A 57,671-nucleotide genomic window follows, 5' to 3' on the forward strand; every position below is an offset into this window, starting at 1 on the left:
GCATGAATACCAGTAAGTCAAATCCTTGATTCCAAGCCGATATTCAAACTCTCATTTGAACATAACCCATTGAGCCTTTTTTCGAGGCCATTTGGTTTGGTCTGGTCCGGATCTGAACCGTTCGTTCAGCGGAGTACTAACAATAGCACCTGCCCGCCGGGAACACAAAACGGCGGGCAGGTGTCCTTCAGGTCCCGGTTTCTAGCGGCCCACGGGAGACAAATACAGTGCACCAAGTGGCGGCACCCGCAACCTCAGCGAGGCCTCTTGGCCGTCCCAGGCAAGTTCTTCGGCCTGCAGTTCCCCCGTGTTTTTCACGTCGGAGCCGCCGTATGCGGCCAGGTCTGTATTGAGCAGCTCCTGCCACAGGCCGGCCGACGGGAGACCCACCCTGTATCCCTCGTAAGCAACGCCGGCGAAGTTGAAGATGCACACCAGGGGGTTGCGATCCTTGTCCCAGCGGACAAAGGAGACGATGTTGTTGGCAGTGTCTCCGCCGTTGAGCCACGAGAATCCGTCCGGAACATTGTCCAGCTCATACAGGGCGGGGGTGCTGGAATAGGATTCGTTCAAATCCTTGACCAGTGACTGAATGGCACTGTGTGCCGGGTTGTCGGCGAGCCACCAGTCGAGTCCGTGCTGCTCACTCCATTCGGCTTCCTGGCCGAACTCAGTACCCATGAAGATCAGCTGTTTTCCCGGATGGGCCCACTGGAATGCCAAATAGGCCCGCAAGTTGGCCAGCTGCTGCCACCTGTCGCCTGGCATCTTGCGCAGCAGGGAGCCCTTGCCATGCACCACTTCGTCATGGCTGATCGGCAGCAGGAAACTCTCCGTAAACGCGTACACCATGGAGAACGTGATCTGGTTGTGGTGCCAACCCCGGTTCACGGGATCCTCGGCCATGTAGGTCAGCGAGTCATGCATCCAGCCCATGTTCCACTTGATGCCGAAGCCGAGTCCACCCCCGCTGGTGGGCGAGGTGACGCCGGGGAACGCGGTTGATTCCTCGGCAATGGTGACAATGCCGGGGTTGCGCCGGTAGGCCGTGGCATTCATCTCCTGCAGGAAAGTGATTGCCTCCAGGTTCTCCCGGCCGCCAAAACGGTTCGGGCTCCACTGGCCTTCCTCCCGCGAGTAGTCCAAATACAGCATTGACGCCACGGCGTCCACCCGCAGCCCGTCAACGTGGAACTCCTCAAACCAGTAGAGGGCGTTGGCCACCAGGAAGTTCCTGACCTCGTTGCGGCCAAAGTCAAAGATCAACGTCCCCCAGTCGGGGTGCTCACCCAGCTGGGGGTTTGGGTGTTCGTACTGCGCGCCACCATTGAATTTGGCCAGCGCCCATTCATCCTTGGGGAAGTGCGCCGGCACCCAGTCCATGATGACGCCGATGCCCGCCTGATGCAGCGAGTCAACAAGGAAACGGAACTCATCCGGATGGCCAAAACGCGCCGTCGGCGCGTAGTAAGAGGTGACTTGATAGCCCCACGAGCCGCCAAAGGGGTGCTCAGACACGGGCATGAGTTCCACGTGAGTGAATCCAAGCCCCTTGACGTAGTCCACCAACTCCTTGGCAAGGTCTACGTAGCTCAAACCCAACCGCCAGGAGCCCAAATGGACTTCATAGACGCTCATCGGCGCATTGTGCGGGTCTGTCTTGGCACGTTGGGCCATCCAGACGTCGTCCTGGAAGGAATACGTTGATTCAACGACCCGTGAAGCTGTCAGCGGCGGCACCTCGGTCCCGTACGCCATGGGGTCCGCCTTTTGCAGCCACTCCCCCTGTTCGGTGAGGATTTCAAACTTGTAGCGGTCCCCGGCAGCGACGTCCGGAATGAACAATTCCCAAATTCCGCTGTTGCCAAGGCTTCGCATGGCATGCCCGCGCCCGTCCCAGCCATTGAACTCGCCAATGACCCGGACAGCCTGCACGGCCGGCACCCACACGGCGAAACTCACGCCAGTCACTTGGCCCAACGCGGAGTGGTAGCGCTGCACGTGCGCACCCAAGACAGTCCACAATGTCTCGTGCCTGCCCTCGGCCATGAGATGCATGTCCAATTCGCCCACAGTGGGCAGGTACCGATAGGGATCATCGGTGCGGTGCACGCCGTCGCCATAGCTGACGTCCAACCGGTAATCGGGCGCGTGTCCCGGCTCCTCGACCGGAACCACCGCGACCCAGACACCGCCGTGTTCATGGGTCATCGGGAATTCCCCGCTGCCTGTGACCAGCTGCACCGACGTGGCCAGGTGCCGCAGCGCCCGGACTGTGGCGAAACCGTCGCCGTCAAGGTGTGCGCCCAGCACCGAGTGGGGTGCGTAGTAGGTCCCCTCGGAAATTCGTGCCAAGACTCCTGCATTGACTGCAAGAGGGGCCATTTTATTCAGTCCCATGTCCACACCGCTTTCCCTTGATTCAAACAATTCCCGCACAGCGCTTATCGGCACCCAAGCCCAGTTGGGCCGATTTTGCAGTTCATAAACAACTTCGTATAAGGCCTTGTCCAGCCACAATGCCACGAATAGCGCACTATTGCGTGGAACCGCCTTCCCGGACGCGCTTTCATAACCCTCCACAAAAGCGTCGGCACCCGTCCTTGCCCACTCGCCACCTTGCGCCTCCGTCACCGCACCAGTGGCGGCAGCCTGTGCCCCGGCATAGTCAAATGACCGCAGCATCCCGGCAATGTCCCGCAGTGCCACGTCAGGGCGGCCGCGCTCGGCCAGTGCCCGCAGCGGTTCACCTTCAAAGTCCAGGATGTACCAGCTGCCAGCCCCGGCTGACTCCTTGCGCAGGAGCTGGCCCAGGTGCAGGTCCCCATGAATGCGCTGGACCGGCGGCAGGGCTTTTATTTCGTCCAGCTGTGTTAATACAGTTTGGAAAGCATTCCCATAAGGCCCGACGGCGCCGCCCACCAGGTGCCACGCCCACTTCAGCCGGGCAGCGACCGCCCGTGTGAAGTCCGCTGTCTCTGCTGTTCCATGGTTGCTCACCCCCAGGGATTGGCGCAGGCTGGCATGAACACGGGCGAGCGCCACGCCAATGGCACGGGCGTCGGCCGAAAAGTCGTCCTGCCCATTGGCGGATTGCAGCGCGAACGCCCAGCCGTCAGCTGCCCCAGTGATGAAATCGTGAACGACAAAGAGGGTGGTGTTTGCTTCCCCGTACCCCACAGCGACTTGCAGCAGCGGAACATTCAGTTCCCCGGCTGGGCTGACCGAGCCGGCCAGTGCGCTGCCAATCTCCACTTCCGGGTGCACACCGGCATGGATGACCCGAAAGAATTTGGCAATGAGCGGCCGCCGCCCGAGCCGGAAAATGACCGAACTGTTGGATTGTTCGGAGTTCACCAACCGAATGCCGGTTGCCGGCACAACATCCGTGTCACCCAAATCCGGGTTTCGCCAGACATGCATCCGTCCCGAAGCATTAGGCTGCACGGGGCCGGGGCTGAGAGCTTCCATGAGCCACGCCTGCAGAAAGGCAGGGTCGGCCAAACCTTCATACACGCGCCCGCCTGGCCACGGTCCGCTGGCTTCGGCATCCCCCAACGGGACCCCGCACCCGCTTCCGCTGGCCGATTGATCGAGGCCGTCGCCAGCGTCTGGCTTAGTTAGCACATTTGAGCCATGATGGTGGATGCTCAGCGGAACTTGCAGCGTGAGGCCGGTCCCGACGTCGGACGTGCCGGTCACAGGACCGATGCCGCTGCCGGGCGCGGCACCGGGAAAATCCACTGTGACCAGCAGGACGAGCAGGGACACGGCAGGGTCGGGCGAGGTCAGCTCAAAACTGTCCGCGACGCCAAGCCGCGCACCAACGCCGGCGTCGCCCTTGCGGGGATACCAGCGTTGCTGCGGCAGCCAGTCCGCCAACAGGTCAAGGAGCGTGGCCATCAGTATCCATGCACCGTTCCGTCAATCACCGGCAGTGCCTGCGTCTGCGTGGAGAGCACATTGGAGGACTGTGAGCGCACGCGCAGCCAGAAGAAATCGTAGGAGCCGAGGGTCAAGGTGAGCTTGCCGTCGTCGTCGATGCCGGGAAAGACGTCGCCGCCGAACACGTCCCGCAGACCGCGGCCGGCGAGCGTGGGCACATGGATGGTGGCGGCCGAGGGGTGCTGGGAGAGGTTGAAAACGCACAGGATCGATTCGGGCGTCTCGCCTTCCTCGTTCCCCACCGGCAGGACGCGCAGGAACGCGAGCACCGAGTCGTGCGAGGTGGGCACGTTTTCGTAGCGGCCCAGCCCGAAGGCGGGGTGGGCCCTGCGGATGCGCAGGATTTCCTTGTTCCAATGCAGCAGCGAACTGGTGTGTGCCGTCTGCGCCTCAACGTTGACATGATTGTAGTGATACACCAGCGACTGCACCACCGGCAGAAAGAGCTTCCCGGGATCGGTGTTGGAGAACCCTGCGTTGCGGTCGGGGTTCCACTGCATGGGCGTGCGGGAGGCGTCCCTGTCGTCGAGCCAGATGTTGTCGCCCATGCCGATTTCATCCCCGTAATACAGGAACGGGCTGCCGGGCAGGGCCAGCAGCAGCGCATTGATGAGCTCAATTTCGGCCCTTGAGTTGTCCAGCAGCGGTGCCAGACGACGTCGGATGCCAATGTTTGCCTGCATGCGCGAGTCGGGCGCGTACCAGCCAAGCATCGCTTCGCGTTCCGTGGGCGTGACCATCTCCAGGGTGAGTTCGTCGTGGTTTCGCAGGAACGTCCCCCACTGGGCGCCACGGGGAATGTGGGGCGTGTTGGCCATGGTGTCGATGATGGGGGCTGCCTTCTGGTCCCGCAGTGCGTAGTAGAGCCTGGGCATGATGGGGAAGTGGAAGGCCATGTGGCATTCGGGTTCCTCTTCGGTGCCAAAGTAGTCCACCACTTCGTGGGGCATCTGGTTGGCCTCGGCGACGATGATCCGCCCGGGGAACTCGGCGTCAACCATGGCGCGCAAATCCTGCAGGAACTGGTGGGTTTCGGGCAGGTTTTCGCAGTTGGTGCCGTCTTCGGCGAAGAGGTAGGGAATGGCGTCGGCCCGGAAGCCGTCGATGCCCTGTTGGAGCCAAAACCGCACCACATCAAAAATGGCTTCCCGCACGGCGGGGTTTCTGAAGTTCAGGTCTGGCTGGTGGCTGAAAAACCTGTGCCAAAAGAATTGGCGGCGGATGGGATCAAAGGTCCAGTTGGATTCTTCCGTGTCGACAAAGATGACCCGGGCGTCCTGATACAGCTCGGTGGTGTCACTCCACATGTAAAAGTCGCCGAAGGGCCCGTCGGGCTCTTCCCTTGAGGCCTTGAACCACCGGTGTTGGTCGGAGGTGTGGTTGATGGGCAGGTCGATGAGGATCCGCATGCCGCGTTCGTGCGCCTGGGTCACCAGCGACTTGAAGTCTGAAATGGTGCCGTACGTTTCCATGACGGCCGTGAAATCGCGGACGTCGTAACCGCCGTCGAGCAATGGCGAGTCAAAGAACGGGGGCAGCCACAGGCAGTCGACGCCCAGCCACTGCAGGTAGTCGAGGCGCGAGATCAGCCCGGAAAAGTCACCCGCCCCGTCACCGTTGGCGTCGGCAAAACTCTGCACGAGCACCTCGTAAAAGACGGCCTTCCGGTACCAGTGCGGGTCGTGGGCCAGCCCCGGTGCGTTCAAGTTGAACTGCGGTGCACTGTTCGAGTACGGGAAGGCCATGGGTCAGCGCCTGATGTGCAGGATGTGGGCCGGTTCCAGGTGGGCATCCAGCCGGAAGTAGTTTTTCTTGCCCCAGTTCCAGGTGGCCCCCGTGATGAGCTCGTCCACCAGGAACGTCCCATCCGGGGACAGCCCGTCAAGCTCCAACGCGTCAAGGTCCAAGGTCACTTCGCCTTCGCGCATGCTGTGCGGGTCAACGTTGATCACGACGATGATGGTGTCCTTGCGGGCCGGCTCCTCCGCGGTGGCGGCAATTAATTTGTGCTTGCTGAACACCAGCGTGGCCGGGTCCGAGCTTTCGTGCAGGCTCAGGTTTTGCAGGTCCAGCAGCGCCGGGTGCGCCCGACGGATGGTGTTCAGCAGCGTGACAAACGGTGCCAGCGAGTTGCCCTGCGCCTCGGCGGCGGCAAAGTTGCGGTCCTTGAACTCATATTTTTCATTGTCGATGTTTTCTTCGGAGCCGGGCCGGGCCACGTGTTCATACAGCTCGTAACCGGCATACATCCCCCACAGCGGGCTGCCCATGGCGGCCAGGATGGCGCGGATCTTGAACGCCGCCGGCCCGCCGTACTGCAGGTACTCGGTCAGGATGTCAGGGGTGTTCACGAAGAAGTTGGGGCGGAAATAGCCGGCCGACTCGCGGCTCACGTGCACCAGGTACTCCTCCAGCTCCTCCTTGGTGTTGCGCCACGTAAAGTAACTGTACGACTGCTGGAATCCGGCCCGTCCCAGTGCCGCCATCATGGCCGGGCGCGTAAATGCCTCGGCCAGGAACACAATGTCGGGCCGTTCCGCGTTGATCGTGCCAATGAGCCATTCCCAGAACCAGACGGGCTTCGTGTGCGGGTTGTCCACCCGGAAAATGCGCACGCCGTGGTCAATCCACAACCGCACAATCCGCAAAATCTCCGCCGACAGCCCCTCGGGATCGTTGTCAAAGTTCAGCGGGTAGATGTCCTGGTACTTTTTCGGCGGGTTTTCAGCGTAGGCAATCGTGCCGTCAACCCGCGTGGTGAACCATTCCGGGTGCGCCGTGGCCCATGGGTGGTCCGGGGCGCATTGCAGCGCCAGATCCAGCGCAACTTCCAGATTCAGCTCCTGGGCAGCCGCCACGAACGCGTCAAAATCGGCAAAAGTCCCCAGTTCCGGGTGGATGGCATCATGCCCGCCAGCCGCCGAACCAATGGCCCAGGGCGACCCGGGATCCGACGGTCCGGCCAACAGCGAATTGTTGGGCCCCTTGCGGTTGAGGGTCCCGATCGGATGGATGGGCGGCAGGTAGACGACGTCGAAGCCCATCGTCGCGACTGCCGGCAGCCGGTGCACGGCAGTGCGGAAATTGCCGCTGGTCCATTGGCCGGTCTCGGGATGGCGCATGGCACCCTCGGACCGCGGAAAGAACTCGTACCAGGCGCCGCGGCCTGCAGCGTCGCGTTCAACCAGAAGCGGGAATTTCCCGGTGGCCGTCACCAGATCCCGCAGCGGGAAACGGACGACGGCGGCACGCACCTCCGCACCGGTGCCGGCGGCCAGGCGGTCATTGACGTTCAGGGACGGATCCGCCAGTGCTCGGGCGGCCTGCTTGAACACCTTGGCCGCGCCGGGCGCAGTGTCCTTGGCTGACTTGGCTGCCTCACCCAACAGCAGCGCACCTTCGGCCAACATGACGTCCACATCGACGTCCGCATTGATTTTCACCTGGGCGTTGTGGGACCAGGTGGCGTACAGATCGCTCCAGCCCTCGATGACAAAGCTCCAATTGCCTTCATGGGAGGGGGTGAGCACGCCTTCCCACGAATCGGTGCCCTTGGGGCCCGGCTTGAGCCTGGCGCGCTGCGCTTCGCTGCCATCCGGGGCAAAGAGCACCGCGGTGGCACCCAAAAGGTCGTGGCCCTCCCGGAACACCACTGCGCTGACACGGACATCGCCGCCGCGGACCGCCTTGGCCGGGAACTTGCCGCCTTCCAGGACGGGCTGAACATTGGTAATGGGAATCCGGCCGAAGCGCAGCCCCGCCTGAATACCGGCCCTGGCAGAAGTGGTGGCCGGCGCGGCGGGCGCGGCGGGCGCACCGGCGCCGGCGGCCCGAGCGGCGGCAGAGGCGCCGGCCGGCGCGGCGGCACCCGCAGAAGTCGCGGCCCGAGCGGTGGCACCCGCAGAAGCGCCTGCGGGTGCGGCTGCGGAGGCAGCGGCGGCTGGCACATTGCGCGAAGGCTTAAAAGTACTCACAAACTAGACGTTAGCGACTCCCCGCGCAGATTGCTAAGGTCTTCCGCCACATCGGCGCGTTGGTGCGTCACACGCGGACCATAATCGGGCCGGAGCGGCAGCCATATTCAGGCTGGTTCGGCCGCATCATTCCGGCGGGACCGGCGGCTTGACGTAATGAACCGACCATTGGACATTCACCGCTGCAGTGAACGGCCCATTCTGGGCTATCCTGACCGGCATGAAGGCAATCCGCAGATTTACAGTTCGCACCGTCGTCCCTGCGCAGATTTCCGCGCTGACCCGGTTGGCCACCAATCTCCGCTGGTCCTGGCATCTGCCGACCCGCGCCCTGTTTGAATCCCTCAACCCTGAGATTTGGGAAGATTCCCGTCACGATCCCTTGGCCATGCTCGCGGCACTGTCCCGCGAGCAGCTGCAGGGGCTGGCCGGGGATCCGGAGGTCGTGGCCGCCGTGGCCGCCGCCGAAGCCAGCCTGGACAGCTACCTCAACGAACCGCGGTGGTACCAGGGACTCACCACTTCCAGCGACGCCGGCGCCAACACGTCCGGCGCCCAGCCGCCCGCCTGCATCGCCTACTTCTCCCCCGAATTCGGCATTACCGAAGTCCTCCCCCAGTACTCGGGCGGGCTGGGCATTCTGGCCGGTGACCACCTCAAGTCCGCATCCGACCTCGGGGTGCCGCTGATCGGCGTCGGACTTCTCTACCAGGCGGGCTACTTCAAGCAGTCGCTGTCCAAGGACGCGTGGCAGCAGGAGAGCTACCCGCTGCTTGACCCGGATGCGCTGCCACTGACACTTCTGCGCGAAGACGACGGCACGCCCATCCAGATTCAACTGCCGCTGCCCGACCACAGAGTGCTGCGGGCGCACATTTGGCGTGCGGATGTGGGCCGGGTGCCCCTGCTGCTGCTGGATTCCAACGTGGCCGAAAATGACGACGCGGCCCGCGGGGTCACCGACCGGCTGTACGGCGGCGGCGGCGACCACCGCCTGACCCAGGAACTGCTTCTGGGCATGGGCGGCGTTAAGGCCCTGCGCGTCCACGCCCGGCTGACCGGCACGGCCGCGCCGGAAGTTTTCCACACCAACGAGGGCCACGCCGGCTTCCTGGGCATCGAGCGCATCCGCGAACTCATGGACCCCGCGGTCACCGAACACCCGCTCTCGTGGGGTGAGGCACTGGCGGCCGGCCGCGCGTCGACCGTCTTCACCACCCACACACCGGTCCCGGCCGGCATCGACCGCTTCCCCCGCGGCATGATCGAGCACTTCTTTGCCGGCCAACTGGCCCCCGGCGTTCCCGTGGACCAGATCCTGTCCCTCGGGGCGGAAAATTACGACGGCGGCGACTCCGAGGTGTTCAACATGGCCGTCATGGGGTTGCGCCTGGCCCAGCGCGCCAACGGCGTGGCCAAGCTGCATGGCGTCGTCTCCCGCGGCATGTTCGCAGGACTCTGGCCGGGCTTCGACCAGCAGGACGTCCCCATCACCTCCGTCACGAACGGCGTGCACGTGCCCACCTGGGTTGACCCCCAGCTGGCCGCGCTGGCACGGGAACGCTTCGGCGCCGAGGTCCTGGACGGGCCCGACTGGTCCAAGGTTTATGAGGTGAGTGACGAGGACGTCTGGGCGCTTCGCCGTCGCTTGCGGTCGGCGCTGGTGGATGACGCCCGCCGTCGGCTGCGCTCCTCCTGGAAGAAGCGCGGTGCCGCCGACGCCCAGCTGGCCTGGACTGATTCCGTCCTGGACCCGGATGTGCTCACGATTGGTTTTGCCCGCCGCGTCCCCACCTACAAGCGACTGACGCTGATGCTGCGCGACCCGGCCCGGCTCAAGGCGCTGCTGCTGCACCCCGAGCACCCGATCCAAATCATCATTGCCGGCAAGTCGCACCCCGCCGACGACGCCGGCAAGAAGATGATCCAGGACCTGGTCCAGTTCACCGACGACCCCGACGTCCGCCACCGGATCATCTTCCTGCCCAACTACGACATCGCCATGGCCCGCACGCTCTTCCCCGGCTGCGACGTGTGGCTGAACAACCCGCTGCGCCCGCTGGAAGCATGCGGCACCTCGGGCATGAAGGCCGCCATCAACGGCTCGCTGAACCTGTCGGTCATGGACGGCTGGTGGGATGAAATGTACGACGGCGAAAACGGCTGGGCGATCCCGACGGCAAATACCGGGACCAGTGATGAGGAACGCGACGACATTGAGTCCGCGGCCCTGTACGAGCTGTTGGAAACCCAGGTGGCCCCCAAGTTCTACGGCGAAGTCGTGGCCGCGGGTGCCGGTGCCGCCGGGCCTTCACAGCCGCACGACGGCGGCCTGCCGTCGCACTGGATCTCGATGATCAAGCACACCCTGGCCGAACTGGGCCCGCAGGTCTCAGCCAATCGCATGGTGGCCGAATATGTACAGCGTTTGTACCAGCCGGCAGCCGAATCCGGCCGCGTGGCACGGGCCAACGACTTTGCCGCCACCAGAGAGTACGCAGCCTGGATCGACCATGTCCGGCCTGCGTGGCACGGGGTCCACATTGATCACGTGGAATCGCACGGGCTGCGTGATGAACCCCAAATTGGCGAATCACTGCAGGTCCGGGCCCACGTCAACCTCGGCGAGCTGCGTCCCGACGACGTGCAGGTCAGCGTCGTCTACGGCACGGCCGGGGAAACGGACGACCTGGCCGACACCCGCAGCCTCGCACTGGAGACAGTGCAGGACAAGGGCGAGGGACGCTACCAGTTCTCCGCCGAGCTGTTCATCGACCGCTCAGGGAACTTTGGCTACGGCGTCAAGGTCCTGCCCCGGCACGCCGCACTGGCCAACCCCGCCGAACTGGGGCTGATCGCCACGGCGTAACTCCCTCCCCTGCCCAACTAACCCGCAGAAGTGGTTGCTAAATCAACTTGTAAACGTTGATTCAGCAACCACTTCTGCGGGTTAGTTCGGGGTGGGGCGTGGTTCGGGGCAGGGCGGGGTGGGGATCGGGCTTCGGGTCAGGGCTGCGTCAGGTCGTTGCGGAAAATCTGGACGGTGTTGGCATCCACCCGGACGGCGTCGCCTGCGTCGACCAGCGGCACGGAACGGGGCAGGCGGAAGGTGGGTTCGCCGTCGTCCGTCAGTGCGGGAGCCTCCGTCGTCATCCGCAGCATGTAGGGCCGGGGCCCGGCGGTCTCAGGCTGACTTTCCGCCTGCTCGACTGCCTGCTCCACCGCTTCGGCACCCGCTTCGGCGCCCTCCTCGCCGCCCTCTTCGGGGGCATCCGGGGCGTCAAAGCGCGGATTCGCGGGCAGCACCACGTCCTCATCGGTCACACCGGTGTTGAACACGACCAGCCCGTCAACCTTGCCGTCGGGGGAACCCAGGAGCATGGTGAGCACGCGTTCGTGCGGGTTCTTCCAGCGGTCCGGCGTCATGGGCAGGCCATCGGCACCGAACCAGTGGATGAACGACTGCCCGCCGCGTGTGGGATATGTGCTGGGCTGGGCGGCCAGGAAGTCCTTGCGAAGCTGCACCAGGCGGGTCGTCGCGGCCAGCATGGCCTTGGCTTCCTCGTCCATGGTCCAGTCAACCCAGGCGATCTCATTGTCCTGGCAGTAAACGTTGTTGTTGCCGCCCTGGCTGCGCCCGAGCTCGTCGCCGGCGGTGATCATGGGCACGCCCATGGCGAGGAGCATGGTGGCCATGAGGTTGCGGGCCGTCCTGGCGCGCTGGGCCAGCGTGTCCGGGTTGTTGGTGATGCCCTCAACGCCGTGGTTCCAGCTGCGGTTCTCGCCGGTGCCGTCGCGGTTGTCTTCCTGGTTGTCCTCGTTGTGCTTTTCGTTGTACGTGGTGAGGTCAGCCAGGGTGAAGCCGTCGTGGGCGGTGATCAAGTTGATCGAAGCCATGCTGCTGCGCCCCGATGCGGCAAACAGCTCCGCCGACCCGCCCAATGCATCGCCAAACGTGGCCAGCCCGTTGTGGTGGTTGCCGGCCAGCATGGCGGCCCTGTCGGTCAGCCATACTTCACGAACGGTGTCGCGGAAGGAGTCGTTCCAGTCGGCCCAGCCGGTGGGGAAGTTGCCCGTCTGCCAGCCGCCGTAGCCAACATCCCACGGCTCGGAAATGAGCTTCGTGGAGGACAGCACTCCGTCGGTGGCGGCCGCCAGCAGGAACGGGTGCTGGTTGGTGAACTCGTGGATGCCGTTGCGCGCAAGAGAGACGGCAAGGTCAAAGCGGAAGCCGTCAATGTGGAACTCTTCCACCCAGTAACGCAGCGAATCCATGGCCATCTTGATGACGTGCGGGTTGCCGAAATTCAAGGTGTTTCCGCAGCCGGTGGTGTCGTAATACTCACCGTCGCGCAGGCGGTAGTACTGCTCTTCAGCCAACCCGCGCCAACTGTAGGCGGGCCCGCCGCGGCCGCCCTCGGCAGTGTGGTTGTACACGACGTCGAGGATCACTTCGATGCCTGCCAGGTGCAGCAGCTTGATCATGCCCTTGAGTTCGGCCTGCACGGCTTGCGGCCCGGCTGCGCGCGCGGCGGCGCTGGCATACTCCACGTGCGGGGCGAAGAAGCCCAGCGTGTTGTAGCCCCAGTAATTGCTCATCCCCGTGCCGTGCAGGTGCGGTTCATCGATGTGAAAGTGCACAGGCAGAAGTTCGACGGCGGTCACGCCCAGCTCCTGCAGGTGCTGGATCATGGCGGGGTGGGCCATGCCGGCATAGCTCCCCCGAATTTCCTCGGGCACGTCCGGGTGCAGCATTGTCTGCCCGCGCACGTGTGCCTCATAAAACACTGTTTCGCGCCACGGCGTGTTCGGCCGGGTGACCGTGCCCCAGTCAAAATCGGAATCCATCCGCACCGACTGGTACCGGGTGACGCCGTCGGGGCCGGTGGCCTCGTCAATGTAGTGGCCGTACGGATCCAGCAGCAGCTGCACAGCTTCCGGGTCTATCAGGAGCATGTCCTCCTGCGAGGCCACGAAGTCGGTGTAAAAACCGTAGCGGCTGCCCGCCGGCATGTTTTCCACCAGGCCGTGGTGGACGCCGTCGGTCTTGTCGGGCAGCTTGACTGCCTTCCAGACGCCGCCGGGAGGTTGGAAGCACAGCACGACGTCACGGTAGGTCGGTGAATAAACGGCCACGTTGGCCGCCGACGCGCCATGTTCGCCTGGAATCGCACTGACGCCCAGGGGAAAATGGCGCGACAAGGCCGCCCCCAGGTTGCTGATGGCCTCGACGGCGGTAGCTGCCATGGTTAAGCCTGGACCGCCCGCTGCCTTGAGATTTCGTAGAGGCTGATGCCCACGGCCATGGAGGCGTTCAGGGACTCCATGGCGGAGTTGATCGGGATGGAGACGATCTGGTCGCAGTTTTCACGCACGAGCCGGGACAGGCCCTTGCCCTCGGAGCCAACCACGATGCACACGGGCTCCTGCGCCAGGGTGAGGTCGGGCAGCGAAACGTCGCCGTCGCCGTCGAGCCCCAACACGAAGTAGCCCATCTTCTGGAACGCACCGATGGCACGGTTCAAGTTCGGCGCCTTGGCAACGGGCACGCGCACGGCGGCACCGGCACTGGTCTTCCAGGCTGCGGCAGTCACACCCGCGCTGCGACGCTCGGGGATGATCACGGCGTGGCCGGAGAACGCCGAGACGCTGCGGATGATCGCACCAAGGTTGCGCGTGTCGGTGATGCCGTCAAGGGCCACGATCAACGGGGCGTTGGTGATGTGCCCCTTCTTCCATTTGGCGATGATCTCGCCGGCCGTGTCAACGGCGTCCTCGTATTCGTACGGCGGAATCTGCAGCACCAGGCCCTGGTGGATGGCGTCCTCGGTGAGGCGGTCCAGCTCGGGCTTGTGGGCTTCCAACAGCGGGATGCCGCGCTCGGTGGCCAGCTTGATGGACTCACGGACGCGCTCGTCCATGTCAACGCGGACGCCAACGTACAGCGCCTTCGCGGGGATGCCCGCGCGCAGCGCCTCGACAACCGAGTTGCGGCCCGTGACGAGCTCCTCGGTGGCCTTGCCCTTGGGGCCGCTGTTGCGGCGCGGGGAGGCGCTGGTGCCGGTGCGCTTGGCAGCCGAACGCTCGGCAAGGTCCTTGTTCTTGAACGCCTTGTGGTACGTGCGTTCGTCAGCCTTGGGGGTTGGCCCCTTGCCCTCGAGTGCCTTGCGGCCCAGCCCGCCTGTGCCCTTGACGGGACCCTTCTTGAGCTTGCGGACGGCGCCGGAACGGGAACTGTTGGCCATGGTGAAACCCTTACGATTGGTGCGGCGCCTAACTGCTGGCCCCGAAGTTCGTCAAACAAATCTGTCAGCGGGCACATTTTTGGCACGCCTCATAACGGGAAACAACACACCCGTAGCTATTAGCTTACGGCCTCAAAGCAAATTCCGTGGTGGTTGGCGCCAAAAGTGCGCAGTCTCACCGTGTTGCGGGCAAGGGCCGGGGCACCAGCCCACCGCTTTCCCCTCGAACGCTCCTGCACGTGCGGGGCAGAAAGCAGAAACGCTCCTGCGCTCTTTGACGCAGCGTGTCGAAAAGTGCCCCAGATGTGAAGGAGCGTTGTTGAAAAACGGCCCTTATCTGCGCGAGCGTCCGCAGTGGTGGGGTGGTTATTTCTTCAGGGACCAGGTGGAGCCTGTTGCGGAGTCGGCCACGTCCACGCCGGCTGCTGCCAGCAGGTCACGAATCCGGTCCGATTCTGCCCAGTTCTTCTCCGCCCGGGCCTGCGCACGGGCCTCGAGCTGGGCCTTGACGAGCACGTCCAGGGCCGTCAGTTCGGCTTCCGAGCCACTCCCCTGCTGCCACTGCGCATCCAGCGGGTTGATGCCCAACGCATCTGTCATGCCCATGGCGGACTGGAAAGCCTCAAATGTTGCTGCAGTGTCTCCCTTGGCGAGTGCGGTGTTGCCCGCACGCACAGTTTCGTGCAGCACGGCGAGGGCAGCCGGGATGTTCAGGTCGTCGTCCATGGCGGCGCGGAAGGCGCCGGGAAGATCTCTGATGTCGCACGGTTCGTGCAGCAGCAGAAGCTCACCCGTTGAGTTCAATCCGGCATGGGCGGCGCGCATGAACGTCTCAATGCGTTCGACGGCGGCCGAGGCCTCCGTGAGTGAGCCCGGACGGTAGTCCAGCACCGAGCGGTAATGCGCCTGGCCCAGGTAGTAGCGGACCACGAGCGGACGGGCGAGCTCCAGCATTTCGCGCGGGTTGATGGTGTTGCCGATGGACTTGGACATTTTTTCACCCTGGTAGGTGACCATGCCGTTGTGCATCCAGAAGTTGGCGAAGCCGTGGCCGGCGGCCTGCGACTGGGCCATCTCGTTTTCGTGGTGCGGGAAGCGCAGGTCCAGTCCGCCGCCGTGGATGTCGAACTCGGTGCCGAGGTATTTGGTGACCATGGCGGAGCACTCAAGGTGCCAGCCGGGACGGCCTGCGCCCCAAGGGGACTCCCACTTGGCGGTCTCGGGATCACCGTCCTTGTGGCCCTTCCATAGTGCAAAGTCGCGTGGATCGCGCTTGCCCCGGGGGTCGGCGTCGGGCGCGGCCTGCATGTCGTCAATGTTCTGGTGCGTCAAGGAGCCGTACTGGGGCCAGGACCGGACGTCGAAGTAGACGTCGCCGGAATCGTCCACGGCCGGGTAGGCATGGTCGCGCTCGATGAGCTGGGTGATGAGTGCGTGCATCTCGGGGATGTGGCCCGTGGCGCGAGGCTCATACGTGGGCTTTTGGATGCCCAGCGATTCGTATGCCGTGGCAAAGGCCTGTTCGAAGCGGTAAGCCAGCGCCCACCACTGCTCGTTGTTCTCGACCGCCTTGACGAGGATCTTGTCATCAATGTCGGTCACGTTGCGCACGACCGTGACGTTGTAGCCGCTGGTCTGCAGCCAGCGGGTCAGCTGGTCAAAGGCGAGGGCCGAGCGGACGTGGCCAATGTGCGGCTCGCCCTGGACGGTGGCGCCGCAATAATACAGCGAAACCTGGCCCTCTTTGAGCGGGACGAAGTCGCGGGTGGCGGCGGAGGCGGAGTCATGGAAGCGCAGGGTCACGGCTCTAGGGTATCCCGTCGGGTGGATTCGGAGTGCTCAAGGCGGGCTGTTTGGCGGGCTGTGCTGACGACCAGAGCCGTGGCGACGGCCGTGATGCCTTCGCTGCGGCCGGGAAATCCCAGTCCGTCAGAGGTGGTGGCACTCACCGACACGGGGGCTCCCGCGGCCTCGCTCAGGACGGCTTCGGCTTCGTGGCGGCGTGGAGAAAATTTGGGCCTGTTGCCGACAAACTGCACGGCGATGTTGCCGATCTCAAAGCCGGCTTCGCGCACAATCCTGGCTGCTTCGGCCAGCAACGTCACGCCCGAGGCACCCTTGTACTCGGGGCGGTCGGTGCCAAAGTGCGTGCCAAGGTCTCCGACGCCGGCAGCTGAAAACAAGGCGTCGGCGGCAGCGTGGGCGACTGCGTCGCCGTCGGAATGGCCGCTAAGTCCGCGTTCACCTTCCCACAGCAACCCTGCCAGCCAGAGGGGCGCTGGGCTGTCCTCGGGGGCAAAGGCGTGGATGTCGACACCGATTCCGGTGCGGGGCAAAAGCATGGGGCTATCCTTCAATCCAGCGGGGCCGCAGCGGGCCTTCCAGCATGGCCTCGGCCAGCAGCAGGTCCATGGGGGTTGTGATCTTGAAACTGTGGGTTGAGCCCTGGACCACATAGACGTCCTCGCCCAAGGCTTCCACGAGCATGGCGTCGTCGGTGATGCGGGAGGCGGCTTCGTCGTCGAGCGTCAAGGCATGTGCGTAGGCGCGGCGGAGAGTTGCCAGCTCAAAGCCCTGGGGCGTCTGCACCGCGCGCAGCTGGTTTCTGGCCGGCGTGCCCACAACTTTCTCAAGCCCGGCACCCGTGGCGGGGAGGTTGGCCGGCACAACGGTTTTGACGGTGTCGGAGACGGCCAGTGCCGGGATCACGGCTTTTGCACCGTCCTTCAGGGCCGCTGCAATGCGGTTGAACACGCCCGACGGTACCAACGGCCGGGCGGCATCGTGGATCATCACGGTGGTCACGCCCTCGGCAACTTTGGCCAACGCGGCGTACACCGAATCCGATCTCTGCGCACCGCCTTCAACGACACTGAATGCCAAACCGGCGGTGGCCGCCTCGGCGCCGAGCTTCCCGCACATGGCCGTGAGCTCCTCGTCACCTGCAGGGATGGCCACACAGATTTGCGCGGCAATGCCCGACTTCAACACGCCGCGGACGGCATGGACAAGCAGCGCTTCACCGCCCAGCGGCACCCGTGCCTTGGGTACTCCATGGCCCAGGCGCTGCCCGGATCCTGCTGCAACTATCACGACGGCACACGATCCAGCCTTCATCTCAGTCATAATCCCTACAATAGTCCGGCGCACCGGCATTGTGCCGGTGATCGTGCCGGGGCCTGGCTGCTGGCCCTGCCGGGACAGGTGGGCAGCTCATGAAAAAGCCCCTGCACCGCTGGGTGCAGGGGCCTTGCCAATCTCGCTAAAAACTATGAAGCCAAAACCTCGTCAAGAACTTCGGCTGCCTTGTCTTCATCAGTCTTTTCCGCCAGTGCAAGCTCGGAAATCAAGATCTGACGTGCCTTGGCGAGCATGCGCTTCTCGCCCGCAGACAAACCGCGGTCATTGTCCCGGCGCCACAGGTCGCGAACAACCTCTGCAACCTTGATGACATCACCGGACGCAAGCTTTTCCAGGTTTGCCTTGTAACGGCGAGACCAGTTGGTGGGCTCCTCCGTAAACTCCGCGCGCAGCACTTCAAAAACGTGCAGCAACCCTTCCTTGCCTACAACATCGCGAACCCCAACAAGGTCTACATTCTCTGCGGGAACTTCAATTGTCAGATCCCCCTGCGCAACCTTGAGCTTGAGATACATCTTCTCTTCACCCCGGACAGTGCGCATTTTGATCTCTTCGATCTTCGCCGCACCGTGGTGTGGGTAAACTACTGTCTCGCCGACCTCAAAAAGCATGTGGATTCTCCCTTTCCAATACTTCTAGTTTACCACGGTTAACCAGCCACTCCCTTGAGTTTCCGCAGGTCAGGGCCCGCCATCGCTACGCTGACCGCGCAATTGCTCCAACAATTGGAGAATGGTCATCCCCTTGACTAACGGACGCCGAAGTGCAGTCCGCGGCCGGGGCCTCCCCCAGCAAAGTTGCACCCGGATGGCGGAAGAGTACATTTACCGCAATTACGGATAAGCTGGGCAAAGATATTTTGTCTTTTCCCTGAGGAGTTACTGACGTGAGAATCGTTGCCGGCATCCGCGGTACCAAACGAGCGCAACGCTTGAGCCTGATTGCAGCCATCGGCATTGGTGCCATGACATTCACCGGCTGCAGCGCCATCAACCAGCAAAGCACCGCCATGGCGGTCACCGTTTCCGACGGCGTGCACTTGGACATGGGCCAGCTGGAATTGCGCAACGTGTTGATCGTTTCTGAAGCAGAGGGCGCTCCCGGCCGTGTCACGGGCACGTTCTACAACACGGCAGACTCCGACATCACCCTGACGTTCAGCGGCGCCCAGGGCGCCCAGACTGAAATCACCGTCCCGCCGGGTGCGCCGCTGGTCCTCAACGATCAGGCTGACCAGGCCATCCTCAGCACAGTGGCCGAACGCCCGGGCAGCGTTGAGACCCTTGAACTGCGCCAGTCCGGCGCCGGAACTGAAACAGCCTCATTGCAGGTCCCCGTGCTTGACGGCACCTTGGCCGAGTACAAGAACTTGGTGCCCACAGTTGCCCCGACGGTGGAACCGACCGCAGAGCCCAGCACCTCCCCGCAGGACGAGGCAACCGAAGAAGCCGCAGAACCCACCGCTGCACCGTAGCGGCTGTTTTTGGCAGGACGAGTTTTTAGCTAGTTTTCAGCAAGACAGTGTTTAGCAAGACAGTGGGGCCGGTTGCTTTGATGCAACCGGCCCCACTTTTTTGTGCCCTTGCTGGGCCACTACCCGGCTGTGCACCGTTGACTTGCAACGGTGCACAGCCGCCAACCTGCCCCGCTGCGGCTAGTGTCCGGGCTTCCTGCGACGGATCACCATGACGGCCGCGGCACCGGCCGCCAGCAGCAAGATCGCCACCCCGGCGATCAACGTGCTGTTGGCGCCTGTCGTGGCCAGATCATCTTTCGTCGCGGCAATGCCTGCCGGCGTGGACGGTTTCGCCGGCATGCTGGCAGCGGCCGAGCCCTGACCAGCCGGTGTTGCATTGCCGGCGGGCACTGCACTTTCCTCGGGTGCTGCCGGGTCGGTGGGCACTGCACTTTCGGTCGGTATTGCCGGGTCGGTGGGGACAGTACTTTCCGTCGGTGATGCCGATTCGGACGGCGTTGCAGTTTCAGACGGCGCAGCACTTTCGGAAGGCGTTGCCGTTTCGGTCGGCGCGGCACTTTCGGTCGGTGTTGCCGGGTCGGTGGGCTCGGTGCCCGCCTCAGCCACAACAATGTCGAAGGACTTGGCGCCCAGAACAGCGCCGGAGACAGCATCCTTGATGGTTGCCGTTGCCGTAAACGTGCCCTGCGCAGCAAAGCTGTGTTCGGCCGAGAAGGCGCCATTGGCAACCGGGACCGTCACCGGCTCGCTGTCGTCACCAAAGGCGACCACCGCATCCGTCAATGCGCCGTCACCAATCGCAGCCAGCGCCGAGGTGCCGCTGACGACCGCCGTCGCACCGACGTCGTACGACGGCTTGACAGCCGCTGCCGCAACAACCGGCAGCGTGTAGTCCGGCGCCGTGTTCAGCGTGGTGGGCACGCCGCCGAGGCTGGTTCCGCGATCAACCAGCGTGAAGGAATCCGGGCCCTGGGCGTCCCGCTCCGTGGTGAGGGCAATGGCGAGCGTGTTGCCCCCGGCCTTGTTCAGGAAGCCGCTCGGGATGGTGAAGGTGCTCTGCGGGCCGACGTTGCCGACCCAGGTTCCGGTGTTCCAGCCGTTGACGTAAATGACGGCCCGGGCAAAGGACTGGCGGCCGTCGTCGAACTTGGCGTCGTTGACCTTCAGCGCGATGGCAGTGTCGGTGCCGGCCGGAACATCCAGCTCAAAGTTGCTGCGGTACCAGGTGACCCCGGCTTTGGCAGGCTTGAAGTCCGTGGCGTCGGCCCACTCGCTGTCGGGGTAGTCCGGCAGGTACCAGCCGGCGCGTTCACCGTAGAGGCCGCCGGTGTTGTACATGGTGCGGTCCGTGTCGACCGGGGCTGCCATGCCCTTGGCGCCCTGCAGCTTCCAGGTGACGGCGCCGCTGCTGGGCAGGACCGCATCAAAGAGTCCGCGGTTCTGGCGTGAAAGGCCGTCATCGCTCCAGTCAAGGTTTTGGCCCTGGTTGCGGACAACTGCCGACACCACTGTTTCTTCGCCGGACTTGATGACGCCGGCGGGAACCTGCAACGTCTGCATGCTGCCGTTGGCGGCCGCGGCGCCGGCAAAGGTGCCGTTGACCCAGACGAGCATGTTCGCGGCGCTGCCGCCCTGCCCCTGCAGCTGGATGCTGGTGGCAGCGGAGGAAGCCGTGAAGTGTGCCCGGTACCAGGTGTCGCCCTCGTAAAAGCCGTGGAACGCCGTGTCCAGGACCTTGCCCTGGTTGGGGCCGGGGCCCTGGCGGGTGTTGGCCGCCGTGGTGGCCGTTGCTTCCAGCCACGCGGAATCGTCAAAGTCCGCGGCGGCCTCCGGGTTTTCGCCCGAGACCTTCCAATTGGTCAGCTCCGGCAGCACGGCGGGGGCCGGCCCGGCCAGGTCAGCCACAAGCTGTCCGGTGGCGCCAACAGTCGTGGCCAGCGCCGCACCGTTCCAGCTCACCTTCGTGACCCCGGCGGGTGCATAGACACCGATCGTTCGGGCTTCCTTGGTGTCGCCCACCAGGTTGACGGTGTCGCCGTCGAACTCGGCTGAGCGCAACAGGTCGACGCCGGTGGCCATGACTGTCTTGTTGGCGTCAGTCTTGTTGGCGCCGGCGCCCTTGACCGCACCTGCAACAGTCCACTGCAGGCCCGTTTGGCTGCGGTCGGTGGTGACGATGGTCAGGTCCGGGGCGCCGCCGCCGCTGATCCTCACCGCGATGCCGTTGCCGTGCACATAGTTCAGGCGCAGCATCTTGGCCGCCGCATCCCAGGTGGATTCCACGGCAGTGCCGTCCAAGGTGGCCACCTGCGGTTCGGAGGCGTATTGGAGAACTGTTTCGCCGTCGTCGCCCTTGGCACCGTTCAGCACCAGCAGGGTGCCGTTCTCGACGGGCAGCTTCGTAAACAGCTCGGAGGTGCTGTACATCAGCTTCTGGCCGTTGAAGGCGTAGTCGGCGATGACCATGTTGGCGTCCCGGCCGTGCAGCTGCAGGAACGTGCCGGCCTTCTGCGGGATCCGCGCAAAGCTGATGGCGTCCGCCGGCACCTCCGGGGCGGTCTCCCCCGGTGTCGTCGGGGCGGCGATGACGTCAAAGGCATCGATGGTGACGTTGGTGCCGGAGCTCGCCGCGTCCTTCTGGCCGGTGACCACGATCTTGAGGGTGTGCTCGACGCTGGCATCCAGCCCATCCTGCTGGAAGGCCACGTACTGGAAGTTCGCGTTCTGGCCGCGGTAGGTGTTGGTCTGGCCAACCTTCACGCCGTCGAGGTAAACATCGCCATAGCCGTGGTTGATCGACTGTGCCGCGATGACGCGGATGCCGGCACCGGTGAACTTGTACTCAACGGAGTCGCCCGTGGTGTCGCTGAACGTTTCGGTGCCCTTGTAGTTGCCGGCCGCCCACGCCTCCCCGTTCGACTTGCCCCAGGTGCCGGTGTAGGTGATGGCGTCCGTGTCCCGGTCATCAGTGGTGTAGCTGGTTTCGATGACGTCCTCGCGCGGTGAGAGCGTCAGGGGCACCGTGAACCGGGCCTCCGTGGTGGTGTTGCTGTCGGCCTGGCGGAAGCCCAGGTAGCGGGCGCCGTTTCCGGAGACCGAATCGGTGTCCAGGTTTTCGGTGGCGATGCGCTGGTAGGAGTTGATGGTGCCGGCGCCGCCGTCGACGGTGACCGGGGCGCCGTTCTGCGGAACCATGTTGGAAATCGGCTCAAAGTCCCGTTGGAAGTAGCCCAGCTCCTTTTGCACGGCGGCCTTGGGCGTGAGCTGGCGGTCCTCGTTGATGGGCGCGCCATAGTCGTAGGAGGTAAAACCGGACGACGGCGATCCGGTCCAGCCCCAGTTCGTGCCGCCATACTGCATGTAGTAGTTGAACATGTTGATGCCGTTGTTGAGGTTGTTCACCCCGTATTGGCGCGTGAAGGCGGGGTCAACAAATTCGGCACATTTGTCGGTGTTGAAGTTCGCGCCCCAGGGTGTGAAGGCGCCGCCCTGGCCCTCGGCAATGAACATGGGGCTGGTGGTTGTCCGCGCGCGGAAGCGGGACTCCATGTCGGGGATTTGGCCGCGGGCGTTGGAGCAGTTGAAGCCCAGCGGGTATTGGTCAAAGGCGTAGTAGTCCAGGCCCACATCGCCGCCAACGGTGCCGCTGCCGGGAACGTAGGCGCCGTTGAAGCCCCAGTCGTTGTGGAAGACGGGCACCGTGATTCCATCACCCTTGATTTTCGTGACCAGCTCCTCCATGAAGGCAGGACGGTCGCCGCCTTCGTTGAGGAGCTCATTTTCGGCCTGGTACGTGACGATGGAGCCGCCGCCGTCGGTGACCTGGTGGTTGACGGCAATCTTGTTGAACGCATCAAGCCAGCTCAGTGACTCGCGCAGGACCTCAGGGTCCATGCTGCGCAGCGAATGTGAACCATTCTTCGTCAGGTACGCCGGAAGCCCGCCCATGGAAATTTCGGCGTTGACGTACGGGCCGGGACGGGCAATGACATACAGCCCCTCTTCCTCCGCCATGGTCAGCAGCAGGTCGATGTCCTTGATGCCGGTGAAATCAAACTGGCCCGGTTCGGTGGAGTGCAAGCCCCAAAAAAAGTACAGGGAGACGGCGTTGAAGCCGCTGGCCCGCATCTTCTGGAACATGTCCCGCCAGTCGTCGGTGCCGGGCAGGCGCCAGTGGTGGAACTCGCCGGACCAGACATTGAGCCGCTCCCCGTCCACCATGAACGACTTCGAATCAAAGGTCACCTCGTGGCCCTGTCCGTCGTTGCCGGGGAAGTTGACCTTGTTGCCTGCCATTGCCGCCGTCGCCGTACTTTCCGTTGTTGCTGTCGATGCTGTCGTTGCTGACGATTCCGTCGTCACCGGGCCTGTCACAACCGTTTCCGCCGACGCACCGGCACTGGTCGCCAGTGCGGGGCTTGAAAAGGTCATCAGGCCCATCGCGGCGGTCGCCATGATGGCCCCGGCCTTCAACCCGCGGTAGCGGCCCGGCGCCTTAAAAGAATGAGCAGTCATGGAATACGTCCCTCAAGTCTCAATGCGGCCGCACCGGCCGACAGGCATGTTATCCGTCACAGCATATGACGCATGCCACACAGGGGCAACCAAAATCTAACTTTTTAGCGCAAGTGACGCATTTATGACAAGAGAGTGCACATAATGCGGGCGGCTTGGGGCCCGCCAAGTCCTAGGGCTCGAACTTGTAGCCCAGCCCGCGCACGGTGACGAGGAATTTTGGTGTGGCCGGGTCGGGCTCGATCCGGCTGCGCAGCCGCTTGATGTGCACGTCCAGGGTCTTGGTGTCGCCCACATAGTCCGAGCCCCAGACCCTGTCGATCAGCTGGCCGCGGGTGAGGACCTTGCCGGCATTGCGCAGCAGCATTTCCAACAGCTCAAATTCCTTCAGCGGAAAGGCGACCGCCTCGCCGTGCACGCTGACCACGTGCCGTTCCACGTCCATGCGCACGGGCCCCGCGTGCACCGTGGAATCCATCAACTCTTCGGGTTCCGCCTGGCGCCGCAGCACGGCGCGGATCCGGGCAATCAGCTCGCGGGAGGAATAAGGCTTCGTCACATAGTCGTCGGCCCCCAGCTCCAGCCCCACAACCTTGTCAATCTCCGAGTCCTTGGCCGTGAGCATGATGATGGGGACGGTGGAGCGCTGGCGCAGGTGCTTGCATACCTCCGTGCCGCTCATGCCCGGCAGCTGCAGGTCAAGCAGCACCAGATCGGCACCACTGCGCTCAAATTCAACCAGCGCGTCCAGGCCGTTGTCGGCCACCTGAACCTCATACCCTTCCTTGGACAGCAGGAACGACAAGGGGTCACTAATGGAATCCTCGTCTTCAACAATCAAAATTCTGCTCACGCTCGTTGCGCTCCTTTAGATCAAGCCGGGGTGCCGGTCGGCGCGGTGCTGCGTGCCGCCGTCGGACGTTGGGTTGGAAAGTTGGGGCAGCCGCACGGTGAACGTGGAGCCCATCTTGGGGGCCGACCACAGTGTCACCTCGCCGCCGTGGTTGCCGATGATGTGTTTGACGATGCTCAGGCCCAGGCCGGTGCCGCCCGTGTGCCGGGAGCGGGCGGCGTCGACGCGGTAAAAGCGCTCGAAGATCCGGTCCTGCTCCTGTGGCGAGAGGCCGTCGCCCTGGTCTGAGATGCTGACGGAGACGACGTCGTCACGCACCGACAGCCCGATGCCCACCTGGGTGTTGTCGGCCGAGTAGCGCACTGCGTTGTCGATCAGGTTGCGCAGGGCGGTGACGAGCTGGGGCTGGTCGCCGTGGACCACCGCCGGGACCTGGCCGCCCACGGCGAGGGTGATGTTTTTGCTCTGGGCGGGCAGGCGGGTCCTGTCGACGGCCTCGGCGATCACGGCGTTCATGTCCACCTCGGTGCCGACGCTGGCCACATCCTTGCCCTGCAGCCGGGACAGCTCGATGATGTCCTGGACAAGGGCTGCCAGCCGCGCCGACTCCTTCATCATCCGTGAGGCGAAGCGGCGCACGGTTGCCTGGTCCTCCGGGGCGGATTCAAGCGCCTCGGCCAGCAGCGAGATGGCCCCCACGGGGGTTTTCAGCTCGTGTGAAACGTTGGCCACAAAGTCGTTGCGGACAGCCTCGGTGCGGGCAATTTCGGTGCGGTCGTCGGCGAGCAGGAGAATGTACTCCTCACCGAGGGGCGCCACCCTGACTTGGATCACCAGCGTCCCCTGACCCGGCGCCCCGTGGGCGCTCATGGAATCCGGGATGGTGCGGGGCTGCCCGGTTGCGGCAGGCGACCCGCCAAGCGCGGCGGCCGACGTTGCTCCCGGCATGGCAGCCGGCACGGCAGCCGGCGCGCTAGCTGGCCTGGTAGCTGGCAGCACCACCCGGGGAAGGATCAAGTCGCGTTCCTCAATGACACCGCCACGCCGGACCCGGTGGGCCAGTTCCAGCAGCTCCTGGTGCACCACCGTGTGGCCGCGGACCAGCCCGAAGGCGTAAGCGCCGGGACTGGCGCGCACCACGCCGTCGACAGTGTCAATAACAATGTAGGCCTTGCCCACCACCGACAGGACTTCGGCGGCGCCGTCGGGCAGTGTCGGCTCGCCAATGTCGGGCGTGAGCCGGCGGGAACGCTCGCTGAGGCTGAACGCGAACATGCCAAAGATGCCCAAGGCCAGGCCTATGAGCCCGGCTATCAGTCCAACCACCATGGGATCCACCAGTCCAGCCTATGCTGTGGCGGCCCCACTTTAGCCAAAACAACCTCTTGGCACCACCCGTTCAACAAACGTTCACCTTATTGTGCCGACGTGTTCATATTCAGGTGGCATGCTGGAGCCTAATGAGGGCCCATGCTGCCCTGCCCATGAAAGGACACACGCGTGCGTAAAGTTTTCCAGGCCGAGCTTCACCAGATTGGCGAGGGACTCATCGAGATTTCCGCATTGGTTGGCGAGGCCATCACCAAGGCCACGACAGCATTTGCCGAAGCCGACCTGCAAACGGCCCAGGAAGTCATTGCCGCCGATGCCCGCATCGACTTCCTGCAAAATGACCTGGACGAACGCGCCATCGACGTCCTGGCACTGCAGGGACCCGTGGCCAGCGACCTGCGCATGATCGTTGGTTCACTGCGGATGAGCGCCTCGCTAGAACGCATGGGCGACCTGGCCCGCCACATTGGCCAGCTCACGCGCCTGCGCTTCCCCAACCACGTCATCCCCGCCTCCCTGACGGAGACGTTTGCCGAGTTGGCGCGCCTGGACATTCTCATTGCCGAAAAGGTGACCGAGTTGCTGGACAGCCGTGATTTGGAACTGGTGGGCGACATTTCCACCGCCAAAACCCAGATCAACAAGCTGCACAAGAGCGTCTTCACCACCATGGCCGCACCGGAATGGAACGAAACCTCCGCAACAACGGTGGACGTGACGCTGGCCAGCCGGTACTTTGAGCGCTTCGGCGACCACGGCGTCTCCGTGGCCCGCAAGGTCTCCTACCTGGTCACCGGCGAATGGCAGCCCGAGGACTTCCTCGCCGTCTAGATTTCCCGGCACCGCACCAGCAGGCCCGCGCCGGGCCGCCCTCATTTATGGGCGGCTCCGGCGCGGACCGGCTGTTTTGTTTTAAGGTTTTGGACTTAAAGCACGACGGCGGGAGGCCACCTTTTCAACAAAGGTGACCTCCCGCCGTCGGACTTCCGGGGATGCAGGCTAAAGGGATTCTTTAGCCCTCATCCCCGCTGGCGCCTATTGCCACTGGATCACATTTCCACGGGGGCGATGTGTTACTTCTTGCCCTGGTTGGCGACGGCCTGGATCGAGGCGGCTGCGGCGTCGGGGTCCAGGTACTTGCCGCCGGGGGTGATCGGGGCGAAGTTCTCGTCGAGCTCGTAGACCAGCGGGATGCCGGTGGGGATGTTCAGGGAGGCGATGGCGTCGTCGGAGATGCCGTCGAGGTGCTTGACCAGGGCGCGCAGCGAGTTGCCGTGGGCCGTGACCAGGACGGTCTTGCCGGCCTTGAGGTCAACCTTGATGTCTGATTCCCAGTACGGCAGGAGGCGGACGAGGACGTCCTTGAGGCACTCGGTGCGCGGCAGGGCGTCACCCAAGTCTGCATAGCGGGGGTCGTGGGCCTGGGAGAATTCGCTGTCGTCGGACAGGGGCGGCGGCGGGGTGTCGTAGCTGCGGCGCCAGGTCATGAACTGCTCTTCACCGAACTCGGCCAGCGTCTGGGCCTTGTCCTTGCCCTGCAATGCGCCGTAGTGGCGTTCGTTCAGGCGCCAGTCGCGCTTGACGTCGATCCAACCGCGGTCGGCCGTGTCGAGGGCCAGGTTTGCGGTGTTGATGGCCCGCTTCAGGAGCGAGGTGTACAGCACGTCGGGCAGAATGTTGTTCTCCACCAGCAGCTCACCGCCGCGGGCGGCTTCGGTGCGACCCTGGTCATTCAGGTCTACGTCCACCCATCCGGTGAACAGGTTCTTGGCGTTCCACTCACTGTGGCCATGTCGAAGCAAAATCAACGTATAAGTCATGCTTTCATCCTACCGGGCGGGGGTGCGTGGACCGGAATTGCTACGCCGGGTTGACCGCGGGCCTGCCGAGGGTGCGGGCGCGGGTGCGGGCGGGTGGCAGCGGGGCGGTGGCAGGTGTGCGCGGCGGGTGGCAGCGGGTGCGGCCGTCCTATTCTGCGCACAACCCGACGCGAGTGTGCCGCATGTCAGTGTCATGCGGCACACCCACCGCCAGTTGTACGCAGATTAGGACAAAAGCGGGTGCCCAGCACCGGCGGAGCGAGGTTGTGGCGGCGGACGCGGGGGCGTGATGTAGAAGCGGCGGTGGGCACCGGCGGAGCGCTTGGCAGCCGGAAATGTGTCCCGTTCCATAGCGCCAAAGAGCCCAAATCGTCTGGATCCGCAGTGCGCGGCAAATAAAATTACCAGGTGGTTCAACGTGCTCAGCGGGTCAGAGGCGCTTCCGCCGACCCCTCCAGCCGAACCTCAAACGGCCCCTCAAGAGCCACAACGCGGCAACGCAACAAGCCCTTTGGCAACGTCACCCGCGGCACCACCAACCCCAACCGCCTGCGCAGGGTCGACCGTTGGCTGGCGGGCCCGCAGGCGTGGCGGCTGGGCCGCGACAGCGCTCCGCTCGTGGTCGACCTTGGTTACGGCGGATCCCCTGCCACGGCAGTTGAGCTCTACTCGCGCATCCACGCGGTCTGCCCCGGCGCGCACGTCACCGGCATTGAAATTGAGCCTGAACGCGTGCGCATCGCCAAAGAACTCGAGCATGAGGGCCTCGATTTCCGTGTGGGCGGCTTTGAAATCCCGATCCCCGGCAATGCCACCATGGTGCGTGCCTTCAACGTGCTGCGCCAATATGACGAGGCCGATGTCCGCCTGATCTGGGACACGGTTTGTTCCCGCCTGACCCCGCACGGCATCTTCGTCGACGGCACGTGCGATGAAATCGGACGTCGCAGCACTTGGGTCGCCCTGGACGCCACCGGCCCGCAGTCGCTGACAATTTCGCTGCGCTTTGGCGGCTTCGAGCTGCCCTCCGACGTCGCCGAACGGCTGCCCAAAGCACTCATCCACCACAATTTTCCCGGCCAACGAATCCACGACTTCCTGCAGGCCCTGGACAAGCATTGGCTCGCCGGGGCACCACTGGCGTCCTTCGGCAACAGGCAGCGCTGGCTGCTCATGTGCCAGAAAATGTACGACGACGGCTGGCCCGTTGTGCGTGCACCCTCCCGTTGGCGTTTGGGCGAGCTCACGGTGGCGTGGTCGGCTGTTGACCCTGCAGCTGTAAAATCATGCGAGGACCTCGTCGGCAGAGGCGCGTAGAAGCGCCTATGCACACCACGGAAGTCCAGTGCAGCGTATGAGTTCACGCTTGGGGGCGCGCGGCGATCAGGGGGCGGCTTGATTGCCTGGCAGACGTGGCTGCCTGGAATGCATGGCTACCAGGAGGAGCCGCGGTTTTGCTGTCCTTTGCCGCGGCCGCGAATCTCAGCCAACACCGGGCGGACATCGGCCAGGTAGACGCCGGCCGCGGTAACCCCGGCCAGGCTGAGGATCAAGCTCATGCCCAGTGGCGGCACGGTGAGGCTCATCAGCGGCGGCAGCACGTAAATGATGCCGAAGAAGAAAGCGCCGCCCGTCAGTGCAGTCCAAAAGGTCTTGCTCCGCTTGTAAACGCGCTCAAAGTCGGATGCGGGTGTGCGCAGGCAGTCGCTCAGGGCCCACCCTTGAACGCCCAGGGCCACCAGACCCAAAGCCACCAGGATGAGAAACTGCACAAAGTTCAAGAATATGACCACGCTTCAAGCTTACAGGCCGACACCGGAGTTGGAAGTGCCCGTCCCACGAACGCAGTTGTGGCCGCCGGATGCCGGCCGGAGACTCAGCCGAAGCGGCTGGCGAAGCCGCCGTCGGCTTTACGGCTCCGGCGCGGTAGCTGGGGCCGACGCGGTAGCCGCGTCTGCCGAAGCACCCGCCAGCCGGCTACTCCGGAGAGACGGCCGGTGTCTCCGAGGCCTCCGTGTCCGGTGCGACTGTCGAGGCACCCGGGGCTGCGAGTGCGAAGGCCTGCTCCAGATCGTTCCAGAGGTCTTCCACGTTTTCGATGCCGACGCTCAGGCGCAGGAGATTCTCGGGAACCGTATCGGGCTCGTTGGCGTGGCGGCGGCGGCGCTCGATGAGCGATTCAACCCCGCCCAGCGATGTGGCCGGCGTCCACACGCACAGCGCCTCAACGACCGCATTTGCCGCCTCGGCCCCACCGGCGACTTCAATGCACAGGATGGAGCCAAAGCCGCTCATCTGTGCCTTGGCGCGGGCGTGACCCGGGTCCGAAGGCAGGCCGGGAAACAAAACTTTCGTGACGCCGTCGTGCGTGTCAAGACGATTGGCCAACACCAGCGCACTGGCCTGCGAGCGCTCAACCCGCAACGCCAGGGTCCGCAGGCCGCGCAATGCCAGCCAGGCTTCGAAGGGGCCGGCGATGGCGCCGTGGATGGAGCGGTGGTGCAGCAGTGTGGCGCGCAGTTCGGGGTTGGACGTGGCCAGTGCGCCCAGGATGACGTCAGAGTGGCCGGCCAGGTATTTGGTCACGGAGTGCAGCACAACGTCGGCGCCGAGCTCCAGCGGTTTCTGCACCAGCGGCGTGGAGAACGTGTTGTCGGTGACGACGACGGCGCCCACGGCCTGCGCGGCGCGGCACAGGACATGGATGTCGGCGACTTCCAGCATGGGGTTGGTGGGGCTCTCCAGCCACAGCATGTCGGCGGCCTTCTCCCCCGCGCCGGTGAGCGCTGCGATGACCTCGTCGTTGTTGGCAATGTCCACGGTCCGCAGCGTGAAGAGCCCCTTCGCCGCCAGCTCCTGCGCCATGACAAGTGCGCCCTGGTACGAGTGGATGGGCATGACCAGCACGCCGCCAACAGGGACGAGCGACAGGGCTGCGGAGGCCGCCGCGAGGCCCGAACTGAATATCAGCGCCGGCAGGGTGGCGCCTTCCAGCTGCGCCAGGGCGTCCTCCAGCGGATCCCAGGTGGGGTTGGAGTAGCGCCCGTAGGCCCGGTCGCCGTCCACCACCTGACCCGTGCCCACATAGGTGGAGGACAGCACGAGGGGCGGGTTCACCGGGGCGTCGTGCTCGCGGGCGGGCCGGCCTGCCGCCACAACCACTGTGTCGGGGCTGAGTTGGTCCGGGTGTGCGGCAGCTGGGTTCGTCATGCTTTCCAGCGTAGACCGCCACTTCCCGGCCGCCGTCCAATATGACGCCAGCCAATATGACACGGTCCGGCAATATTGTGGACAACCGCCGCCTGTGGACAACCCGGCCGCCCGGCGGGGAACCATTCAGCTTGGGCCGGTAGGCTGGTGGGGTGACTGATTCCTCTGCCCCGCTGCCGGGCCTTTTCATAGCCTTTGAGGGCGGCGACGGCGCCGGAAAATCCACCCAAGCCGCGCTGCTCACCCAGGCCCTGTCCGACGCCGGACGCACAGTCGTGCGGACCCGTGAACCAGGCGGCACTCCCGTGGGCGAAAAACTGCGCTCCCTGGTGCTTGAACACGGCCAGGGCGAAATTGATGCCAAGACCGAAGCGCTCATCTTCGCCGCCGCCCGGGCCGCGCACGCCGTCCAGGTGATCAGCCCCGCCATCGCCCGCGGCGAGATTGTCATCAGCGACAGGTACGCCGACTCCTCCATCGCCTACCAGGGTGCCGGCCGCGGTCTGGGCACCGAAGCAATCCTGCAGCTCAACGACTGGGCCACGAGCGGTCTCTGGCCGGACCTGACGGTGCTGCTGGATGTGACTCCCGCCGACGGCCGCGAACGGCGCACGGCCGGCGACGCTGCCGAGGACAGGATGGAATCCGAACCGGACGACTTCCACGCAACCATCCGCACGGCTTTTCTGGCCCTGGCCGCAGCGCACCCGGAGCGCTATCTGGTGCTGCCCGCCCGGGACGCCATCGCAGAGCTGGCACAGGCCATCGAACAACAGGTCCACACCCTTCTTGCCGCACCCGGCAACGGCACCGAGCGCAGCTCCACACCCCAGGGCGTCGGCAGCGCATGAGTGTCTGGGTGGATCTTCAGGGCCAGGAATCCGTGGTGGAGCAGCTTCGCCGCGCCGCCCAGTCAAGCAGCCCCACCCATGCGTGGCTGCTCACCGGCCCGCCGGGGTCCGGACGCTCCAACGCGGCGCTGGCGTTTGCCGCGGCACTGGTGTGCGAACGCCCCGAATTGGCCGCCCGCGGCTGCGGCATCTGCAAGGCGTGCCACACCACCATGAACGGCACCAATGCCGACGTCACCTTCATCGCCACCGAAAAAACCACCATCACCATCGAGGAAGCCCGCAACCTGGTGCGCAAGGCCCACGACAGCCCGTCGTCGGCCCGCTGGCGCGTCATGATCGTCGGTGACGCCGACCGCATGGCCGAGCGCACCACCAACGTGCTGCTCAAGGCCATCGAGGAGCCGCCGCCGCGGACCATCTGGATCCTGTGCGCGCCCAGCCCGGCAGATGTCCTTGTCACCATCCGCTCCCGCTGCCGCACCCTGACGCTGCGCCTGCCCCCTGTGGCCGACGTCGCCGCCCTGCTTGTGCGCCGCGACGGCATCGACCCCGAGCTGGCGCTCACCGCCGCCCGCGCCGCCCAGAGCCACATCGGCATCGCCCGCCGGCTGGCCACCGACACCGGTGCACGGGAACGGCGCGACACCACAGTGCGGCTGCCCCTTAACCTCCGCGATGTCACCACCGCCGTCATGGCCGCCGCATCCGTACTGGAACTGGCCCAGGCCGAGGCCGCCTCCTCCAATGAAGAGCGCGACGCCGTCGAGAAAGCCACGCTGCTGCGGAACCTTGGCGCCCCCGAGACAGGGACGCTGCCACCGCCCATGCGCAGTCAGGTGCGGGCGCTGGAAGACGACCAAAAGCGCCGCGCCAAGCGGTCGGTGACAGACCATCTTGACCGCACGCTCACGGATCTGTTGTCCTTCTACCGGGATGTGCTGGTGCTGCAGCTGGACGCCCGGGGAGGGACCGGCGTCGAACGTGAAAACGTGGAACTTGTCAACGAACCCCTGCGCGGGGCGCTGCAGGACTTTGCTGCCCGCGCCCGGCCAGAGGCCACGCTTGAACGCATGGACGCCATCAACGCCGCACGCCGCCGGCTCACCACCACCAATGTTGCCCCGCTGCTGGCCCTTGAAGCCATGGCAGTCAGCCTGCTCTAACCTGTGAAGGACTCCTGTATGCCTGCCGGAAACACCCGCCACCAGCACAACCGCCGCTCCCGACTGCTCATCGCCGCTGCCGCGGTGGCTGCGATGCTGCTGAGCTCGTGCTCGGTGCTGGCACCAGACCGGCCGGTGGAGACGTCGGCCTCCGCGGATGTGGTGGGGGACGTGCCCGCCGAACTGCAGGATTTTTACACCCAGGCCGTGACGTGGACGTCGTGCAACGGCGGCTTCCAATGCGCCGAGGTTGAGGTTCCGATGGACTACGCCAAGCCCGGCGGAGACTCAATCAAGCTCGCGGTGAACCGGCTGCCAGCAAGCGGCAAACGGCTGGGCGCCATGCTCGTCAATCCGGGCGGACCCGGCGGCTCCGGCGTGGACATGGTCAAGGACGGGGCGCAGACGATGTTCTCACCGAAGCTGCGCGACGCCTATGACGTGGTGGGCTTTGACCCGCGCGGGGTGCAGCGCTCGGCAGGGGTGAAGTGCCTCGATGATGCGCAGATGGATGCGGCGCGGCAGCAGGACTTTGACATGTCCACCGACGCCGGATTTGCCGCCGCCGAGGCCGAGACGAAGACCCAGTCAGACTTGTGCAAGAAGAACTCCGGCCCGGACCTGGGCCACATTGACACCGTCAGCTCTGCCCGCGACATGGACATTCTCCGCGCCGTGGTCGGCGACAAGGCCCTGAACTACATGGGCTTCTCCTACGGCACAAAATTGGGTGCCACCTACGCCGGACTCTTCCCGGAGCGGGTCGGAAAATTCTCCCTCGACGGGGCGATGGACCCCTCACTGGACATAGATGAGGTCTCGATGGGCCAGGCCAAGGGCTTTGAACAAGCCATGCGGGCATGGGCCAAGGATTGCCTGGACACCGCCGACTGCCCCGTTTCCGGAAGCGTCGACGACGCCCTGGGCCAGATCCACGAGTTGAATGCCGTATACGCGGCAACTCCCCAGCAAACTCCAGAGGGCCGGGTGGTGACGGGCACCGAATTCACCGGCGCACTGGCCTTCGGCATGTACTCCACAGACCTTTGGGAGCCCTTGACGGGTGCCCTGAGCCAGGCTTTTGCCGGTGACGCCTCGGGCATGTTGATGTTGGCCGACTTCTCTGCCGACCGCGACTCCGACGGCAAGTACAACTCCAACACCTCCGCTGCGTTCACCGCCATCAACTGCCTTGACTACCCCATGAACTGGGACACCGCGCACATGCGCGAGCAGGCGGAGCAGTTGAAAAAGGCCTCCCCCACGTTTGGGGAGATGCTGGCCTACTCTGGCCTGTCCTGCAAATACTGGCCCGTCCCGGCCACGGGCGCCCCGGCCCCAATCTCGGCAAAAGGCGCCGCACCGATCCTGGTTGTTGGCACCACCGGCGACCCGGCCACACCGTATGAATGGTCGGAGAAACTGGCCAGCCAGCTTGATTCCGGCGTCCTGGTGACGTGGAAGGGCGACGGCCACACGGCCTACGGGCGGGCCAACGAATGCATCACGTCCACGGTCGACGCGTACTTTGTGGACGGCAAGGTGCCGTCGGAGGGAACCAGCTGCTAGCCGTTTGCTTCCGGGCGGATTTTGTACATCCGCCCCGCGCATATTAGAGTTGATTCTTGTGTTCAGCTGACCACTCCAATCGGAGCCTGGCTAGCACAGGCCTCCATAGCTCAGTTGGTAGAGCGTCTCACTCGTAATGAGAAGGTCAACAGTTCGATTCTGTTTGGAGGCCCCGCCAGAACCCCTGAAATCCACGGATTTCGGGGGTTTTTTGCGCTTTCATGTGGCACCATCCGTTCAAAGCATGTACAGGGCCCTGACTCCCATGTGATTACTGGCCAAAAGCCACTTTCCATACACACATTCTGGCCGCTAACCACACCTGGGCTGTTGCGTCACCAACCATCACCATTTCGTCCCCGGGGAACGGCACCGGCATCGCTCCCGCGGTTGAAGTTGTGGTCCGAACACACCAACTCTCCCGGGGATGCGACGCAGGTCTACGATTGGCGCATGGACGGAAAATCCCGGCCGGCTCGGGCACCAGGCCGAGTCCACTGGATGGAGCTGTTTTTCGACTTGGTGTTTGTGGCCTTCGTGGGGCAGCTGGCCCATGGCATCCACGGCGATCCCGGCTGGCCTGAATTCGGCACCTTTGTTCTGCTCTTCTTTCCAGCCTGGTGGGCCTGGGCCAACATTGTCTCCGTCATCAACCTGCTGCCCGGGCTCACGGCAAGATCACTGGGCCTGGCCATGCTGGCTGCCATGGCGGCGTCCGCGCTCATGGCGGCCGCCGCACCCGAAGCCTTTGGCGAACGCGCGTGGGCCTTCTCCCTGGCCAACGCTGCCATGCGCATCCTGCTGCTGGTGCTGTGGACTCTTCTATATCTGTCAAGCCGCTTCCTGCACCTTTGTCGCCTGAGCCGCGGCAGTCAGAATCCTGAACACCCGACGGGCCAGATAGCGCTTGATGCAACGTCGGATTTCTTTGTCGGTCTTACCTTCGGCACGTCGTTTCTCGACGTAGTCGCAGGTTTCAGAGTCGTAGGTCATCCTGGTGATCGCGGCCATGTGAAGAGCACTGTTGAGCCTTCTATCGCCTCCACGGTTCAGCCGATGCCGAACGGTGTTCCCGGACGATGCGGGGATGGGATTCACGCCGGCCAGACAGGAGAAGGCAGCCTCGCTACGGACCCGTCCCTCGTGCGACCACGCCACCAGACATTTCGCCGCGGCGACCGCCTGGAATCCCTTCTCCTCAAGCAGGGGCGCGGCTTCGCTGACCTTGACCAGCTCGTCCAGCTTTTGCTCGTTGGACTCCAACTGCTCACCGAGGTCCAGGATGTGTTTGGCGAGGCGGACCGCCTCGGAGCGGGCGATACTCAAAGCCAGTTCTTCCACGCGTTCACGCCAGCGTGAGATCTCCTCGATCTGGACTGGGGTGAGCTTCCTGCGGGCATCAATGCCGAGATTGTTACTTCGTACCAAAGCGTTCAATGCGTTGATCGAACGGGTACGGCCCTTGGTCATGGACTCGCGGGCGGTGACCAGGATCCGCAAGCCTTGGCGGATCCCTTCATTCAAGCGGGGGCAGCGCAGTTTCTCGACCGGCAACGACAGCACGGCCATGCCCATCCGGTGGGCGTCCAAGGCATCGGTTTTACCGACACCGCGGTTCTTCTTGGCATCCATACGAGGAGCCTCGGTAACGGGGAATCCATGGGCGGCTACGGTACCGGCGAGGATCGCTCCGTAGGACGCGGCTCCCTCGATAACCCAGAGGGTATCGGCGTCGGCGTTGGTGCGGCGTGCGACCCATTTGATGGCGCGGTTGATACCGGCCGCGGTAGTCGGGAAAGACTGCGTATCCAGCAGTGCGCCATTGGTGGCGTCAAGGATGGCGTAGACGTGGTTGCGTGCGTGAGTGTCGACACCCACGACAAATGGGTGGCAATGAGAGACGATAGACAGAGCGGTCACCGTGCTTTTCCTTTTGTGATGGACTTGGTTGGTGGCCGTTGACGGCCGGTACAAGTCCGGGTAGGAATCACTACGGAACAGAACTGTGAGGGGTCACGCCCGTGAGAGTGGACAATCTTCTAATCAAGCTACCGTGGTGGGCCGGACGGGTACCGGCCGAACCATCCTGGTAGACGGACAAGTCCACAAAAGGACACCATGAGGGTCAGTTGTACCAAGGGTCACGCCTGCAGTGTGGAGCGGCCGGTAACTATCCTGCCAGCCAGTCCCAGACCAGCTAAAACAAGTCTCACAGCTGTACCAGCACCGCGAACATTCCGCCGATTCCCCGTGGCGGATCTGGGTCTACAACGGCGGCACGGCCTTGCTCTGGCTCCTCGCCGCGATGCTGCCGCTGCCTGCCGCCGTCGTTCTGTGGGCACTGTCCATCGCCGTCGAGGTCGGCATGGTCGCCAACAGCAATCGCATCGGGGCCGAACGCAGCATGGCCGGAATCAACATTGAGCACGCCTCCGAGCGCCTTGGCTTGTTCGTCATCATCGTCCTGGGCGAGTCGGTCTTCACGATCGTCACCGAGGCGGCCCAGAACTGGAACCCGGGCGCCGGACTGGCGGCAGCGCTGGGCTTCGTCATCGTTGCGCTCCTTGGCTGGGCGTTCTTCCAATACGGCATGGGCACGCTCACCACGGGCCTGCAGGCACTGCGGACCCGCGAGGACTTTACCGGCATCCTGCAAACCACCCTGTTCATGCCGTTTGTCTTGATTGTCGGGGTGACCTCGATCGCCGCGGGCATCGCCACCGCCATCCCCGCCCCATTCACACCGCTGCCCATGGGCGCCGGCATCGCCCTGGGCGGCGGGCTTGCCCTGTTCTACGCCGCCAACGCCACGGTGTCGCTGCGTTACGGCCAGGCCGGGCGCTCTGTCCTTCCGTGGGGCATACCCACAGTGGTGCTTGCGCTGGTGCTGGTCTTCCTCAGCGCAATGGTTCCGGCCGCCGTCGCCCTTGGCCTCGGGGTGGCACTGCTGCTTCTTGCCACCGCCTACGTTGAAATCAAGGCACGACGGCGCCGCCTCCTGGCGCTGTGAGGCTCACCTCGCGTGCTCGGCCAAGCAAGCCGGAACGGGTTTGCGGGCGGCGGGCCCGCATCGGCGCTGGCGTGGGTGGGCAGCGGGAACCAGCGGGGTTATCCGCCCCAGGGGAAGACGACGCCCTCACCCACCACCTTCAGCGACAGTTCGGTGCCGGGCCGTGCCAGCATGGCGTTCCAGTGCCGGATGTTGATGATCTCGCCGCCGACGGGCTGGTGCGGATCCAGCGGGTGCTCGGCGTCGACCGCGACGGGCTCCAACCTGATTCGAACGGTGGTTTCGGGACCGAAGTAGTCGGTGTCGACCACGCGCCCGCGGATGGGTCCGCCGCTGGCAATGCGGATCTGTTCGGGGCGCAGCATCAGGTGCACCCTGCCCTGTGCAGGTGGGCGGCGGACAGGGATGCCGCCCAGTGAACACAGTGCCAGGGAGCCCTCCAGCCAGGCTTCGAGGATGACGGCGTCGCCGAGGAACTCGGCCGTGGCCCTGTCGGCCGGGCGGGTGTACACGACGAAGGGGCTGCCGATTTGGGCAAGTTTGCCGTCGCGCATGACGGCCACCTGGTCGGCAAAACTCAGCGCCTCGGCCTGGTCGTGGGTGACTAAAATGGTGGTTACGCCGGCTTGTTCGAGGGTTTTGGACACGGCCCTGCGGGTTGCGACCCGCAGGCCGGCATCAAGTGCGCTGAACGGTTCATCCAGCAGCATCAGCTCGGGCTGGCGGGCAAGGGCCCTGGCCAGTGCGACCCGCTGCTGCTGCCCGCCTGAAAGCTGGTGCGGGCGGCGCTTGGCGTAGGACCTGTCCATGGACACCATTTCCAGCAGTTCCCCGACCCGCAGGGCTGCGGCCCTGCCGCGCAGGGGCAACCCGAAGGCAATATTTGCGCCAACACTCAAGTGCGGGAACAACGCACCGTCCTGGGCCACGTAGCCAACACTGCGCTTGTGCGCCGGGATCCACTTTGACGGGCCGGCAACCTCGGCCCCGCCAAGGGCGATCCGGCCCGAATCCGGGGCGGAGAAGCCCGCTATCAAGCGCAGCAGTGTGGTTTTTCCGGAGCCGGAGGGGCCCACAATGGCGGTCGTGCGGCCCTGGGCCACGGCAAGGTCCACGCCCTTGAGGACTTCCGTGGCGCCAAAACTCTTGCGGACGGCGGCAACCTGTAAATGGTCCGCAGCATTGCTCGAGTCGCGGACGAAGGTCCGGCTGTCAGCGTCGCCGGGCGCAGGGCCGCCCGACAGCGCGCCGGGATGCGCGCCGGAATGCGCGCCGGAATGCCTGCCGGGATGCCTGCTGTTGGCGGCACCCCCGGGTTCAGGCCCGGGCCCGGGGTCGTTGGGCTGGGTGGTCATTGACCGGCCGCCTTCTTGGATTGCACGAAGAGTACATAGGTCATGGGGGCCGAGAGCACAATCATCAACAAGGCATACGGGGCGGCACCCGTGTAATCAATTTCGCTGCTCAGCGACCAAAATTGGGTGGCCAGGGTGCGGGTGCCGCTGGGTGCCAGCAGCAGCGTCGCGGTCAGTTCATTGACGATGCCGAGGAAAACCAGTGCCGCCCCGCCGGCCGCCGCCGGAGCGGACAACCGCAGCGTCACGCGCAGGAAGGCAAGCAACGGGGGTTTGCCCAGCGACTGGGCAGCCTCGTCCAGCTCATGCGGCACCTGGGCCAGGCCGGCCCGCAGGTTGACCAGTGCCCGGGGCATGAACAGCAGCGCATAGGCGGCCACCAGCACCATCGAGCTTTGGTAGATGGCGGGCACATTGTGGACGGTGATGGTCACCAGGGCCAGCGCCACCACAATGCCCGGCATGGAACTGGACAGGTAGTTGACTGCTTCAAGGATCTTGCTGACGGGCCCCGGATGCCGGACCACCAAATAGGCCAGGGGGAAAGCCAGCACAGTTGTCAGGACTGCCCCCGCCAAGCCATAGCCGAGGGTATGCAGCAACGCTTCAACGAGGGCGTCGCGCTTCCAAATGTCGCCTCCCCCGGCAATGAGCCAGCGGCCCACATGCCACAGCGGCACACCGAGGGCCAGCCCTGTAACAGCAAGCAGTCCCAGCTGTCCCGGGGCTTGGTAGAGGCCCAGCTGCAGTCGGCCGGGGCTCGCCTGCACACCGGCCCCGACCCGCGCGTAGCGGGCGCTGCCTCGGGCCCTGGACTCGGCCAGCAGGAGCAGCAAACAAAACAGCACCAGCACGCTGGCAAGCATGTTGGCCGCTGCCCCGTTGAAAGTGGACCGGAACTGGTCGTAGATCGCCGTGGTGAACGTGTCGAAGGTGATCATGGCAAATGCACCATATTCCGCCAGCAGGTGCAGCGACACAAGCAGCGCCCCGCCGGCCGTTGCCAGACGCAATTGCGGCAGCACCACCCGGAAGAACACTTTCCACGGCCCCAGTCCGAGCGACGCTGCAGACTGTTCCAGCGCCGGATCCAGCCGGCTCAGCACGGCCGCCACGGGAATATACACCAGCGGAAAATAAGAAAGCACCGAGATCAGCACACCGCCAAAGATCCCGCCCAGCGATGGAATGGCGCTGACCCAGGCGTAGCTGTTCACGAAGGCCGGAATGGCCAGCGGCGCGGCAAACAGCACAGCCCAAGCCTTGTGACCGGTCAGCGCAGTGCGCTCAATGAGCCATGCCCCGCCAACTCCGATCACGACACACAGCGGCACGGTGATCAGCACCAGGGAAACGGTGTTCAGCAGCAGTTCGCCAACACGCGGACGGAACACCAAGGCAACGATCGAGTCCCAGCCGGTGTTGGCGGTGGCGACAACCACGAACCCCAGCGGCAGCAGCGAGAACGCGGCGATCAACAAGCACAGGACGACGACGGGCCAGGGGCCGAGGCGTGTGCCCCGGCCCCCAGCCTGCTTCGGTGAGTTCTTGGCACCCGGCCCGCCTGCCGCCGTCGTGCCTTGTTTAAGAGTCATTGGAGCTAGAGCAGGCCGGCCTGCGTCATCAGGTCGGTGACCTTGGCGGAGTTCAGCTTCGCCGGGTCGATCTTCGGCGCCTGCAGGTCAGCCAACGGAGTCAGCTTGTCGTTCGGGGCGACGCCGCTGGCAACGGGGTATTCAAAGCTGGTGCCCGTTTGCAGGATGGTCTGGCCGGCCTTGCCCGTGACGAATTCGAGGAACTTCGAGGCGCTGTCCTGGTGTTGGCTGGAGGCCAAAACGCCACCGCCCGAGAGGGAGACAAAGGCGCCCGGATCTTCGTTCTTGAAGTAGTGCAGGGCCACGTTGTTGGAGTTTTCGCCGGTCTTGGCCTGGTCCCCGAACCAGTAGTAGTGGTAGATGACCGCGCCCTCAACTTCGCCGGCATTGACTGCCTTCATGGCGGTGCTGTTGCCCTTGTAGGCCTTGGAATTTTCCTTCATGGCCTTCAACCACGACAGGGTGGCATCCTCGCCCTTGAGCTCCAGCATGGCCGAGACGATGGCCTGGAAATCGGCGCCGGACGGCGACGCGGCCCAGCGGCCCTTCCACGCGGGGTCGGCCAGATCCATGATGGATTTGGGCAGCTGGTCCGCCTTGAGCTTCGTCTTGTCGTAGGCGAAGACCGTGCTGCGTGCGGCGATGCCGGTCCACTTGTTCGTGGACGGACGATATTCGGCCGGCACCTGTTCCTGAACCGTGGCGCTGGTGTCGGCAAAGAGACCCGCGTTCTCGACCTGGGTCATGGCCGGGGAGTTTTCGGTCAGGAAAACATCGGCGGGCGACTTGGCATCTTCTGCGATGATCTGGTTGCTCAGCTCCAGGTCGCTGCCCTGGCGCAGGGTGACCTTGATGCCTGTTTCCTTGGTGAACTCGTCAACCCAGGCCTGGGTCAGCGATTCGTGCTGGGCGTTGTAGACGGTGATGGCATCTTGCGCACCGCCGGCAGCGCCGCTGCTGCCTGCCGGAGCCGGTGCCCCACCACAGGCTGCGAGCGTCAATGCGGATAGTCCAGCCAACGCCGCCAACGCGGCTTTGCTGAACTGCTTCTTGCTGAACAGGGACTTCATGGGAGCCTCTTGGCGGTAGGGATAATTAGCGTACGTAAGTTTATCGTAATCGACAAAGTGGCAGACTCGCCCGGCTTGGTCCCTGTTTTAACGCAGCTCTCACCATATTTTTTGACTTTGGCCGTCTTTTTGTCCACTTCCTGCGTTACCCGTCGGTGGACGACGGTTTGTGCAGCAGTTCCCCGGCCCGGTGACACCGCCAAGTCACCCCGCGCGGTTGTGAGCCGCCGCATGTCAGGTCCGGGAAGCGAGCGAACGAAGATAGGCCAGGTTGTCCGCAGTGCGCTCCACAAGAGGGAGTTCGGTGGAGAAGTCTTCAACCGTCACCCAGCCGTCGTAACCTACAGCTGCCAAAGACTTGAAATAACTTGGCACGTCTGCGATTCCCCCTCGAAGCGTTGACCACTCGTGCTTCCACGCGGCATCCGATCCATTGACAGGCTGTCGGGACCACACTGCATTTTTCACATGAACGTGCGCCAAATGCGCGCCCAGAAGCTGCAGCCCTGCCAAGTTTTCCTCCCCACCTTCGACAATGAGATTTCCCAGGTCGTGGATGACACCCACATGGTCCGGGTTCAGTCCTTCCACCAGTCGCAGGGCAGACGACGGAGACGAGGTCACCGTTTGGTGGTGCAGCTCAAGAAGGGCCTTTACGCCATGGAACGCCGCCCTCTCAGCCACCCAGGAAAAATGCTCCCGGGTCTCTGCAAAGAGGTCCCGGTAATCACGCCCGGTGGGTTCCCCTCCCATGGCTGCTGTCCCCAGGGGCAACGCCACAACACGAACTTGTCCTGCGCCCAGTCGGGCCGTCGCCGCCAGGATTCGCTCCACGTCCACATGGTTGTCACACCGTGCGTATCCTCCGAGGCCGGAATATTTGAGGCCGGCGGTTGAGGTGATGTCCGCGATTCGGCCAAGGTTCTTTTCCAGGCCGGTGAGCGGCCAGGTGGACTTGTTCCCGGCCCAAAACCCCGGTTCAGCGGCGTCTTTCTGGTCCGTAATTCGCCATTCGATGCCGTCCCAGCCTTGGGCGGCAAGGGTGGTGGCGGCTTCCTCCGGGGTCCATTCCGGAGTGGAAGCGGTGAATACAGAGAATTTCATGGCGTGCGCTCTTTTCGCTGTGCCGGTGCGGAAAGCTCCGGCAGGTCTTGGTCTGGGCAGGCGGACGGCTGGTCCGCACACCGGGGGAACATCCCGGTGCGCGGCCCCAGTCCGGCCGGATTCTTCAGTCATGCTTCGGTGCCCGGCCCGTCGATATCGATCCGGCCGTGTCGGTGTGGGCCTCAGGAGCTCTTCAGCTGCAGGAATGCCTGCTCATACTCCGTGCGCATCTTGTCCCCGGCCTTGCTCTGCCAATCCTTCACGCCTGCATCCCAATCCGAAACGGCCTTCCGGCCTTGCACGATGTCATTTTGCAGCGCCTCCATGGCGCTGAGTTGCTGCGCTCCGGAACGTGAAGCCGTGGCAGAGTACAGCCCGTTGCTCGCATCTTTGACGGCGAGGGGAACCAGCGCTTCTTCTGCCTCGTGGCGTGCACGGACTGCCTGCTCATCCTGTGAGATGTAAAGCGTTCCGGGCGCCCCTGTGAGGTAGACCGGATTTGCCTTGATTTCAAGCGTTCCCTGGTCCGTCATGATGGGGTCGCTTCCACTGAGCTCATAGTCGATGCCGTCAATCCCATATTGTCTGAACATGTTTTCTTCGGTGCCAAACGGTGCGGACAGCCAGTTGAAGACGTTCAAAATGGTCTCCACCCGGTCTTTGGCCTTCTTATTGATGGCGGTGATGGAGTGGTTGGGGTCCCCGAGCCAAAAGCTGCCCTTGCCGCCTTCGGCTCCGGGGGCGGGATGTGCAGCCATCTTGAATCCCGGGATGGTGACGCCACGGCGTTGGAATCCCTGCCAGGCGCTCAGGCTGTCCTCGACCATGACCGCGGTGCCAGCGTCGAACCACTTTTTGTATTGTGCTTGAGCCGATGCAAATGCGTCAGGGTTGACTACTTTTGCGGCCACCAGCTGTCGGCCGGCTTCCAATGCGTCCTTCATGTTTTCATGTTCAAAGAGGTGGCTGAAGGTTCCCTCATTTTCAGCCCAGTAGTTGGGCAATTGGTACATTTCCTGGACGAAAATCATGGGCAGGCTGGCAAGTGCCCAACGGTTTTTGGTTGGGTCGGTCACGGCTTTGCAGAGATCCATGAAATCCACAAAGCTCGCCGGCACAGCGGCTGCCCCCAGTGACTCAAGAATGTCTTCCCGGCGGTAGAGGACACGGGATGTGGTGATGCCGCGGGGAATCGGCAGGCCAAAGATCTTTCCGTTGAAGACGGCACCGCGCCAGCTGTCCGTGGGAATGTTGGCCAGGGCCGGGTACTTTTTGATCGCGTCGCCCGCCAAGTACGGAGTCAGGTCAAGAGCCTTCGCCTCCAACATTGCCGGGAAATCAGGCGTTTCATTCTGAAGGTTGAAGACATCAGGCAGCTGATCTCCAGCAATGGTTGTGGCCAGCTTCTGGGACCAGTCCGCAGCGGGCGTCCACGCCACTTTCAACTCGGACCCCAACCGCTTGTTCAGTTCTTGCGCGTAGGCGTTCTGGCCTGTCGCCGGCGGGATGGCGTTGGCCGCGGGCATCATGACGGTGATGGGATTGCCATCACCAGGTGTCCCCTCGGTCATTTTCGGTGGGTTGGCGGGGTAGGTGAAGTACGCCTCCGTGACACCCTCGCTGTTGCCGGGCAGGTCGGCGGGGGCGCCGGGGAATTTGACGAAGGTCGGGAGTGCAGCGTTGCCTGCATTGGCACCGACAGGCACACCTCCGTCGCCGCAAGCGGTGAGAACAGGTGCGCCCATGACCGCGATTACACTCATCGCAAGGGTGCCGCGAAGCATTCCGCGGCGGGACAATTCTGATTTCTTGTAAGTCTTCATGATGTTATCTCTCAGCTGGTTTCGAAGTCAGGCAATGGGAATTGGGTGCCGGCTAGCCCTTGACGGCGCCAGTGAGCACCCCTTTGGCGAAGTGTTTTTGCAGGAACGGGTACACCAGCAGAATTGGCACGATGGCAATGACCAGGATGGCCATTTGAATCGATGGCTCTGGAGGAAGCACTGCTTCCACGGCGCCCAGATCGGCTTCTCCGAGCTGCGTTCCGTTGACCACGTACGTCCGCAAGACAAGCTGCAGCGGCCATTTGGCAGAATCGCTGAGGTACAGCATGGCGTTGAAGAAGGAATTCCAATAGCCAACGGCGTAGAACAAACCAATGACAGCCATGACTGCCTTGGAAAGAGGCAGTGCTATCCGCCGGAAAATTTGCCATTCGCCGGCACCGTCTATCCGTGCTGCATCTATAAGTTCGGCGGGAATTCCCGAGAAGAAGGACCGCATGACGATGACGTTGAATCCGCTGACCATGGTGGGAACAATCAAGGCCCAGTATGAGTCGAGCATGCCCAGCTGTTTGACCATCAGGTAGGTGGGGATCATCCCCGGTGTGAAGAGCAGGCTGAACAGCACCAGCATGATCATGAATTTGTTGCCGACCATGCTGCGCCGGCTCAGCGCCCAACCCAGCATGCTGGTAACTGTCAGGCTGAGCAGTGTTCCAACAATCGTTATTCCGGCGCTGACAAACAAGGAACGAGTGACAACTCCGCCGGAGAGCACTGAGGCATAGGCGGACCACTGCACCGAGTCAGGGAACAGAACGAATCCGCCGGCTTTGGTCACCTGCTCAGGAGAGGCCACCGACGTGGAGACAATGCCAATGAACGGGACAATCACAACTGTGCAGATCAGAAGCAGGATGAGCCCTTTGAGCAGCCTGGTTCCCAAGGCCGGTGCGGGCATTCCGTCAATTATTTTCCGGCTCATGATTTGTAAACTCCTTCTTCACCGAAGAAATGGGCTAATTTATTGGCGAGAAGGACCAGGACCACACCGACCACGCCCTTGACGAGCCCAACGGCCGCTGCGACTCCCCAAGCTCCGCCGATAATGCCGTTGTTGAAGACGTAGGTGTCCAGGACTTCTGAGACTCCAAGCCCCACCGCCTGCTGCTGGAGGACCAATTGTTCGAACCCAACGGTGAGAGAGTCCCCCAGCTTCAGGATGAACAACAGGATAATGATCGATCGCAGCCCGGGCAGGGTGATGTGCCAGGTTTGCCGCCAGCGGCTGGCTCCATCAACTGCCGATGCTTCATAGAGGGAGCGGTCAATTTGGGCGAGCGCGGCCAGAAAAAGAATTGTTGCCCAGCCCGTGTCCTTCCAAATGACCTGGCTCGTGATCACGGTGGTGAACAGTTCCGAGTTTCCAATGATGGAAAGCGTTTCATGTCCGTTTGCACGCAGGTAATTGTTGATCATGCCGGAGCCACCCAGGATCTGCTGGAAGACGGCCACGACAATGACCCAGGACAGAAAGTGCGGGAGATACAGGATCGATTGAACGATCTGCCTGATCCTGTTGGACAGCAGACTGTTCAACAGGAGGGCGATCAGGATTGGTGCAGGGAAAACAAAAACTGCCTGCAGGGCCGTGATGATCAGTGTGTTTTTAAGGGCGTTGAGAAATGCCGGATCGCCGTTGAAGATGACGGAAAAGTTGTCAAAGCCCGACCATCTCGAGTGCATGATGCCCAAAAACGGCTGGTAGTCCTGGAAGGCAATCACATTTCCGAGCAACGGAATATATTGAAATGTCAGCAGCAGCACTATGCCCGGGAGCGCAAAGAGCAGCAGCAGTTTATCGCGCTTGATCCGTGCCCACAAGGCAAGCTTGGGCCTGGCGGGCGGGTCCTGCTTCATTTCCAGGGGCGGCGGCGATGGCCGAATTTTGGTCAGGCTCATGGACAGTTCCTTTCGTGGGGATATTCGGTCAATGTGTCAGTGCCGCGTGGTTCAGTGCCGCCGCAACAGGGCTGCCTGGTTTCATGACGAATTTGCCGGATTCCGGTATTTGAATGGTGTGGACGACGTCCAGGTTTAAGGATCTGGCTGAGGAGGCTGGCAGCCGCAGCTGGACCCGTTGAAGAGGGCTGCCGTCGAGTTCAAGATGGGAAACCACGCCGTTCTCCCAAGTGATGGCTGCGACCAGGCCATTTCTGGCCCGCAGGCCGCGGACGCTTCCGCGCGACCATTCCGGGGGAAGCGCGGGGAGTATTTTCACCTCACAGCTGTGGCTCTGCAACAACATTTCTGCCACGGCCGCAGCAATTCCAAAGTTTCCATCGATCTGAAAAATCCGGGGCGGGTGGAGGTCCAACAGGTTGTCGGCCACGGAGTCTGCCAGGAGCGAGTTGATGCTTCGCAAGGCTGCCGGGCCATCGCCGAGCCTGGCCCACAGACACGCAACCCAGGCTTGGCTCCATCCTGTGCCGCCACCGCCCGCGTCGAGCCGCCGCTCCAGCGCCAGCCGGGCTTCTTCGGCCATGCGCGGAGTCTGCTGAAGATCGATCAGATTGGAGGGGTACAGTCCGTACAAGTGGGACAGATGACGGTGGCCCGGGTCCTCGTCCCGGGTGGGTTTCTCCCATTCGTTGATGCCGCCACCAGCCAGCACCCCTATCTGCGGCAAGCTGTCGAGGGCTGCCTCGAGTCGTGCCGTAAACCCGTCCTCCACCCATGCCGAGGACGGCCCTTCGGCGGCGGCGAGGCGCAGGCAGGAGCCGAAGAGCTCCCTGATCAGCCAGTTGTCCATGGTGGTCATGACGCCCAGCGCCGTCGCTTTCCCTCCGGGCCCGATAAATGAGGCTTCCGGTGACGTTGAAGGAACTGTCACCAGGGCGCCTGCTGCTGCCGTTGAACGTGGGTCTGCCACCAGGAAATCGAGCAGGAAATCGGCGGCGCCGCGGATTACCGGCCATGCACGCTGCAGAAATGCCGGGTCCGGGGCATAATCGTTGTGTTCAACAAGGTGGCGGCACAGCCACGCAGCTGACAGCGGCCACATGGACCACCGTGGTTGCCCCTCGCCTCCTCCCACCGGCCAGGTAGTTCCCCAAATGTCGAGATTGTGGTGAGCGGTCCATCCGCCGGCGCCGTAGAGTTCGGCCGCCGTTTTACCGCCAGAGGCCGCGAGGTCGGCGATAAACTCAAGCAGCGGTTCATGGCACTCCGCCAGCCCCGTTGTCTCGGCAGCCCAGTAGTTCATTTGCACGTTGATGTTCGCCGTCCAGTTCGAGCGCCAGGGCGGCCGGACCTCCGCGTTCCAAATCCCTTGCAGGTTTGCCGGCTTGGACCCGGGCCGGGAGGAAGCGATCAAAAGGTACCTGCCAAAATTGAACAGCAGTTCCACAAGACTGGTGTCCGTTGTACCAGCCCGAAGTGCCGCCAGCCGTTCATTTGTGGGCGGTGCCTCCCCCGATGCAGCACCGCCAAGGGCCAGCTGAACTCGATTGAACAAGTGTGCGTGGTCGTCCCGATGGCGAATCAACAATTCGTCATGACCCAATTCGCCCGCAGCCGCCAGTGTCGTCTCGTTGTAGGCGCGAAGAAGGTCGGGACGTTCATGCGGAGCCGTTGACCAGCTGGTGTAGGAGTCGGCGGCGCTGAGCAGGATTGTCACCGCAGTCGCACCACGGACTTCCACCGAGCCGTCGGCAAGGAGCGAGACTTCACCTTCATCCGCGGCCACCCTTGCAGCAACATCGAACAGCATGCCCTGGCGGCGGCCGTAAGAGACTCCGTCGTGGACTCCCGGCCCCATCCCGGGGATGGAATCCGGTGCCCGGCCCGACAGCCCAATCGTTTGTTCAAGTTGAACTCCGGCAGAACCAGGGCACGCCTCAGTTTCATGGACGCTCTGGAGTGAGATGCGCAGATTCAGCCCGCCCCTGCTCGTCGATACCTGCCGCACGGCCAACACCTTGTCCGGCTGGGAGCAGAATGCCTCCCTGGAAAATCCGCCGCGCGGGCCGGAGAAGTGCGTGCTGGCGACTGCGGCGGCGAGATCAAGCTCTCTGCGATAGACATTGGATGTTTCGCCGGTGCCCGAAGCTTCGATTTCCTCGATGATCAAGTCGCCCAGCGGCTGGAATGACTCAGTGGGCGGACCTTGCATCTGCCGGGCGAGTGCGTCCACTGCGACCGGGTCCCTGTTGCCATCAAAGATCAGTGTTCGCATGGCACGGAGGGTCTCCGGACCGTCAATGACACCGTGGCCCCGCGGGCCGCCGGACCATAGTGTGTCCAGGTTCAGTGCAATGCGTTCACGATGAACGCCGCCATGGACCATGGCACCCAGGCTGCCGTTGCCAAGGGGCAGCGCGTGGAGCCATTCTCCCGCCGGACTCGCGAATGACAAGAGATTTGCGCGCTTGTGCCGCAGCAGTTCGCTGGTGCTTGCAGCTTCAGCTGAGCCACTCATTAATACTCCTTCGTATCGTGTTGACCATCGCTTGGATCCGCTTGTGGCCCGGCGTCAAGGTGACGCCGTAGTCCAGTAATCACAGTCGGGACCCTGATCGCAACATCGCATTCAGCACCACGGACTTATCCACGCCTGAGGTGAAATATTCAGGCATTCGCAGCTCGGAAATGCTAATCTTGGAAAGCGGTTGCCGAGCTGTAGCCACAAAACTATCGCATGACCTGAATCACGTCAAACATCCGATGTTAAACATCGAAACTGGAAGGATAGCCATGGCTCCGCGGCTCCGTGCGCTGCTGGTAATGAATGAGGACCGCCTTGCGGATGTGTACCCCCGCAACGTATTGGAACGGCTGGCACAATCGGTTGATCTCTGCCACCCTCCGCTGACTCGACGTCAGTTGACCAGCTCGCCCGAACTGATGAACGACGTCGATGTGCTCCTGACAAGTTGGGGTGCGCCGAGACTGGATGCAGAATTCCTGGCTTCAGCCCCGAACCTGAAAGCAGTGTTTCTTGCTGCCGGATCCATCAAGGGGATCGTTACGGACGAGTTCTGGTCCAGGGAAATTCCCATAGTTTCCGCGGCTGCAGCCAATGCCATTCCCGTTGCAGAATTCACTCTGGCTCAAATCGTGCTCAGTCTGAAGCGCGCGCCGGGCCTGGCACGTGAGACGGCCCGGAATGGATCACTGGCAGCCCGCCCACCGTTGGCAGGGACTTACGGCTCCAGAGTTGGCCTGCTGTCGCTGGGAGAGATCGGGCTTCATGTGGCCAGGCTCCTCCAGGCATTCAGCCTCGACGTTGTTGCCCACGATCCGTATATTTCTGCCAAGCAGGCGACAGCCGCTGGCGTGGAACTGGTGACGCTCCCCGAATTGTTCGAGAGCTCTCACGTGGTAAGCATCCACAGTCCGCTTTTGCCGGCCACGCTGGGCATGGTGAACAAGGCGCTGCTCGAATCCATGCAACCGGATGCCGTGCTGATCAATACCGCCCGCGGTGCCCTGATCAACGAGCCGGACCTGGTCGAAGTTTTGGTCAACCGCCCCGATTTGACGGCCATGTTGGATGTGACATGGCCGGAGCCTCCGGTGCCCGGTTCGCCGCTGTATGCGCTGCCGAACGTGTTTCTCACGCCCCATGTTGCCGGCTCACTCGGATCCGAGTGCGCCCGTCTCGGCGATTTGGTCGCTGATGAGTGCCAACGCTTCGTCGGCAATCAGGAGCTGCTCCACGAAGTTGGCCGGGCCACCGAACGAACCCGAGCCTAGCGCCGGGGCAACGGCTGCCCCATCAACTCGCTTATTTTTCGGCCAGCAGTTCCCCGGCACGGGTGACGTGCTGGCGCACGATGTCTGCCTTGAGTTCCACGCCGGACACGGCCCCCACGCCAAGTCTCAGCAGGGCCAGGGCCTCCGCCGTTGCCGCCAGCGCATTGCCCGCGCGGGAAAGTTCACGGTGCACGTCATTGAGGTAGCCGCCGGTCCCCGTGGGGATTTCCATTCCGTCGCTGGGCCCTGCTGCCTGGGCCCGCGCGGCAATGCTCCGCACCTCGGGCAGGAGATCGGCGAGACTGTCGGCCACCTGCACCATGGCGTCGTAGTTTTGGGTTGTTTGTGACAGCGTTTGTGTTTGCCCAGGCTCCGCTTCGGCCAGGCCCTCGAGCATCTGGTGGAAACGGTCGAGGCCGCGGCGGAACCTGTCGTGGGTGCGGCGCCAAACGCCCTTGCCGAGTTCGACGTCGTCGTGCTTCGCCTGCCGTGCGGCACCAAATAGACCTTTGAACATGGCCATCAGAGGTACTGTCCGGGACCGCCGGAATCCGGCCCGCCCATTTGGTTTTGGCCGGGGATGCCCTGTCGCTGGCTGCCGCCCTGGTCTGCCGAGGCACGCTGGGGCTCACCGTTCTCGCCAACAACCACGCCGGGGGCAATCATCGTACCGGGCGGCAGCTGGTGCATGGCCAGGCGTGCGGCTGTTTGCTGGTTGGCCATGGCCTGGGCGGCCAAGGCGGTCTGGATGCCGTGGAACAGTCCCTCGAGCCAGCCCACCAGCTGGGCCTGGGCGATGCGCAGTTCAGCGTCCGACGGTGCGCTCGTGTCCGTGAAGGGCAGGCTCAGGCGGTGCAGTTCCGCCACAAGTTCGGGTGCCAGTCCGTCTTCCAGCTCAGCAATCGAGGCCTGGTGGATTTCCGCGAGCCGGGATCGGGCGGCGTCATCCAGTGGCGCGCTTTTCACCTCGTCGAGCAGCTGTTTGACCATAGTGCCGATGCGCATCACCTTGGCCGGCTGGTCGACCATGTCAGCCACAGAGGCAGGCTTCTTTGCCTTTGTTCCGGCCGTGGAATCCCCTGCGACCTCGTCCGCCTTCTCCGCCGCGCCACTTGCCGCATTGCCCAAAATTGTGCCTTCAGCCGCTTCGTCAGTGGCCGGGATCTGCGCCTTTTCACTCATAGTGCCAGTCTCTCACGGGTACGCAAGGCCCGCCCCGCAGGATCCGCTGTTGCCCCGCCCGGGCGCCGGTCGGCTGGGAGGCGCGTGCCGCCGTCGTCCATGGCTTTAACGCCGATGACGTGGCAACCCGGCGAGCGTAGGGGAAAGTTCCCCTACGCCCGCCAGCTTGCCACGTCATGAACGTCGGCTCAGCAGCAGCGGCCCTCCGGGTTGGCGTCCTGGCGGTCTGTTTTGTCGCGCCAGAACTCCTTCACGTTCATGGGCGCGGTCGCGCAGCCGGTGGCACGGTGGTGGTCAAGGTACTTGTCGTAGGAATCCTCGCCGAGGACTCCCTTGAGGTACCTGTTCACGGCCCCGAGGCCGCGGCTGGCGCTGCGCAACAACTCCATGGCTAGTGCCCGGACCGCGCTGATTGTTTGCCGGAATCGGCCCATTCCTTCATCAGGACCTTTTCAGCTGCCGTCGGCACGATGGATGCCGGCGCGAAGATCCGCGAGGGAAGCGCCGGGTCCTCGAGGCTGGTGCCCCCGCCAGCCTTGACGGAGCGGATCGTGACCATGACCGCCGTCGCAATCACAATCAGTGACAGGACCACGAAGATGATCGACAGGGTGCCCTGGACGAAGGTGTTGCGGACAACGGCCTCCATTGCCTCGACGGTCTTGGCGGTGCCGTGGCTGGTCTCGCCGCTGGCCAGTGCCGCCTTGAACGCATTGTGCTGCGCCCAGTAACCGACGGCCGGGACAGTGGAGAAGATCTTCTGGAAGGACGCGAATACCGTGACCACGGTGACAAAGGTCAGCGGCAGCGCCACCATCCACAGGTACTTCACATGCGTGTGCTTGGAAACGATCACCAGGCAGACGGCCAGGGCGATGGCCGCCAGAAGCTGGTTGGCGATGCCGAACAGCGGGAACAAGGTGTTGATGCCGCCGAGCGGATCCGTGACGCCCATGATGAGGATCGCGCCCCAGCCGGCCACCATGATGGCCGTCGTGATCCACGAACCAAGGCGCCAGGAGGTGTCCTTGAACTTCGGCACGAAGTTGCCGATGGAGTCCTGCAGCATGAAGCGTGCCACACGGGTTCCGGCGTCGACGGCCGTGAGGATGAAGAGGGCCTCGAACATGATCGCAAAGTGGTACCAGAAGCTCATCATGGCCTGCCCGCCGGCCACCTGCTGCATGATGTGGGCCAGGCCCACGGCAAGGGTCGGTGCGCCGCCGGTGCGGGAAACGATCGACTCCTCGCCGACGTCGGCCGCTGTTTGGGCGAGCGTGGCGGGGTCAACATGCACGCCGGTCAGGCCCAGCGAGTTCACGAACGCGGCGGCGCCCTCGATGGTGCCGCCAGTTGCCGCGCCGGAGGAGTTCATGGCGAAGTAGATGCCGCGGTCGATGGACAGTGCCGCAACCAGGGCCATGATCGCCACGAAGGATTCCATGAGCATGCCGCCGTAGCCGATGTAGCGGGCCTGGCGTTCCTTTTCAATCAGCTTCGGCGTGGTGCCGGAGGCGATCAAGGCGTGGAAACCGGAGAGCGCACCGCAGGCGATCGTGATGAACAGGAACGGGAACAAGGCGCCCGAGAACACGGGGCCGTCGGAGCGGCCGGCAAATTCACTGAACGCCGGGACGTTGATCGTGGGGCGAACCAGCACAATGGAGCCGGCCAGCATGACGATGGTGCCGATCTTCATGAACGTGGAGAGGTAGTCGCGCGGGGCCAGCAGCAGCCAGACGGGCAGGATGGCGGCGATGAAACCGTAGATGATGATGGCCCAGGCCAGGGTGGTGCGGTCCAGGTGGAAGAAGGTGGAGCCCCATTCGGTGGCCGCAACCATGCCGCCGCCAACGATCGCTGCGAGCAGCAGGACGACGCCGATCAGGGACACTTCCATGACCTTGCCGGGACGCAGGTAGCGCAGGTAGACGCCCATGAACAGTGCGATCGGGATGGTCATGGACACCGAGAACACGCCCCACGGGGACTCGCCCAGCGCGTTGACAACGACGAGGGCAAGGATCGCGACGATGATGATCATGATCAGCAGCGTCGCGATCAGTGCGGCGGTGCCGCCGACGACGCCAAGTTCCTCGCGGGCCATCTGGCCCAGCGAACGGCCGCCGCGGCGCATGGAGAAGTGCAGAACCAGGTAGTCCTGCACGGCACCGGCCAGCACGACGCCGACGATGATCCAGATGGTGCCGGGCAGGTAACCCATTTGGGCTGCCAGGATCGGGCCCACCAGGGGTCCGGCGCCGGCGATGGCGGCGAAGTGGTGCCCGAAGAGCACGTTGCGGTCGGTGGGGACAAAGTCCTTGCCGTCGGCCTTGTATTCAGCCGGGGTGGCGCGCTTGTCGTTGGGCTTGAGCAGGAACTTCTCAATGACCTTGGAGTAAAAGCGGTAGCCGATCAGGTAGGTGCACACTGCGGCAAAGACAAACCAAATGGCGTTGACGGTTTCCCCGCGGACCACGGCCAGCACAACCCAGGCCACGCCGCCCAGCAGTGCAATGGCGGCCCAGATCGCAATCTTCAGCGGCGTCCACTTCTGTGTTTCTGCTTCGGCTTCCAGATCAACGGCCACCGGTGGCAGATCGGGGTCCTGAACCAGGACATCGCCTTGATCGGCGGCCCCGCTTGACGGCATTGTCATGTTTTTCCCTACGCTAAGACATCATTACGGCCTTTTGAGGGTAGTCACAGCTTCCGGATTCCATGCGTGGTGTGGCCCGGATCATGGCGGAATATCTGCCAACGGTAGCGTCTTTGCGATGAGCGGCGGGAGGGTGTCAGGGAAGCACGACGACGGGATCCCCGCCTTCTCTGGGAAGGTGGGGCCTCCCGCCGTCGTGCTTCGGTGCCTCATAAAAATCTGTGTGGCAGTTGATGGCCCAAAAACACCGGATATCGGGAAAATCGGTCAAACAGCTGCCATACAGAACTGGGGGTGGGGGTGGTCAGGCCAGGGTTTGGCGCCTGGTCATGGGCAGCTTGCCCTTCGTGAGCACCCACGCGGCCGCTGCGCCGAAGAGGGGGACAAGGATCATCAACGCACCCATTTGCAGCCAGGGGATGACGATCGCAACTCCGGACTGCAGCGACAGCACGACTATCACCGGAATGGCCCCGGCAACTATGCCCAGGACTGTGCCCAGCATGGCCGTCATGAGCGTTTGGGATCCGGAAATGGCCTTGCGCAGCTTCGTGTCGGCACCAACACTGGCCAGAGTGGCGTGGTCATTGCGACCGTCGGCGAGCGCCAGTCCGGCAGTGATGCCTGCGGCGCTCAACGTGATCAGCGCACCGCCGACGACGATGAGCCAAAGCATGAGGTTGACGAAAGTTGGCGGGCCCTCCTCCAATGCGAAGCCGCCAAACGGACCCATGAATGGCGCCAACGAAGCGGCCACCTTGTCTCCGGAAGCCAGGCTCAGCGGCCCGGCCGCCGTGATCAAGAGCGTTCTTTCATCAACTGGCATCCCCATGGTCGCGGCCGTCTCCGCGGAAACGACACCGTAAAAGTGGAGCGGCTTTTCCGGGGCTTCGACGACAGCCGGCAAGGCCTTGGAACTCAAAGGAACATAGCTTGACCGCAGGAACGTGGGACCTTTAGTGTCCCCACGTCCAACCGCGGCGTTGCTGTAGCTAGTTTCAGCATGGAAATCGATGCTGATGACCGACGCATTGCCGTCATTGTCGGCATAGATCTTGTTGGTGATGACAATGCCGCCTGATGTGAGCGCTTCCTTGGCGGCGTCGTTTGGCTCGCGTCCCAGGAGTGCCGCCAGTTCGTCCTCACCGCCCACAACGATCGGCGGCAGGAAGGTGCCGAAATTCGTCGTATTCATGGCCCCTGAGCATCGCCAGTCAGCCACGTCCACAGGCCTGCCACCATCGGTCATCTCGCAACGGTTGGCCTCCGGCTCGGCGAGCACCCAGCCAATACAAGGCGGCGAAACGTATTCCCCATCATCGTTGAGTGAACCGGACGGACAAGAATTGCTCGGTGTTCCGCCGCGAAGGACATGAGTTTCCACGTCGGGCCCAACCGAGGTTTTCAGTGCGGCGGTGACTTTGGCGGGGTCAACCGTGACGACGTGAGCCGGGTCCGCACCCACGGCACCATGGGCATCCGAAGGTGTGGACTCCTCGTATTGCAGCGGGATCCCCACTTGGTTGAGATTGTATTGCCAACCATGGTTGTCACTCACTTGCTGCATGACGCTGGCGGTACCGACCATGAGCGCACCCGACAACGTGGCCGCTGCCAGCACAGCGGCCACAGCGGGAACAGTCCGCCCACGATTTCTGGCGGAATCCCGTGCAGCCATGCGAAGCGGCACGGGCAGCCACGAAGTCCTCGCGGTCAAGAGATCAATGATTCGGCCGACCAAGCAAATCATCGCAAGAACCAGCAACACCGCACCCACGATGATCAGCCCCAAATACAGCGGCTGCGCTTGAAGCATATGGGGACCGTTGCCTGTGGCAACGGCGATTACTCCACCGGCCGCCATGGCGAGCGTCGCAAGTATGGCCATGCCGATCCCGATTCGGGTTGTCCATTTGGAGGGTGCATCCGCAGTTCGGCCGGATTTCAATGCCGACAACGTGGCTTGCTTGGACACCGCACGGGCCGGGACCATGGCGGCCAACCAACCAGCAAGCAGCCCCACCACAATGAGGACCACGACGCCGATCCACTGGATATGGAGACCGGCGAAGAGGACGTGGCCCTGGGCTCGAATATAAAGGACCCCAATCACAGCGGCCGCGGTGCCCAGAACCGCACCAATCACCCCGCCTGCCAACCCCAGCCAAATGCCGCTCGCCGTTACCACTGTGCGCAACAGGCCACCTTCCGCTCCGGAAGTAGTCAGCAGAGCCAAGTCCCGTTGTTGCTTTCTGGCACCAACGGCAAAGGCCGCTCCTGCCAAAAGCCCCACTTCAAGCAATGCCAGAACACCGATGAGCGCACCCGTCAATGCCATGGTGAGGACGTTTTGTTGGGCGGAATTGGACGCGTCATCGTTGGGCTGCGCCGGCCGTTCCGTCAGCGAGGGCGGACTCAGCAAGAGGCTGTGTGAGGTGACCTGAACGCCCTTGGCATTGAAATTCTTCGCGTCGGCCCAGTTGATTGGCTTGTCACCAGCCAGGTAGACGGTGGTCGGCCCAGCGGAAGCAAGCGCTGCAGCCGGCAGCTGGTTCGTCTTCAGATACAGAAAGGCGTTGCTGTCCGAGGCCCCGGCATCGCGCACGCTTCCGACCAATTCAAAGGTGCCTGCCGACGTCGTCAGCTTCTCCCCCACGTCGAGCTCAAAACGGTCAAACAGTCCGGGTGACCCCACGGCTTGATTGGGGCCTGCTGGTATGACACCGTCCAACAACTCATACTTGCCAGCAAAGGCCGGATCGAGAGCATCCGTAACGACGGTCTGCAGCGGCATCTGGGCCTGCCCCACCGGGGTGGTCAGCTGCGTTGCTTGGGCAGTGATCGCCCGGTAGCCAGCGGGGACGACATCCGCGGGACTTGCGGCAACAAAATTCTGGTCCTGGTCATCCGAGCTGTACGGGTATCCGAGATCCCCACGCAGGGATTGCACCATGGTGGAATTCAGGGCACCCATTCCGCTCAGCCGCCCCTGCGTCTGTCCCAGCTCGTGCAACACGGTTTCGTTCGGGGTGGCCAGCATGCTCTGTCCGGCGGTGGCGGCGGCGGACATGGCAAAAATGGGCAGCGCAATCAACGCGATGATGAGCGCGGAACGGCCCTTGTGGCGGCGGATGTCGCGCCACGCCATTTTCAGGGCAAGGCGCAGGCGGTGCTGCCCGCCACCCTTGACGGGCTTTAGATCAAGCGCCACCTCAGCGGGCCATGCCGGAGAGCAGCACGGAGGGATCGTTCTGCGAGGCCGCTTCATCAACAATGCGGCCATCCTTCAGGAACACCACACGGTCGGCCCAGCCTGCATGCCTGGCCTCGTGCGTGACCATGACGACGGCGGCCCCGGCCTCTGCGCGGTTGCGCAGCACCTCAAGAATGCCGTCACCCGTTGCTGAATCCAGCGCACCCGTCGGTTCATCGGCCAGAATCAGCCGGCGCTGGCCCACAATGGCCCGGGCAATCGCCACCCGCTGCTGCTGCCCGCCGGACATTTGGTCCATGAACCTGTCGGCCAATTCCTCAATGCCGACAAGACGCAGTGCGTCCTTGGCCTGGCGGCGTGCCTTTCTGGCCGGGATGCCGTCCAGTTCCCTCGGCAGGGCCACGTTTTCTGCGGCGGTCAGGGTGGGCACCAGATTGAAGTCTTGGAAGACGTAGCCCACCGCACGACGGCGCAACCTCGCCAGTTCGTTGATGCTGAGGCCGCCCAACGGCGTGCCCTCAACAAAAACCTCTCCCCTGGTGGCTTTGTCGAGACCCCCGGCGAGTGTCAGCAGTGACGACTTGCCCGAGCCTGAGGGCCCCATGACGGCCACAAATTCTCCCGCATGGATGGTTAGGTTGACGCTTCGCAGCGCCGCCACCGACGTGGCGCCTTCACCGTAAGTCCGGCTGACGCTTTCAAGCTGCAGGATTTCGTTGCTCACGGGAAGACCACCTTGTCTGCCGGCGCGGAGGCTTCTTTGACTGCGGCCGTCTTGTCGGCAGCAATTGTCTTCGCCCTGCGTGCTGAGGCGGCGCGCTTCGCCATCCAGCCTTCGCAGTG

Annotated in this window: 40 protein-coding genes, 1 tRNA gene and 1 pseudogene (1 of these 42 running past the window's edge); 11 read left to right on the forward strand and 31 right to left on the reverse strand. The window is 63.7% G+C overall.

Features of this window, described 5'->3' with window-relative positions; all coding sequences use genetic code 11:
* Positions 1-201 precede the first annotated feature (201 nt).
* Genes glgB through ACT3TS_RS13090 form a run of 3 tightly spaced genes read right to left on the reverse strand, consistent with a single transcriptional unit; the run spans position 202 to position 7,712 of the window.
* A complete protein-coding gene (glgB, locus tag ACT3TS_RS13080; protein WP_444531958.1) occupies positions 202-3,903 on the reverse strand; it encodes a 1,4-alpha-glucan branching protein GlgB in 3,702 nt (1,233 codons plus the stop codon).
* On the reverse strand, positions 3,903-5,690 hold the full coding sequence (gene treS, locus ACT3TS_RS13085; RefSeq protein ID WP_444531959.1) for a maltose alpha-D-glucosyltransferase: 1,788 nt from the start codon (positions 5,688-5,690) through the stop codon (positions 3,903-3,905). Before treS ends, glgB begins: the two co-directional genes overlap by 1 nt.
* Before the next feature lie 3 nt (positions 5,691-5,693).
* Entirely contained in the window at positions 5,694-7,712 is a 2,019-nt protein-coding gene (locus tag ACT3TS_RS13090; protein WP_444531996.1) for an alpha-1,4-glucan--maltose-1-phosphate maltosyltransferase, read from the reverse strand.
* Between the two features lie 427 nt (positions 7,713-8,139).
* Here ACT3TS_RS13090 and glgP point away from each other — a divergent pair, with 427 nt between their 5' ends.
* The gene (gene glgP / locus ACT3TS_RS13095) at positions 8,140-10,788 is read left to right on the forward strand and encodes an alpha-glucan family phosphorylase (RefSeq protein WP_444531960.1); all 2,649 of its coding nucleotides are present in this window, start codon (positions 8,140-8,142) and stop codon (positions 10,786-10,788) included.
* 137 nt (positions 10,789-10,925) lie between these two features.
* Here the strand turns inward: glgP and glgX are convergent, their stop codons facing one another.
* From glgX to ACT3TS_RS13125, 6 genes are all read right to left on the reverse strand, one after another.
* Positions 10,926-13,166, reverse strand: coding sequence for a glycogen debranching protein GlgX (gene glgX, locus ACT3TS_RS13100; RefSeq protein ID WP_444531961.1), 2,241 nt, complete (start codon positions 13,164-13,166; stop codon positions 10,926-10,928).
* Positions 13,167-13,168: 2 nt separating this feature from the next.
* Positions 13,169-14,164 carry a 23S rRNA (guanosine(2251)-2'-O)-methyltransferase RlmB gene (rlmB, locus tag ACT3TS_RS13105; protein WP_444531962.1) on the reverse strand — a complete coding sequence of 332 codons (996 nt, stop codon included), beginning with the start codon at positions 14,162-14,164 and terminating at the stop codon, positions 13,169-13,171.
* A gap of 366 nt (positions 14,165-14,530) precedes the next feature.
* Complete coding sequence (cysS, locus tag ACT3TS_RS13110) at positions 14,531-15,967, reverse strand: cysteine--tRNA ligase (protein ID WP_444531963.1); 1,437 nt, start codon at positions 15,965-15,967, stop codon at positions 14,531-14,533.
* On the reverse strand, positions 15,964-16,506 hold the full coding sequence (ispF, locus tag ACT3TS_RS13115) for a 2-C-methyl-D-erythritol 2,4-cyclodiphosphate synthase (RefSeq protein ID WP_444531964.1): 543 nt from the start codon (positions 16,504-16,506) through the stop codon (positions 15,964-15,966). The genes cysS and ispF overlap by 4 nt, the downstream gene beginning before the upstream one ends.
* A gap of 4 nt (positions 16,507-16,510) precedes the next feature.
* Positions 16,511-17,290: a 2-C-methyl-D-erythritol 4-phosphate cytidylyltransferase gene (gene ispD / locus ACT3TS_RS13120; protein ID WP_444531965.1), complete on the reverse strand. Its 780-nt coding sequence runs from the start codon at positions 17,288-17,290 to the stop codon at positions 16,511-16,513.
* 143 nt (positions 17,291-17,433) lie between these two features.
* Positions 17,434-17,916: a CarD family transcriptional regulator gene (locus ACT3TS_RS13125; protein ID WP_283531423.1), complete on the reverse strand. Its 483-nt coding sequence runs from the start codon at positions 17,914-17,916 to the stop codon at positions 17,434-17,436.
* A gap of 275 nt (positions 17,917-18,191) precedes the next feature.
* Here ACT3TS_RS13125 and ACT3TS_RS13130 point away from each other — a divergent pair, with 275 nt between their 5' ends.
* Positions 18,192-18,779, forward strand: coding sequence for a hypothetical protein (locus tag ACT3TS_RS13130; protein WP_444531966.1), 588 nt, complete (start codon positions 18,192-18,194; stop codon positions 18,777-18,779).
* Between the two features lie 180 nt (positions 18,780-18,959).
* On the opposite strand, the gene ACT3TS_RS13135 is transcribed toward ACT3TS_RS13130, so the two are convergent.
* From ACT3TS_RS13135 to ACT3TS_RS13145, 3 genes are all read right to left on the reverse strand, one after another.
* Complete coding sequence (locus tag ACT3TS_RS13135) at positions 18,960-23,297, reverse strand: beta-galactosidase (RefSeq protein WP_444531967.1); 4,338 nt, start codon at positions 23,295-23,297, stop codon at positions 18,960-18,962.
* A gap of 172 nt (positions 23,298-23,469) precedes the next feature.
* On the reverse strand, positions 23,470-24,150 hold the full coding sequence (locus ACT3TS_RS13140; RefSeq protein WP_444531968.1) for a response regulator: 681 nt from the start codon (positions 24,148-24,150) through the stop codon (positions 23,470-23,472).
* Between the two features lie 15 nt (positions 24,151-24,165).
* Positions 24,166-25,479 carry a sensor histidine kinase gene (locus ACT3TS_RS13145; RefSeq protein ID WP_444531997.1) on the reverse strand — a complete coding sequence of 438 codons (1,314 nt, stop codon included), beginning with the start codon at positions 25,477-25,479 and terminating at the stop codon, positions 24,166-24,168.
* Positions 25,480-25,650: 171 nt separating this feature from the next.
* Here ACT3TS_RS13145 and phoU point away from each other — a divergent pair, with 171 nt between their 5' ends.
* On the forward strand, positions 25,651-26,313 hold the full coding sequence (gene phoU / locus ACT3TS_RS13150; RefSeq protein ID WP_444531969.1) for a phosphate signaling complex protein PhoU: 663 nt from the start codon (positions 25,651-25,653) through the stop codon (positions 26,311-26,313).
* Positions 26,314-26,555: 242 nt separating this feature from the next.
* On the opposite strand, the gene ACT3TS_RS13155 is transcribed toward phoU, so the two are convergent.
* A complete protein-coding gene (locus ACT3TS_RS13155) occupies positions 26,556-27,302 on the reverse strand; it encodes a phosphoglyceromutase (protein WP_444531970.1) in 747 nt (248 codons plus the stop codon).
* 408 nt (positions 27,303-27,710) lie between these two features.
* On the opposite strand from ACT3TS_RS13155, the gene ACT3TS_RS13160 reads away from it, so the two are divergent.
* The gene (locus ACT3TS_RS13160; protein WP_444531971.1) at positions 27,711-28,619 is read left to right on the forward strand and encodes a class I SAM-dependent methyltransferase; all 909 of its coding nucleotides are present in this window, start codon (positions 27,711-27,713) and stop codon (positions 28,617-28,619) included.
* A 116-nt stretch (positions 28,620-28,735) separates the two neighbouring features.
* Here the strand turns inward: ACT3TS_RS13160 and ACT3TS_RS13165 are convergent, their stop codons facing one another.
* Together ACT3TS_RS13165 and ACT3TS_RS13170 are read right to left on the reverse strand one after the other, a co-directional pair.
* Positions 28,736-29,095, reverse strand: coding sequence for a DUF2516 family protein (locus ACT3TS_RS13165; protein WP_444531972.1), 360 nt, complete (start codon positions 29,093-29,095; stop codon positions 28,736-28,738).
* 184 nt (positions 29,096-29,279) lie between these two features.
* Positions 29,280-30,512 carry a trans-sulfuration enzyme family protein gene (locus tag ACT3TS_RS13170; RefSeq protein ID WP_444531973.1) on the reverse strand — a complete coding sequence of 411 codons (1,233 nt, stop codon included), beginning with the start codon at positions 30,510-30,512 and terminating at the stop codon, positions 29,280-29,282.
* A gap of 152 nt (positions 30,513-30,664) precedes the next feature.
* Here ACT3TS_RS13170 and tmk point away from each other — a divergent pair, with 152 nt between their 5' ends.
* The 5 genes and pseudogenes from tmk to ACT3TS_RS13195 all read left to right on the forward strand — a co-directional run.
* On the forward strand, positions 30,665-31,363 hold the full coding sequence (gene tmk / locus ACT3TS_RS13175; RefSeq protein WP_444531974.1) for a dTMP kinase: 699 nt from the start codon (positions 30,665-30,667) through the stop codon (positions 31,361-31,363).
* Positions 31,360-32,529: a DNA polymerase III subunit delta' gene (locus tag ACT3TS_RS13180; RefSeq protein ID WP_444531975.1), complete on the forward strand. Its 1,170-nt coding sequence runs from the start codon at positions 31,360-31,362 to the stop codon at positions 32,527-32,529. Before tmk ends, ACT3TS_RS13180 begins: the two co-directional genes overlap by 4 nt.
* An 18-nt stretch (positions 32,530-32,547) precedes the next feature.
* Positions 32,548-34,098 (forward strand): alpha/beta hydrolase, encoded by a 1,551-nt coding sequence (locus tag ACT3TS_RS13185; RefSeq protein ID WP_444531976.1) that lies wholly within the window; start codon positions 32,548-32,550, stop codon positions 34,096-34,098.
* Positions 34,099-34,197: 99 nt separating this feature from the next.
* A tRNA-Thr gene (locus ACT3TS_RS13190) sits at positions 34,198-34,270 on the forward strand.
* Positions 34,271-34,599: 329 nt separating this feature from the next.
* Positions 34,600-34,911, forward strand: a pseudogene (locus tag ACT3TS_RS13195) (low temperature requirement protein A); the annotation flags it as partial.
* An 18-nt stretch (positions 34,912-34,929) separates the two neighbouring features.
* On the opposite strand, the gene ACT3TS_RS13200 reads toward ACT3TS_RS13195, so the two are convergent.
* Positions 34,930-36,018 carry an IS110 family transposase gene (locus ACT3TS_RS13200; RefSeq protein ID WP_209676708.1) on the reverse strand — a complete coding sequence of 363 codons (1,089 nt, stop codon included), beginning with the start codon at positions 36,016-36,018 and terminating at the stop codon, positions 34,930-34,932.
* Positions 36,019-36,313: 295 nt separating this feature from the next.
* Here ACT3TS_RS13200 and ACT3TS_RS13205 point away from each other — a divergent pair, with 295 nt between their 5' ends.
* Positions 36,314-37,108, forward strand: coding sequence for a low temperature requirement protein A (locus tag ACT3TS_RS13205; protein WP_444531998.1), 795 nt, complete (start codon positions 36,314-36,316; stop codon positions 37,106-37,108).
* 98 nt (positions 37,109-37,206) lie between these two features.
* Here the strand turns inward: ACT3TS_RS13205 and ACT3TS_RS13210 are convergent, their stop codons facing one another.
* From ACT3TS_RS13210 to ACT3TS_RS13245, 8 genes are all read right to left on the reverse strand, one after another.
* Positions 37,207-38,463: an ABC transporter ATP-binding protein gene (locus tag ACT3TS_RS13210; protein ID WP_444531977.1), complete on the reverse strand. Its 1,257-nt coding sequence runs from the start codon at positions 38,461-38,463 to the stop codon at positions 37,207-37,209.
* Positions 38,460-40,058, reverse strand: a complete 1,599-nt coding sequence (locus ACT3TS_RS13215) for an ABC transporter permease (RefSeq protein ID WP_444531978.1) — start codon at positions 40,056-40,058, stop codon at positions 38,460-38,462. Before ACT3TS_RS13215 ends, ACT3TS_RS13210 begins: the two co-directional genes overlap by 4 nt.
* A gap of 5 nt (positions 40,059-40,063) precedes the next feature.
* Complete coding sequence (locus ACT3TS_RS13220; protein ID WP_444531979.1) at positions 40,064-41,128, reverse strand: iron ABC transporter substrate-binding protein; 1,065 nt, start codon at positions 41,126-41,128, stop codon at positions 40,064-40,066.
* A gap of 234 nt (positions 41,129-41,362) precedes the next feature.
* A complete protein-coding gene (locus tag ACT3TS_RS13225; RefSeq protein WP_444531980.1) occupies positions 41,363-42,232 on the reverse strand; it encodes a sugar phosphate isomerase/epimerase family protein in 870 nt (289 codons plus the stop codon).
* 182 nt (positions 42,233-42,414) lie between these two features.
* On the reverse strand, positions 42,415-44,055 hold the full coding sequence (locus tag ACT3TS_RS13230) for an extracellular solute-binding protein (RefSeq protein WP_444531981.1): 1,641 nt from the start codon (positions 44,053-44,055) through the stop codon (positions 42,415-42,417).
* 52 nt (positions 44,056-44,107) lie between these two features.
* Positions 44,108-45,001, reverse strand: a complete 894-nt coding sequence (locus ACT3TS_RS13235; protein WP_444531982.1) for a carbohydrate ABC transporter permease — start codon at positions 44,999-45,001, stop codon at positions 44,108-44,110.
* The gene (locus tag ACT3TS_RS13240) at positions 44,998-45,978 is read right to left on the reverse strand and encodes an ABC transporter permease (RefSeq protein WP_444531983.1); all 981 of its coding nucleotides are present in this window, start codon (positions 45,976-45,978) and stop codon (positions 44,998-45,000) included. Before ACT3TS_RS13240 ends, ACT3TS_RS13235 begins: the two co-directional genes overlap by 4 nt.
* A gap of 28 nt (positions 45,979-46,006) precedes the next feature.
* Positions 46,007-48,496: a glycoside hydrolase family 95 protein gene (locus tag ACT3TS_RS13245; RefSeq protein WP_444531984.1), complete on the reverse strand. Its 2,490-nt coding sequence runs from the start codon at positions 48,494-48,496 to the stop codon at positions 46,007-46,009.
* Between the two features lie 140 nt (positions 48,497-48,636).
* On the opposite strand from ACT3TS_RS13245, the gene ACT3TS_RS13250 reads away from it, so the two are divergent.
* Complete coding sequence (locus tag ACT3TS_RS13250) at positions 48,637-49,773, forward strand: hydroxyacid dehydrogenase (RefSeq protein WP_444531985.1); 1,137 nt, start codon at positions 48,637-48,639, stop codon at positions 49,771-49,773.
* Between the two features lie 31 nt (positions 49,774-49,804).
* Here the strand turns inward: ACT3TS_RS13250 and ACT3TS_RS13255 are convergent, their stop codons facing one another.
* The 7 genes from ACT3TS_RS13255 to ACT3TS_RS13285 all read right to left on the reverse strand — a co-directional run.
* Entirely contained in the window at positions 49,805-50,296 is a 492-nt protein-coding gene (locus ACT3TS_RS13255) for a hypothetical protein (RefSeq protein WP_444531986.1), read from the reverse strand.
* Positions 50,296-50,955 carry a bacterial proteasome activator family protein gene (locus tag ACT3TS_RS13260; RefSeq protein WP_444531987.1) on the reverse strand — a complete coding sequence of 220 codons (660 nt, stop codon included), beginning with the start codon at positions 50,953-50,955 and terminating at the stop codon, positions 50,296-50,298. The genes ACT3TS_RS13255 and ACT3TS_RS13260 overlap by 1 nt, the downstream gene beginning before the upstream one ends.
* 188 nt (positions 50,956-51,143) lie before the next feature.
* The gene (locus ACT3TS_RS13265) at positions 51,144-51,344 is read right to left on the reverse strand and encodes a YbdD/YjiX family protein (RefSeq protein WP_444531988.1); all 201 of its coding nucleotides are present in this window, start codon (positions 51,342-51,344) and stop codon (positions 51,144-51,146) included.
* 2 nt (positions 51,345-51,346) lie between these two features.
* Positions 51,347-53,614 carry a carbon starvation CstA family protein gene (locus tag ACT3TS_RS13270; protein WP_444531989.1) on the reverse strand — a complete coding sequence of 756 codons (2,268 nt, stop codon included), beginning with the start codon at positions 53,612-53,614 and terminating at the stop codon, positions 51,347-51,349.
* Positions 53,615-53,918: 304 nt separating this feature from the next.
* Positions 53,919-56,825: a hypothetical protein gene (locus ACT3TS_RS13275; RefSeq protein ID WP_444531990.1), complete on the reverse strand. Its 2,907-nt coding sequence runs from the start codon at positions 56,823-56,825 to the stop codon at positions 53,919-53,921.
* Position 56,826: 1 nt separating this feature from the next.
* Positions 56,827-57,552: an ABC transporter ATP-binding protein gene (locus ACT3TS_RS13280; RefSeq protein WP_444531991.1), complete on the reverse strand. Its 726-nt coding sequence runs from the start codon at positions 57,550-57,552 to the stop codon at positions 56,827-56,829.
* A protein-coding gene (locus tag ACT3TS_RS13285) for a PadR family transcriptional regulator (protein WP_444531992.1) crosses the window boundary here: on the reverse strand, positions 57,549-57,671 show its 3' portion. 525 nt of this gene lie beyond the right edge of the window; only the last 123 of its 648 coding nucleotides appear in the window; its start codon lies off the right edge, out of view — the gene reads right to left on this strand; its stop codon occupies positions 57,549-57,551. The genes ACT3TS_RS13280 and ACT3TS_RS13285 overlap by 4 nt, the downstream gene beginning before the upstream one ends.

Origin of the sequence: Specibacter sp. AOP5-B1-6 (assembly GCF_052376555.1) — a bacterium.
In the GTDB taxonomy this organism is placed as follows: domain Bacteria; phylum Actinomycetota; class Actinomycetes; order Actinomycetales; family Micrococcaceae; genus Specibacter.

Coding starts and splice junctions, on each gene's coding strand:
- glgB (WP_444531958.1), bottom strand. CDS start 3,903: ATGGCCACGCTCCTTGACCTGTTGGCGGACTGGCTGCCGCAGCAACGC.
- treS (WP_444531959.1), bottom strand. CDS start 5,690: ATGGCCTTCCCGTACTCGAACAGTGCACCGCAGTTCAACTTGAACGCA.
- glgP (WP_444531960.1), top strand. CDS start 8,140: ATGAAGGCAATCCGCAGATTTACAGTTCGCACCGTCGTCCCTGCGCAG.
- glgX (WP_444531961.1), bottom strand. CDS start 13,166: ATGGCAGCTACCGCCGTCGAGGCCATCAGCAACCTGGGGGCGGCCTTG.
- rlmB (WP_444531962.1), bottom strand. CDS start 14,164: ATGGCCAACAGTTCCCGTTCCGGCGCCGTCCGCAAGCTCAAGAAGGGT.
- ispF (WP_444531964.1), bottom strand. CDS start 16,506: ATGCTTTTGCCCCGCACCGGAATCGGTGTCGACATCCACGCCTTTGCC.
- ispD (WP_444531965.1), bottom strand. CDS start 17,290: ATGACTGAGATGAAGGCTGGATCGTGTGCCGTCGTGATAGTTGCAGCA.
- ACT3TS_RS13125 (WP_283531423.1), bottom strand. CDS start 17,916: ATGCTTTTTGAGGTCGGCGAGACAGTAGTTTACCCACACCACGGTGCG.
- ACT3TS_RS13135 (WP_444531967.1), bottom strand. CDS start 23,297: ATGACTGCTCATTCTTTTAAGGCGCCGGGCCGCTACCGCGGGTTGAAG.
- ACT3TS_RS13145 (WP_444531997.1), bottom strand. CDS start 25,479: ATGGTGGTTGGACTGATAGCCGGGCTCATAGGCCTGGCCTTGGGCATC.
- ACT3TS_RS13155 (WP_444531970.1), bottom strand. CDS start 27,302: ATGACTTATACGTTGATTTTGCTTCGACATGGCCACAGTGAGTGGAAC.
- ACT3TS_RS13170 (WP_444531973.1), bottom strand. CDS start 30,512: ATGACGAACCCAGCTGCCGCACACCCGGACCAACTCAGCCCCGACACA.
- ACT3TS_RS13180 (WP_444531975.1), top strand. CDS start 31,360: ATGAGTGTCTGGGTGGATCTTCAGGGCCAGGAATCCGTGGTGGAGCAG.
- ACT3TS_RS13185 (WP_444531976.1), top strand. CDS start 32,548: ATGCCTGCCGGAAACACCCGCCACCAGCACAACCGCCGCTCCCGACTG.
- ACT3TS_RS13210 (WP_444531977.1), bottom strand. CDS start 38,463: ATGACCACCCAGCCCAACGACCCCGGGCCCGGGCCTGAACCCGGGGGT.
- ACT3TS_RS13215 (WP_444531978.1), bottom strand. CDS start 40,058: ATGACTCTTAAACAAGGCACGACGGCGGCAGGCGGGCCGGGTGCCAAG.
- ACT3TS_RS13220 (WP_444531979.1), bottom strand. CDS start 41,128: ATGAAGTCCCTGTTCAGCAAGAAGCAGTTCAGCAAAGCCGCGTTGGCG.
- ACT3TS_RS13225 (WP_444531980.1), bottom strand. CDS start 42,232: ATGAAATTCTCTGTATTCACCGCTTCCACTCCGGAATGGACCCCGGAG.
- ACT3TS_RS13230 (WP_444531981.1), bottom strand. CDS start 44,055: ATGAAGACTTACAAGAAATCAGAATTGTCCCGCCGCGGAATGCTTCGC.
- ACT3TS_RS13235 (WP_444531982.1), bottom strand. CDS start 45,001: ATGAGCCGGAAAATAATTGACGGAATGCCCGCACCGGCCTTGGGAACC.
- ACT3TS_RS13240 (WP_444531983.1), bottom strand. CDS start 45,978: ATGAGCCTGACCAAAATTCGGCCATCGCCGCCGCCCCTGGAAATGAAG.
- ACT3TS_RS13245 (WP_444531984.1), bottom strand. CDS start 48,496: ATGAGTGGCTCAGCTGAAGCTGCAAGCACCAGCGAACTGCTGCGGCAC.
- ACT3TS_RS13255 (WP_444531986.1), bottom strand. CDS start 50,296: ATGGCCATGTTCAAAGGTCTATTTGGTGCCGCACGGCAGGCGAAGCAC.
- ACT3TS_RS13260 (WP_444531987.1), bottom strand. CDS start 50,955: ATGAGTGAAAAGGCGCAGATCCCGGCCACTGACGAAGCGGCTGAAGGC.
- ACT3TS_RS13265 (WP_444531988.1), bottom strand. CDS start 51,344: ATGGAGTTGTTGCGCAGCGCCAGCCGCGGCCTCGGGGCCGTGAACAGG.
- ACT3TS_RS13270 (WP_444531989.1), bottom strand. CDS start 53,614: ATGACAATGCCGTCAAGCGGGGCCGCCGATCAAGGCGATGTCCTGGTT.